The organism is Enterobacter quasihormaechei (assembly GCF_004331385.1).
Classification (GTDB): Bacteria; Pseudomonadota; Gammaproteobacteria; order Enterobacterales; family Enterobacteriaceae; genus Enterobacter; species Enterobacter quasihormaechei.
The window spans coordinates 1-57,671 of sequence record NZ_SJON01000007.1 but is presented as its reverse complement, the minus strand read 5'-3'; the positions used below and the strand labels follow the sequence as shown (position 1 = coordinate 57,671).

Sequence of the window (57,671 nt, the reverse complement as noted above, 5' to 3'; positions counted from 1 at the left end):
TGGCTGCTGAAGCTGCTGGAACAGGGCGAAGGCGACCTGACCGTGCTGGCGCGACGCTATGAATGGGATATGGATGCGATATGGCAGGATCTGCTGGGTTTTCTGAACCGTCTGCCACGTTCGGTGCGCAGCCGCCCGCAGCTGTCGGACAGCGTTCAGACTCTGATGCAGGGGGCCTGGCTGCACGCTTCGCTGGCGGGGGAAGAGCATATCCGCAGCATTCACTTCCTGATGGCCCTGGTGGAAAAACCAAAACTGGTGCGCTGCGACGGCCTGTGGCCGCTGCTGACGCTGGCACAAAGCCAGCTTGAACGCCTGCGGGGGCTTCTGGATGCGCAGTCGGATGAGCGCCCGGAGGTGCAGCAGGAAGCGGAGCTTACGCAGGGCGGTGAGGTGGAGTTTGTCGGCCGTCCGGTAAATGCCGATATAAAAGGAGAGCTGACCCCGGCGTTGCAGAGCGCGCTGGACAAGTTCACCCTCGACGTTACCGCCCGCGCCCGTGAAGGGAAGATCGACCCGGTCTTTGGTCGTGACAATGAAATCCGCCAGATGGTGGATATTCTTTCCCGACGCCGTAAAAATAATCCGATTCTGGTCGGCGAGCCGGGGGTCGGTAAGACCGCGCTCGTGGAAGGACTGGCACTGCGAATTGCGGAGGGCAATGTGCCGGACGCGCTGAAGCCGGTCTCGGTGCGCACCCTCGATCTCGGTCTGCTACAGGCAGGAGCGGGCGTGAAGGGGGAGTTCGAGCAGCGCCTGAAAAACATCATCGAAGCGGTGCAACAGTCGCCATCACCGGTACTGCTGTTTATTGACGAGGCGCACACCATTATCGGCGCGGGCAACCAGGCGGGCGGCGCCGATGCGGCAAACCTGCTGAAACCGGCTCTCGCCCGCGGTGAACTCAGAACCCTCGCCGCCACCACCTGGAGCGAGTACAAACAGTATTTCGAGCGTGACGCTGCGCTGGAGCGTCGTTTCCAGATGGTTAAAGTCGACGAACCGGACGACGACACCGCCTGCCTGATGCTGCGCGGACTCAAGTCACGCTACGCAGAGCACCACGGCGTGCATATTACCGATGAAGCGGTAAAAGCCGCCGTCACGTTGTCCAGGCGTTATCTGACCGGCCGCCAGCTCCCGGACAAGGCGGTTGATCTGCTGGATACCGCCTCTGCCCGTATCCGCATGAGCCTGGATACAGTGCCGGAGCCGCTGACCAGGATGAAGGCGCAGCTTACGGCACTTGCCATGGAGAAACAGGCGCTGCTGGAGGATATCGCGGTGGGCAATACCGCCCACGGCGAACGTCTGGCCGCCATCGAACAGGAAGAAGTCCGCATCATTTTGCAGCTCGACGAACGGGAAAACCAGTACGGTCAGGAGCTGAAGCTGACGGAAGAACTGCTCGCCTGCCGCACTGATATCTCCCGTCAGGGGGAGATTGCAGACCTACAGATGCAGCTTACTGCCGTACAGAAAAATACGCCGCTGCTGGGGCTGGACGTGGACGCCCGTACCGTCGCAACTGTTATCGCCGACTGGACCGGTGTACCGCTCTCGTCATTAATGAAGGATGAGCAGACAGAACTGCTGAGCCTGGAGCAAAACCTCGGCGGGCGGGTGGTTGGCCAGGACGCGGCGCTGAACGCTATTGCGCAGCGCCTGAGAGCAAGTAAAACCGGCCTTGCACCAGAGAATGGCCCGCAGGGCGTGTTCCTGCTTGTGGGACCGAGCGGTACCGGCAAGACGGAAACGGCACTGGCACTGGCGGACGAGTTGTTCGGCGGCGAGAAATCCCTTATCACCATCAACCTCTCGGAATACCAGGAGCCGCACACCGTCTCTCAGCTTAAGGGCTCCCCTCCGGGCTACGTTGGTTACGGTCAGGGCGGCATTCTGACCGAAGCCGTCCGCAAGCGCCCCTACAGCGTGGTGCTGCTGGATGAAGTGGAAAAGGCGCACCGGGACGTGATGAACCTGTTCTACCAGGTCTTTGACCGGGGATTCATGCGCGACGGCGAGGGGCGTGAAATTGACTTCCGTAACACGGTGATACTGATGACCTCGAATCTCGGCAGCGACCTTATCATGCAGATGCTGGATGAACAGCCGGAAGCGACAGAGCCGGACCTGCATGAGCTGCTGCGCCCGGTACTGCGCGAACACTTCCAGCCCGCGCTGCTGGCGCGCTTCCAGACGGTGATTTACCGTCCGCTGGCTCAGGCTGCAATGCGAACGATTGTTGGCATGAAGCTGAGCCAGGTGAGCCAGTGCCTGGCGCGTCACTACGGTATGACGACCACCATCAATGAATCCCTGTACGACGCGCTGACCGCCGCCTGCCTGCTGCCGGATACCGGGGCGCGCAATATCGACAGCCTGCTGAACCAGCAGATTCTGCCGGTACTGAGCCAGCAGCTGCTGAGCCAGATGGCGGCGGGGCAGAAGCTGCAGCATCTTACGCTTGGCTGGGATGAGGAAGAGGGCATAGTGCTCGAGTTTGACCGGACAGAAGGTGAGCATGCATGAGCAGTAATCTTCCCTTACGATTCAGCCACAGCCATCACCTGCTTTCGGTGAAGGGCTGCGATGCAGGGCTTGATGTGCTGGCATTTGAGGGCGATGAAGCCCTGAGCAAACCTTTCCGCTACCGTACTGAATTCACCAGCGCGTACCATGCCATCAGCAAAGAGATGATGCTGATGAAAGGGGCTTCCCTGACGCTTCAGGCTCCGGTTGACCAGGGTTATGGCATCAAAATACAGCAGCCGGTGCGGGTGATTAAGGGGGTGGTCACGGGTTTTGAACGCCTGGGTACCTCAAAAGATGAAACCCGCTACGCCCTGACGCTTGAGCCGCGTCTGGCGCTGCTCGACCGCTCGCACCAGAACGCGATTTACCAGGACATGTCGGTTCCGCAAATCGTGGAAAAAATCCTGCGCGAGCGCCACGGCATGCGCGGCCAGGATTTCCTGTTCTCGCTCACTAAAGAGTACCCGCGCCGTGAGCAGGTGATGCAGTACGCTGAGGACGACCTGCACTTTATCACCCGCCTGCTGGGTGAGGCCGGTATATGGTTCCGCTTCACCACCGACACGCGGCTGAACATTGACGTGGTGGAGTTTTACGACAGCCAGCAGGGGTATGAGAAAGGCCTGACGCTGCCGTCGGTGCCGCCGTCAGGGCAGCACTCGCAGGGTGTGGACTCGGTGTGGGAGATGGAGAGCCACCATAACGTGGTGCAGACGGCGGTCAGCACCCGCGACTACAACTACCGTCAGGCCACGGAGGACATGAACACCCGGGTCGACGCGACCGGCGGGGATGCCACCACGTACGGTGAGGCCTATCACTACGGTGATAACTACCTGACGGCGGGAAGCGCGTATGACCGTAACCCGACAGCGGAGTCCGGGGCGTTTTACGCCCGCATCCGGCATGAGCGCTACCTGAATGGCCAGACGCAGACCCGGGCCATCACCAGCTACCCGGCGCTCTCTCCGGGTCAGGTACTGAAAGTGAGCGGCGGGTACGAAGTGGCTGAGGTGTTTGCGCAGGGCGTGGTTGTCACGGCGATGCACAGCCATGCCCGGCGTGATGCGGACTTTTGCGTCAGGTTTGACGGCATCCCGGACAGCGCGGACTTTTGCTTTCGCCCGGAACCCGGCAGCCGCCCGGTAATGGCCGGCACCTTACCGGCCCGCGTCACCAGCACCACCGAAAATGACACCTATGGGCATATCGATAAGGACGGTCGCTACCGCGTCAACATGCTGTTTGACCGGGACAGCTGGGAAAACGGATTCGAGAGCCTGTGGGTCCGCCAGTCCCGCCCGTACGCCGGCGACACGTACGGCCTGCACCTGCCGCTGCTGGCGGGCACCGAAGTGGCGATTGGCTTTGAGGACGGCAATCCGGACCGGCCGTACATTGCCGGCGTGCTGCATGACTCGGCGCATGGCGACCATGTCACCATTCAAAACTACAAACGTAACGTCCTGCGCACGCCGGCGAACAACAAAATCCGTCTCGACGACGAGCGCGGGAAAGAGCACATCAAGGTCAGCACTGAGTACGGCGGCAAGAGCCAGCTGAACCTCGGGCACCTGGTCGACAGCGAGAAGCAGCAACGCGGCGAGGGGTTTGAGCTCAGGACGGACAGCTGGGGTGCGATACGGGCGCAGAAGGGGATATTTATCAGCGCGGACGCGCAGGCGAAGGCGCAGGGCCAGGTGCTGGAGATGCAGGCAGCGATGAGCCAGCTGGAGCAGGCGCGGTCACTGGCTGAAGCGTTACGCAGCGCGGCAGAAGCGGCGAGGGCTGAGCTGGCAGATGTGCAGACGCAGAAGGCGCTGCTGTCAGACGCGCTGACGGATTTAAAGAATGCGGCGTTGCTGGTCTCGGCGCCGGAAGGAATAGCGCAGGTGACAGGGAAAAGCCTGCAGCAGTCGGCGGGAGACAACATCATCAGCACCAGCGGCGGGCACACAGATTTCAGCGCACTGAAAAGATTCACCGTGGCGGCCGGGGAGCGGGTAAGTCTGTATGCGCAAAAGCTGGGCATCAAAATGTTTGCCGGCAAAGGAAAGGTGGAGATCCAGGCGCAGGGAGATGAGATGACGCTGGATGCGCTGAAGGATATCCGCATCAGCAGCAGTGAGGGAAAACTCATCATCAGCGCGAAACAGGAGATAGTGCTGACGAGCGGCGGGGGATATATCCGGATAGCGGACGGAACGGTGGAGTGTGCGGCGCCGGACAAAATCATCGAGCGCGGGGCAGTGTGGCAGAAGTTTGGTGGGCAGAGCTTTAGTCAGGCGGTCCAGAAGTGGGAAAGCAGCGCATTTGAAATGGGACCTGAAGTGCTGTGGCCCTATTCTGAGACACCCGTAGCGGGTCAGAAAATCAGCCTGACGCACAGTGATGGTACCATGCAGGAGTTAAAGACTTCTGCGGACGGTCGTGGGGAGAAGCAAAACTTGGTGGATCCTGCATCAGTGCAGATAAACCTGAAGGATGAGGACTAACCGATGATTGAAGCCACTGAAAGCAATTGTGTTCTGCTGGGATACGACAAGTTTGGTCATCCCCTCTACAAGGCCATTGCCACGCCGAAAGACAAGGAGCAATGGCTCAAACTTTATAAAATGCCGGACAGAGTCATCCCGGTTGTGTTTTTACCGGGGGTGATGGGGAGTAATTTGATGAACCCAGATGATGGTAAACCCGTCTGGACCGTCAACGGTAATGCAAGCATGTTACCCTGGATTGGAAGGGGGCCCGCGAAAAGAAAAAAATTACTGGATCCTACCAAAACCGTTGTCGATCCCAGCGGGACAATCGAGACTGAAAGCCCGGAAGAGCGGCTGTTATTTTCTTCGCGCAAAGAGAGAGGCTGGGGAGAAGTGGGGGCGATGAGCTATGGCTCTTTCCTCCCCTGGCTCCAGGAAGCGCTGAACGATAACCAAACAATGTTAACAAATAAGACCAGCAAAAATGGTTGCCTGACCTTGCGTGAGAGACTGCTGGATAAAGCATTAGGAGCCGAAACGGGTGAAAGTCCCCTGACCACTGAGGAAGTGGCTCTAAGCTATCAGTACCTTTTTCCGGTTCATGCAGTGGGCTATAACTGGCTACAGTCAAATATGGATTCTGCACAAGCACTAGCCGATCGTATTGAAAAGATTATTGGCGATTACAAAGCTAGCGGACGCAAATGCGAAAAGGTGATCCTGGTGACCCACTCAATGGGAGGGCTGGTTGCCCGTTACTATTCGGAATTGTTGGACGGAGATTTCGGACAGAAAAAAATCCTGGGTATTGTACACGGGGTGATGCCGGATCGGGGGGCCCCGATGGCCTATAAGCGCATGAAAGCGGGTGAAGCAGGAATAACCGGTTTAGTAATTGGTGGTAATGGCGCTGAAATGACTGCCGTGCTGGCGCAAGCGCCGGGGCCTTTGCAGCTACTGCCTGGTAAGGGATACGGTATGGGTTGGTTTCATGTTGAAGGCCTTAAGCAGCCTTTACCTCAGACAAATCCGTATAAGGAAATCTACACCCAGCGATCGGTGTGGTGGGGATTATGTGAGGAACGCTTTATTAATCCTGAAAAGAATAACGGGGATAAGATATTGCTGGAACAAGATTGGAAACGTTTCAAAAATATTATTAACAATCATGTTAGTGCGTTTATAGAGAAACTTAATGGGCATTACCATGAACATACCTATGCCTTTTATGGCAATGATGGGAAGAATTACCCCTCTTATGCAGAACTGTACTGGAAGGACGCAAGTGGAAAACATACCCCGGAAGCCTACCGCTCTCTGGTCAGCGAAAAGGGGGAAATATTCTACCCGGCGGACAAATTTAACCAGACCATTCGCTATGCAACGCTGAAAACACCGGACCAGGTGTATGTTAGCCGTAAATATGAATTATTACCTCCTGTGGACGACGGTGACGGCACTGTACCGGTCAGAGCGGCAGTGATTAATTCTCCGAAGTTAAAGGCTCAGCTAGGTGTGGGTGTTGACCACGAGGGGGCGTACAAACCTGCCAACACCATGGATGCGCGCTGGTTTACTCTTCGCTCAATTATAAGAATTGCACAGCAGGTGAAAAATACAGGGCTTGCTTACCATGAATAAGATAAAACAAAAAGCAATGTTCCTGGTCGCCTTCATCGTAGCGGGATATGGGTTGTATCAGTATTTTCGCCCTTACAATCCATCACCGCAGACACTGACGTCATCACAGCAGGTAGCCATGAAGAAGATAAACGCTGAAATGAAACCTTACTGCGTCGGGCGCTATATGCTCGACCTGCCATCCTCCTTTACGGCTTATAATGACGCTGCACCGCTGGATAACAATATCTGGGCGGCGGTGATTTCAAGGCCTGAGGATATATATAAAACCTACCTGGCGACAAAGAAAATGTATCACCCCGGTTTTGTGCAGTTAATCACATTACGTGAGAAGGCGCTACAAAACAGTAAAACCATAGACGCCCAGGATATGCCGTTTTTAAAAAAAGTCTGGCCGTTACCCACCGGTATGGATGGTGTTATTTTTGAACGGAATGAAAACGGAGGTGCTGCGGACGCAATGCGCATCCTGGAAGGATATATTTATACCAATGGTGTGGTTATCAAATTTCAGAAGCAAACGGTCAATGATTCAGCTTCACGTTATGAAAGACAACGAAATGGCGATCCAATTCAAAATTATGTCGCAAGTGACGTCAGCCAGATGCAGTCGCTGATGGCGAGAATTAGCGGCAGGGATAATGACGTCATTCCGACGAAACCAGGTTCCTGTATCACCCATGCGTTTATTTCCACCGACCCGACGGCAAGGGATCAGGAGGATATTAACATAGGGCTTATCAGTAGTACTTTCGACAATATACGCGTTGCGCTTTCCACTGATAACTTTACGCGTGAAGAAAATACGGTGCTGGACAGAATGGAAGAAATAACAAGCAATATTTCCCGTTCACGGGGCGGCATAGAACGAAAAGGGGCCTTTAGTGTTAACGGACTACAGGTCCAGGAGTTTCTGGCAACGGGCTTGCAGGAAGATAACGATGAACCACGATATAATTTTGAAATGTATATTAATGAAATGACGGCCAGTTATAAGACTCCGGGTTTTATACTAACCCTTGATAATCAACGCATGCCGCCAACCTCCTACAGCAAGGAGGAAATTATCGCCTTCTGGGACACGATCAGCCGTAGCGTACGCGTGCGTCCCGGCGCGTTTTGAGTATAAATTTTCACACGGCGGAAATTAAAAACATATCGATAATAATGAAATGATGTTTTTGTAGCAAGTCATCTTATTTAAGCTAATTCATTTTAAAAGAGGGTGATATGTCTGGAATTGTTTGTCTGGGTGATGATACTACTCATGGTGGAAAGGTTATTACCGCGTCGTCGACAATGTTTATCAATGGTATTCAGGTTGCCCTTGTTGGTGATTTAGTTTCTTGTCCGATACACGGAGTCAATCCGATAAAAGAAGGACATCCAAGAGCATCAGAAAATGGGCTAAACGTTGTTGTTAATAACTGTGCTTGTGCCTGTGGATGTAAAGTCATTAGTTCTCACATTGAAAATACTATTGAGTCTTAATATTATGTGGCCTATCCCCAAAGTACCCGAAAAAAGTACAATTGCCAACTTGTCATACAAGCGATGGGGGATTGTTCTTATTTCTAAGTTGTTGATTTGTGCTGTTTTAGGCTTTTCTTTTTGGGGGGCTGAAGAATATAAGAAAATAGTATTTCTTCTTCTGCTCCCAGCGTTTTTCATATGGTTATGTCTTTTTGGAGCAGCGATAAACCGTTATGAACAGTCAAGCATTGCTCTTTCTGCCTGGAAAGAGGAAACTGATCGAACTAAGGCATTATGGCAGCATTGGAGCCGACAACAGTTGTCAGTGGTTGGAAATGTTATTCTTACTCCTGAGGACAAAGGGGCTGAGAGTTTGCTTGGGCCTTTGTCCGATATTCCAGCCTATCCGGATAAAGTCAGACAGCTGTCACATTCCTGGGGTTCCATCCGTCTTTTGTCTGAAATGATCGACAAACAGTTGGAGCAACAGTATCCGGGTTATCGGAAATATTTGCATACTGTTTATGTATTACAACCCTCCGGTTGGGACAAAATTAATGTAAGCCAGATAATTCTTTCACAATGGGATTTACTTCCTGAAGTGAATTGTTCCGTTGAGTGTATTGAAAAATTTCACGACAATGTTAATTTTGATGGTTTGATATTGGTTCTTAGCTTCCAATGCTGGTTGACTGGTATACCGAAACAATCCAGTGAAATGGTCTCTGCTCAGCTTATATCATCTTCGACTTTTTCCAGACAACATGCTGTACCGGTACTTGCCGGATTAGGCCGTGTTATGCATCTGGATAATGATAACCTTGAAAAAGCTTTAGACATGCTTTTTGAATATAATCGAATTGATAAGCGTGATGTACGTCATGTCTGGCTTTCTGGTATACCTGCTGATATTATTTCAAGATTGATGCAGTATGCTGAACGATATCAGTGGAAACTTCCAGAAAAACATCCTTTTCATTTAATTGATTTTTCTTTTGGTCCTCCCGGTGAAATGACATTCCCTGTTTCACTCGCACTGTTGGTTGACGCGGCTCAAAAGACTGAAGCTAACCAATTGTTAATTATCCAGGCATCACCTCAGTCTAGGCTGCTTTGTTTGATTACTCGGAAACATTACTTATGACCCAGGAAAAGGAATTGCAGTCGGCACGTTATGGATTTTGGGGGTATTTTATTTTAATTATTGGCCTTGCTGGTATAATTGCGTTTTTGCTGTTTATTAATCAGGATGTCTTGCTTAAATATGGCCTGACAAATCGCCAAATTTGGTCTATGTGGGGTGGTGTATTTTGTTTTTTATTTTTAGGCACTGTTTGCTCTCCTTTTTATTGGCGATGGAAGCAAAGAAAAAAACAACGCATTTATTTACCACCGGATTTCTCGGAGGCTGAAACTAAAACAAATCCTAATGTGATGACAACCATCACAGATTATACACATTTAAAAGAACATCTTAATCTTCGTTATAGAGTCTTTTGGCGTCGCAAAGTCCGGTTGTTGTTGATCACAGGTGATGAAGCCGCAATTGAACAGCTGATACCCGGCCTGCAACAGCAACAATGGCTTGAAGGCAACTGCACCGTTCTGATTTACGGCGGTAGCCTGACAGCAGACCCTGACCGCGAAAAATACACCGCGTTGCGCAAGCTGCGTCGCGGTCGTCCGTTGGACGGTATTATCCGTGTACTGCCGGAGTCGCTTAAACTAACCACACAAATCAGCGACAACGATTTACGCGGCCTGGAAAAAATCAGCGAATTGCTGCGTTATTCCACTCCGGTCTGGTTGTGGCAACTGTGCAGCAGTCACTGGTCGCAGGGTACGCGTCCTGAGCAGGCGGTAGGCGTAAGCTTTCCGCCACGCGCAACAGAAGAGGATGTTATCCGCCAGCTGGAGCTGATGCTGCCGGCCCTACGGTCGCTGGGGATGAGTCAGGTCGCGGAAAACAACAGCCACGACTTCCTGTTGCGCCTGGGCCAGCACCTGAAAAATGGCGGTATCGCCCGCTGGGCTCAGCAACTGGTGCCATGGCTCTTTGAGTCTCAGCAGCGCGTTCCTGTACGAGGGTTGATGTTCAGCCTGCCGAAGAGGAAATCTGCCGGTGCGTCAGCGAAAACGGTCGACGCTGAGCAATATGTCCCGGGATCGCAACGCCATGCGCTGGTGCTGCCGGTGACCTGGCAGGGTATCGTTGAAGACTGCACCCGCGTACGTGGCCGCCGTGTCGGTATGGCGTGGGAACAGACTCTTGCCTGGATCCTGATGGCCATCATTGGTGTCTGGGGGGCAGGGACGCTGCTGTCGTTTGCGGTTAACCGTTTACAGATAGTCTCTGTTGCGCAGCAGGCGCATGCCCTGGTGGAGCATCCTTCCGTATCGGATTACCAGCTGACGGCCCTGCATACTCTGCGCAATGATGCCGGCCGCCTGCAACACCGTATCCAGGACGGAGCGCCGTGGTATCAGCGCTTTGGCCTGGACCATAATCAGCAGCTGCTTGATGCGATGCTGCCCTGGTACGGCGTGGCAAACAACCGCCTGATACGCGACCCGGCAAATGAGGCCCTTAAGCAGAAGCTCAGCGCGCTGTCGAATACTGCCCCCAACAGCGACCAGCGGGTACGGTTGGCTAAATCGGGTTACGATCAGCTCAAAGCCTGGCTAATGATGTCTCGTCCTGATAAAGCCGATGGTGCATTCTATTCGCAGACTATGAAAACCGTGCAGCCGATACGGTTGGGCATATCAGCCGGCCTGTGGCAAAGCCTGGCGCCGGATTTGTGGGCGTTCTATATCACCGAACTACCCGCACAGACACAGTGGAAAATCACACCGGATGAGCAACTGGTCAGCCAGAGCCGACAGGTGCTGTTGCAACAAATTGGACGGCGCAACGCAGAAAGTACTCTGTACGAGAATATGCTCAAATCCGTTCGTCGTAATTTTGCCGATGTTTCTCTTGAGGACATGACTGGCGGTACCGATGCCAGTCGCCTGTTTAACACAGACGAGGTGGTGCCAGGCATGTTCACCCGCCAGGCATGGGAGGGAGGCATTCAGCAGGCCATTGAGAAAGCGGCAAGCTCACGCCGTGAAGAAATTGACTGGGTACTGAGTGACAGCCGGAAATCGCACTCCTCAGATCTGTCGCCGGAAGCTTTGAAAGCTCGCCTGACGCAACGTTATTTCACGGACTTTGCAGGTAGCTGGTTGAGCTTCCTTAACAGCCTGCAACTTAATCCGGCAGACAATATTGCAGACGTCACCGACCAGTTGACGCTGATGAGTGACGTCCGCCAGTCGCCGCTGATTGCCCTGATGAATACCCTCGCATGGCAGGGGCAGACTGGCCAGAAGAGTGAAGGACTTTCGGACTCCATCATCAAATCGGCTAAAGACCTGGTAGGAGGGCAGGACAAACCGGCGATTGACCAGTCAGCGTCAGGCCCGCAGGGGCCATTGGATGAAACCTTTGGGCCGTTGTTGATGCTGATGGGTAAAAACACAGGCGGAAATGTCCTGTCAGCTGATAACTCACTGAGCCTACAGACGTATCTGACACGCATCACCCGGGTGCGTCTGCGTTTGCAACAGGTAGCCAGCGCCACTGACCCTCAGGAAATGATGCAGACCCTGGCGCAGACCGTGTTCCAGGGCAAAAGCGTGGACCTTACCGACACCCAGCAGTACGGCAGCCTAATTTCGGCAAGCCTTGGAGAAGAGTGGAGCGGTTTTGGCAACACGATGTTTGTGCAGCCGCTGACCCAGGCCTGGGAGACCGTGCTTCAGCCGTCGGCAGCGAGTCTGAATGACAAATGGAGCCGTTCCGTAGTGGCGAACTGGCACACCGCTTTTGACGGACGTTTCCCGTTTGCCGTGAGCAAAAGTGATGCCTCCCTGCCGATGCTGGCTGAATTTGTGCGCAAGGACAGCGGACGTATTGAGCGCTTCCTGACAACAGAGCTCGGTGGTGTACTGCACAAGGAGGGCAGCCAGTGGGTGCCGGATAAGGTCAACAGTCAGGGGCTGAGTTTTAACCCAGCCTTCTTGCGAGCCATTAACCAACTGACCCAGCTGTCGGACATTCTCTTTACCGACGGTAGCCAGGGCATCACCTTTGAGTTACAGGCGCGTCCGGTACCACAGGTGGTGGAAACGCAACTGACTATTGATGGACAAAGGCTACATTATTTCAACCAGATAGCTGACTGGCAGTCCTTCCGCTGGCCTGGTGACACGTACAAGCCAGGAACCATGCTGACATGGACCACGGTTAACGCCGGTGCGCGTCTTTTCGGGGATTTCAGCGGAACCTGGGGCTTTATTCGCTGGCTGGATCAGAGTAAGCGCCAGCAGCTTGACCGCAGTCAGTGGATGATGAGTTTTACCGCGCCTGATGGTCGCACCTTACAGTGGGTACTGCGCTCACAGCTGGGCCGCGGCCCGCTTGAGCTACTGGCGTTGCGTGGCTTCACGCTGCCGGATCAGATATTCAGTGTCGACAGTGTGGCTATGGTGCAGGCTCTGATGAATAACACAGAAAACAGTGACATGGACGGAATCGAATAATGGACTCTTTGCAGAATCTGATCATTGCCTGTCAGGTGGATGAAACCCTGCTGCGACAGCAGGCGCGGTCACGTACCGAAAGCTGGAAACTCTGGCTTGCTCCGGTCAGTGATACCAGTCCTACAGGAGAAGACCCGGGTTATGACGATGATTTTCAGCGTATCCGGGAGGAGGTCAATAAACTTTCCGGGATTGATACCGGGCTAATTTGCCAGCTGGCTGAAAAGTTGCTGACCACTGTCGCCAAAGATGTCCGGGTTGCGACTTACTACTGCTGGGCGCGCCTGCACCAGGACGGTGAAACCGGTTTTGCTGAGGGGCTTGAGCTACTGGCAGGATTGCTAAAGTGCTATGGAACGCGACTCCATCCACAGCGCGAGAGAAGCCGCAAACCGGCGCTGGAGTGGATCGCAGGCTCTCGTCTGCTTGACAGTCTGTTGCTCTGGCCGGAAGTGGTACGCGACGATGCCCTCCGTACGACAGGTGCGCTGCTGCTCATCCAGGACAGTCTGGAAACTGAGTCAGAAGCGTCGCGTCCAGATCTCAGTGCCCTGTACAGCGCGCTGGGATCCCGCCTGATGAAAGCCGGTGGTCTCGATGCTGTAATACCGCAGAATGCCAGCAATCAGTCACGCGCTAAGTCAGCATCTTACACAACAGAACAGGATACGCCATTACTGAACCGCATCACGTCCGGTCAGGATTTGCTGGCTCAGGCACGAACCCTCACGAGATATCTGCGTGAGCAACCTGATGGCTGGCTTGCCGCGCACCGGCTGATGAAAAGTCTTCGTCACGACACGCTGAAAACTATCCCTGCACCGGACGCCGAAGGGAAAACGCGCATTGAACCGCCGCGGGCTGACCAGCGGGCGATGCTAAAGCGTTTGTACTTGCAGCAAAGTTGGATGGAGATACTTGAGCAGGCGGACAGCACTTTCTCACGTGGTGCCAATCATCTCTGGCTGGATTTGCAGTGGTACATCCATCAGGCCCTGATCAAGTCGGGCCAGGAAGTGCTGGCCGATATCATCACCGCTGATCTGAAAGGGCTGCTGCTGCGTCTCTGCGGTCTTGAAACGCTGGCCTTTAACGACGGCACACCGTTTGCCGATGAAATCACGCTGAACTGGATAAACCAGAGTGTGATGGACCAAATGTCTAGTTGGCGGAATGAGCCGGTCACTACTGTCAGTGAGACGAACAACGATATTCTGGCCCTTGAGCCGGAAGCGCTGGAGAAAGCAGACACCGATGGACTGGAGGCCACACTCCATTGGATTCAGACGCGCCCGGGTATGGACTCTACAAAAGACAAATGGTTACTGCGTCTGCTGATGGCACGTGTGGCAGAGCAAAAAGGTAAAAATGAACTAGCCCTTCATCTGCTGGGTGAACTTGACGGTGCAGCACAGTCCATCACCCTCACGCAGTGGACGCCGGCGCTATTGTTTGAAGTGAAATCGCGACGTCTCAGGCTGCTGCGCATGAAAGCTGCCCGCAGTGAGACTGATAAATCGCGGCTTCAGCCAGAGATGGATCAGCTTCTGGCCGGTCTGATTGCACTTGACCCGGCCGGCAGTGCGGTGCTTTGCGTGTAAGAACATAGGGCATACATTTAATATACACATACTCAGGTTTTTATGGACGATTTAACCCTGCGTTACTACGACGCTGAAATGCGCTACCTGCTTGAAGCCGGTGAGGAATTCGCCCGTGCTCATCCCGAGCAGGCGGCAATGCTCAATCTCGATAAAGCGGGCGCACGCGACCCGTACGTGGAGCGCCTGTTCGAGGGCTTTGCCTTCCTGATGGGCCGTCTGCGCGAGAAGCTTGACGACGACCTGCCGGAACTGACCGAAGGGCTGGTCAGCTTGTTGTGGCCGCATTATCTGCGCACCATTCCCTCGATGTCGGTGGTGGAGTTCACTCCTGTCTGGCGTGAGATGAAAGAACCGATGCGTATTGCCAGAGGTTTCGAGGTCAATTCGCGGCCAATCGGTGAAAAAGGGACGCGTTGTCGCTACACCACAACTAAAGAGATAACCGTTCAGCCTTTGGCGCTGGAGCATGCCCGCCTCTCGACTGACCCTGACGGGCGCTCGGTCATCAGCCTGCGCTTTAGTTGTAGCAATCTTGCCGACTGGAGCTGTGTCGACCTCAGCCAAATCCCGTTCTATTTCAATGCCGACGCACCGCTGGCCTGCGCTATGCATGAAGCTTTTACCATGGATACTGCGCGTCTGTGGCTGCGCATGCCGGGTGACGTAGACAGAAGTCCGCTGGACGGGTATTTCACCGCACTGGGATTTGGTGATGATGACAGACTTTGGCCGAAGGGTGAGAGCAGTTTCAGCGGTTACCAGTTGCTGCTGGAGTATTTCACCTTCCGCGAGAAATTTATGTTCATGGGGCTGCGCGGGCTGGAGGCCGTGATCTTTCCTTCTGAGCTTCCTTGGTTTGAAATCGACGTGGTGCTGGCGGAACGCTGGGAGCATGACTTCAGCTTTACCGAAAAGCACCTGCGCCTGAATTGCGTGCCGGTCATTAACCTGTTCCCGCTGGAATCCGATCCGCTGACGCTCAATTCTCTGCAAACCGAATACATGCTGCGCCCGATGCGCGTGCAGGATGGCCATACCGAGATATATACCGTGGATTCGGTGATGTCGTCGAGTCAGCATACCTACGTGCCGTTTTCGAGCTTCCGTCATAAGGGAGGAATGATGCGTCATGAAGCACCGGAATATTACTACCACACCCGCGTGCGCCGCGGTCCGTCCGGCCTGCATAACACCTGGCTCATTCTTGGAGGCGAAGCATTTGACAACCATACCGTCCCGGAAGACGAAAGCCTGTCGTTAACGCTCACCGGCACAAACGGTCAACTGCCACGACGTGCGCTGCAAAGCGCCGTGCTTGATACGGTGATGAAAACCACCTCGGTTAGCATCGCCGTGCGCAACCTGTGTGCGCCGACGCTGCCATGTTACCCACCGGCGCAGGACCGTTTCCACTGGCGCGTGCTGAGTCACCTTGGCAGCGGATTTCTGTCGATGATGGATAATGCCGACGTGCTGCGCGGTACCCTGGCGTTGTATGAATGGACCGACAGCGAGATGAACCGCCGTCGTCTGGAAGCCATCATTGACGTGAAGCACAGTGAAACCGAACGCTTTGAGCAGGGCTACCTGGTGCGTGGCGTGCAGATTGAGGTGACGCTGGACAGCCACGGCTTTGCCGGACGCGGCGACATCTGCCTGTTTGGTGAGATGCTGAGTCGTTTTTTTGCGCTCTACACCGACATTTATCTGTTTAACCGCCTGATTATCATCCTGCAACCTACCGGAGAGTGCCTGGCATGGGAAGAAAAGCACAACCGCCGCATTCCCGGTTGACCTCGCGGCTGGAAGCCGACATGCACCGCATGAATTTTTATCGTTTCTGCCAGTTGCTGGAAAAGCGTAATCCGGGCTGCCCACTGATTGGCTCAACCAGTCATCCCGCAGATGACCCTGTACGCTTTGCACCGCATCCGGGGATGGGGTTCCCGGCTGGTGAACTGAAGAGTGTCGAATATGACGAAGAAGACGACAGCAAGCCTCCGGTTATCCGTACGACATTTATGGGGATGTACGGCGTCGATTCCCCTCTTCCGACGTCGTATCTTGATGACATTACTCAGCGTCGTGAAGGGCATGAAGCGCTACAGGGCTTTCTGGATATCTTCAATCACCGCATTCTGACGCAGTTCTATCGTATCTGGCGAAAATATTCTTACCCGGCCACGTTTGAGCCTGGTGGAACCGACAGCATTTCGCAGTCGCTGCTGGGGCTGGTAGGACTCGGTATTCCCGGCACCGCAAACCACATTGCTACACCCGTATCCCGCTTTCTGGCGCTGTTAGGTGTGCTGCAACAACCGGGGAAAACCCAGGAGGGGATACAAAGCCTGGTTACCCTGTTGGCGCCGAATACCACCGTGAACGTCAGCCCGTACTGCCTGCGTCCAGTGGAGGTCAGTCAGCCACTGGGTTTCTTTGGTGACAACGATTTTCTGCTGGATGGCAACACCCCACTTGGCGATGAAGCGATGGATGCCAGTAGCCAGTTGCTGATCGCACTGGCTACCGATAACGAAGAGGAGTCGCAGGGCTGGAAACCGGACGGTCTGCTCTACCAGGATTTTCTGGTCATGCTGCGTGTCTACCTTGGGTGGCGTTTTAAGGCAAAAATCACCCTGACTACTCTGACCCGCCTGCTGGCTGTTCCGCCGCTCGGGGAGGGACCATTCTGGCTCGGCATGAACGGCGTTCTGGGGGCTGGTGAGGATGAGATTGCAGCTGATATCCCGCAGACCTTTACGACGGAACTGGGCTGCTACGCCGGCCTGCAACGTGAAATACCACAACAAGGAAACATTCGTGTTACGTACAAGTTTGATTAAACCCGCGTGCTGGCTGCCTGCACTGCTAGCGTTTAGCCTGACGGGCTGTGGGGTGACGCAGGGTGTCGTCGATGGTACCAAATCGGCGTTTAATGCTGTGTTCTACAATAATATTAAGGTGCTCCATCTGGATTTCACGGCGCGTGAAGCACTGAACACTGATCCCCGCGAGAGTAACTCACTCTCTGAGTCGGTGGTGGTCCGTGTTTACCAGTTGAAAGACCGCAAAACCTTCGACAAAACGGTCTACCAGCAATTGCTGAAGGATGGCGAAACCATTCTGCAAGCCGACCTGCTGACAACCCGCGATGTGGTTATAAAACCGGGCGGGGATGCGAATCTTGATATGCCAATGGAAGAAGAAACGCAATTTGTTGCGGTAGTCGGTCTTTTCCGTCACCCGGACACGTTAAAAAATACCTGGCAGCAGGTACTCAAACGTGAAGATCTCGATCCAGATAAGCCGCGCATTCTGGAGGCCGGAAATAACTACCTGGCGTTACAGCCGCTGAAGGATGACTGATGCCAAAGGGTCACAACACGCCATCGCTGTATGAAATGCTGTGCGGAAATTTTTCTGGCGGCCTGAGCCTCGGCCAGGTCAGCGAACAGAACCAGGTGATTTTATCGGTACTCGATAACATGCAGCGCGTGCTCAACTGTCGCGCCGGGACGCTGGCGCATCTGCCGGACTATGGTCTGCCGGATATGACCAAAATCCTCCAGGGCATGCCCGGGACCGCCCACCAGCTCATGACAACATTGTCAGCCGTGCTGCTGAAATACGAGCCTCGCCTGAGCAAAATTAACGTGGTAATGCAGGAACAGATACAGCCCGGCGAACTCCGCTATGCCATTGACGCGGAGTTAAAGGGCGTCGGTCTGGTTCGATACGGTACGGAATTTATGCCTGAAGGCAGGGTACTAATCCGCCACCTGAAACAGCAGCAGTACCTCGACACTCGCGCCGTAATCTAGCTTTCACATACAGAAATCACCATGACTCCACAACCTGAACGCCACCTTAAAACCGGCGGAGACCCGCGCACGCTTGCGGATTACGCCGCCCTGCGCGATGAAATGAACAAGCTCATTCATCCGGCACGTCCGGACGTTAACTGGCAACACGCGGAAACGCTCTGCCTGTCACTGTTCGAGCACAACGGAGTAGAGCTGCAAACTGCTGCCTGGTATACGCTCGCCCGTACGCATCTCGCCGGACTGTTCGGCATGAGTGAGGGGCTGGCGGTACTTGCTGCACTGGTCGCCCGCCAGTGGGGAAACCTCTGGCCACAGCCTGTTCATGCGCGAACCGAAATCCTGAGTGCCCTCAGCAAGCGTCTGCAACAGGTGGTGCGCACGCTAACGCTGACGTACGCCGACTTACGGCACCTGTATCAGGCTGAGGAGCATCTGAATGCGTTGGGGGACGTGTTGCAGCGCCTGGAACTCAAGCATGCTGCTCAGCTGGATGCTCTGCGCACGATGATGCAGAACGCAGCTGTGCGTCTGGAAAACAGCGAAAAAACGGGCGTGAGTTTGCCCGGTGACGCGTTGGGTGCTACGGAAATACAACTCGTCGAACCGACAGAGCGCAGTAAATGGGTATATGTGGTTCAGCCCGAGCCGGTGCCGAACGTTCAGGTAGATAAAGAGCCTCCAGTGTCGGTGAAGCCCTGGAAGCCATTTGCTGCTGGTATGTTGTCCATGTTAGTCGCAGCCAGTGTCGTCGTAGGAGGATGGCAGATGTTGCATGCGCCAGATTCGGCACAAACGCAGCTCGCCGTGGCTCTGGCTCCTTTACCTCAAGGACTTTCGACGGCGCAGTTAAAGGCGCTGCAACAAACGTCACCGTCATCGGAAATGGGGATTGGCAGAACACAACAGCTGTTAGCGCAACTTTTACAGCTGAAACCCGACTGGGCAGTGAGCTACGGCGCCAGTCTGGTGCAGCAGGCGTTGACGCTGTGGCCGGCAGAGGCCAAACCCCTGGCGCTGCATTGGCAAAAACAGATGAGTGTTGCTGCGCTAGCAGAGTCAGATTTGAATGGCTGGCATCAGGGTATGGCGCAGTTGCAGCAGCTGACGAACAGGCTGAACGCACTGGATGAACAGAAAGGAAAGTACATGACGGTGAGTGAGCTGAAATCAGCCGTGTTTGCCATGTCGCAGTCCTTTAGCCATACCATTCCGCTTGAAGAGCAGCTTCGTCTTCTCGCCGCGTTACCTGCCGGGCAACCCCTGTCAGCAGCGCAACAAAACAAGATCGAACAACATCTTCAGCAGTTGATTATCAGCTACGCCCTGCTGAAGCACAAAAAAGAACAATGAGACTGGCGAAAAACACGGAGTTGACATGTCAGCAAGAGAGCGTTTTTTTAAGAAAGTACAGCAGAATAACGTGAATAAACCGATTCATATTAATACGGCTGAAGCCGAAGTCAGGGCATTTTGTCAGCGGATGGATGATCTTGCGCAGCAAATTATCGTTTGGTTTGAGGGTTCTGGTATCGACGTCATGTTATCCCAAAAACATATCACCGATTTAAGCTCGGTCGGCTACAGCCTCAGTAGCAGTATATGTCGTTATGCCATCACGACTGTCACTCTGCAAAATGGAGACCGCAGCGTCAGCATTATGCCAGAACAGGTAATCAGGGGATCCGAGAAGGGGTGTATGACAATGTGCATTAAAGCCCCCGGCAGTATATCGGGGGAGAGGATATATCATTTAAGCATGGCGCCTGAAACAGGCTGGTATATACGTCGCGAACATCAAAGTGTGAAAGAGAATGTCCTCATGACAGAGGACTATTTTTTCCATGCCGTCGACTGTCTGGCCTGAACGTAAGCCACCCTCGCGGAAGACGTCACTGAAACGTAGTTAATATATATTAACTACGTTAACTTATTAAGCATGACTAAACACTGTTGCCCAACGGTACTCATCCTAAAATAGGTAAATGCTAATATTTAAGGGGAGCGATAACCAAACTACAAACCGAATATTTACCGTATAGCATGCTTTTTCTCTATCTTAAGTGAAACTGCGCAAATTAAACTGCAAAACAACAAACCAGCGACGAACGTGAGGACAAATTTCTGTGGCAATGCTATAACCCTAAGTGCCCACCAAAATATAAAGCTGTAGGAAAAACTATGCTAAGAAATATTAGTGTCAGAACCTTCATTGTCTATTTCCTTTTATGTGTATTTTTGGTAAGTTATGGAGTTATAGCGCTATTTTCAGAGAGTTTTTCGCTTTTTATTGCAGTTGTTTTCGTACAATGCATCGCCTTGATTTTACTCTGGGCGTATATGACAAAATATCTTGTGACGCCGATCAATACTGTGAAAAAAAGTATTGAAGAAGTGACGTCAGGGAATCTCGGCGTGTCGATACCTGAATTTGGCAATAACTGTGCGGGACGGCTGATCCCGGGCATTAATAGCCTGTCCAGCAACATTGCAACGCTGGTCCGTGAGATCCGCGCCTCCGCGCAAACCGCGATGACGCTTTCAGATCAGCTCTCTTCACGCAGCGCGCAGCTTTCGGTCAAAACAGAACAGCAATCTGCCTCGCTGGTGGAAACGGCTGCCAGCATGGAACAGATGGCTGCAAGTACAAAAAATAATGCCGACAATACCCGTTTAGCCAGCGAGCAGGCGAATATCGCGACGTTGCAGGCGCGTAAAGGCGGAGAGTTAATGGGGCAGGTCTCAAACAATATGCAATCAATTACCGACTGCGCCCAGCAAATGACGGAGATTATTTCCCTGATTGACGGGATCGCTTTCCAGACCAATATTCTGGCGCTAAATGCCGCCGTTGAAGCGGCAAGAGCGGGCGACCATGGTAAAGGATTCTCTGTGGTGGCCGGTGAGGTGAGAAGTCTGGCGCATCGTAGCGCCGAGGCGGCAAAAAATATTAAATCACTGATTGACGTTACCAGCCATAACGTGACGCAGGGCGTGAACGTGGTCTCTGAGGCCGAAAAAAACATGCACGACATTGTTACCGGTTCTGGCAACGTGAGCCGACTGATGGATGAAATTTTCGCCTCAACGTCAGAACAGGAAAAAGGCATTTCACAAATCACGCAGGCATTGTCGGAGCTGGAACGCGTAACGCAAAGCAACGTGTCGATGGTTGAAGAACTTAATGGTTCGTCTGATGTGCTGCGCAATCAGGTGATAGAGTTACAGGCGCGAACACGCAATTTCCGTCTGGAAAATGAGTACGAGACTGACAATGCGTTATTACGCCGCGAGTGGGCGGTGAATTCCTGAGCGTATTCAGGACGATGCCTCATATAATTATTGCTTAACCCTCGACGAAAGCTAGACTGACACCGAAAACGATAAAACGGTGGAGGCGCTGTGGAGAGCATTAAAGGGTCTGAAGTTAACGTACCTGACGCGGTTTTTGCATGGGTATTTGATGGACGCGGGGGCGCAAGGCCGCTTGAAGATCAGGATCAAATCGACAGCGAACATCCGTGCTGGCTGCACCTTAACTACACGCATCCGGACAGCGCCGAGTGGCTCGCGTCCACGCCGCTATTGCCCAACAATGTCCGGGATGCGCTGGCGGGAGAAAGTCTCAGACCCCGCGTCAGCCGGATGGGTGAGGGGACGTTAATCACGCTGCGTTGCATAAATGGCAGTACGGATGAACGTCCGGATCAGCTGGTGGCAATGCGTGTTTACATGAATGAACAACTGATAGTTTCTACCCGGCAGCGAAAAGTGCTGGCGCTTGATGACGTCATTAACGATCTGAAGGAGGGCACAGGGCCCACGGATTGCGGAAGCTGGCTGGTGGATGTATGTGATGCGCTAACCGATCATGCCAGCGAATTTATTGAAGAACTCCACGATAAAATCATCGATCTGGAAGATAACCTGCTCGATCAGCAAATTCCTCCGCGTGGTTTTCTGGCGTTGCTGCGTAAACAGCTCATCGTTATGCGCCGCTATATGACCCCGCAGCGCGACGTATATGCGCGACTGGCCAGCGAACGCATGACCTGGATGAACGACGATCAGCGTCGCAGAATGCAGGATATTGCCGACCGGCTTGGCCGTGGTCTGGACGAGATCGATTCGTGTATCGCCAGAACGGCGGTCATGGCGGATGAGATAGCCCAGGTGATGCAGGAATCATTAGCCAGGAGAACGTACACCATGTCGCTGATGGCGATGGTCTTTTTACCGAGTACGTTCTTAACCGGGCTATTTGGCGTCAATCTGGGGGGCATACCCGGCGGGGAATACCACTATGGCTTTACCACGTTTTGCGTCATGTTAGTGGTTTTGATTGGGGGTGTTGCATGGTGGTTGCATCGCAGTAAATGGCTGTAAATTTACGTTTTTATGATGCTTCGGCTGCTTCAAAACGACATTTTAATTGAGCGAAGTCAATAAACTCCGACCATGTTAGGTGCAATATTACTCCCGCAGGTGAATGCAACGTCAAGCGATGGGCGTTGCGCTCCATATTGTCTTACTTCCTTTTTTTGAATTACTGCATAGCACAATTGATTCGTACGACGCCGACTTTATAGTCGGCTTTTTTTTGCCTCCTGTTTATCTGCGTCTACCCTTTAGGGGTCAGCACCCAAATCTGGAGGAAAAGATGAGTATGCTACTTGCCCTGCAACGCCTGACCACCTGGCAGTCCGATCCGGTGCCCACCGATCCGACCCCGATACCCGATCCCATCCCACGTCCGCAGCCGATGCCGGATCCGCCACCGGACGAAGAACCGATTAAATTGTCGCATCGTTAGCGGAGATCTGCGAGGATACGCGCCATCTGACTGCAATCATTACCACGAGAGTATATTGTGACCGCTTTTTCCACGCTGAATGTTCTGCCTGAAGCCCAACTGACTAACCTGAATGAGTTGGGCTATCTCACTATGACCCCCGTCCAGGCCGCCGCCCTGCCGGCTATCCTCGAAGGCCGTGACGTGCGCGTGCAGGCGAAAACCGGCAGTGGAAAAACGGCTGCCTTCGGACTCGGCCTGTTGCAGCACATTGATGCAACCCTGTTTCAGACCCAGTCCTTGATACTCTGCCCGACGCGTGAGCTGGCCGACCAGGTCGCGGGTGAGCTGCGTCGCCTGGCGCGTTTTTTGCCAAACACTAAAATTTTAACGCTCTGCGGCGGGCAACCGTTCGGTGCGCAGCGTGATTCTCTTCAGCACGCGCCGCATATCATTGTGGCGACGCCGGGTCGTCTGCTCGATCACCTGCAAAAAGGCACCGTTTCACTCGATGCACTGCAAACGCTGGTCATGGACGAAGCTGACCGCATGCTGGATATGGGCTTCAGCGATGCAATTGACGAAGTGATCCGCTTTGCCCCGGCCACACGTCAGACGCTGCTCTTTTCTGCCACCTGGCCTGAGGCCATTGCGGCGATCAGCGGGCGCGTGCAGAAAAATCCGCTGACCATTGAAATCGATACTGTCGATGCCCTGCCGGCGATAGAGCAGCAGTTTTTTGAAACCTCTCAGCAGGGCAAAATTCCATTGCTGCAAAAATTGTTGAGCCAGCACCAGCCGGCGTCCTGCGTAGTGTTCTGTAATACCAAAAAAGACTGTCAGGCGGTGTGCGATGCCCTGAACGATGCCGGGCAGAGCGCGTTATCGCTGCATGGCGATCTGGAGCAGCGCGATCGCGATCAAACGCTGGTGCGTTTTGCAAACGGCAGCGCTCGCGTGCTGGTTGCAACGGATGTGGCAGCCCGTGGCCTTGATATTAAATCGCTTGAGCTGGTGGTGAATTTCGAGCTGGCATGGGATCCGGAAGTGCATGTCCACCGCATCGGACGTACTGCGCGTGCGGGTAACAGCGGTCTCGCTATCAGCTTCTGCGCACCTGAAGAGGCGCAGCGCGCCAATATTCTTGCGGAAATGCTGCAACTTAAACTCAACTGGGTAAATGCCCCGGTGAACACCAGCGTCGCTCCGCTGGCGGCGGAAATGGCCACGCTTTGCATCGACGGCGGTAAAAAAGCCAAAATGCGTCCCGGTGACGTTCTGGGGGCGTTAACAGGAGATATCGGTCTCGACGGGGCAGATATTGGCAAGATCACGGTTCATCCTGCACATGTCTACGTCGCGGTTCGCCAGTCGGTTGCCCACAAGGCCTGGAAACAGTTGCAGGACGGGAAGATTAAAGGGAAAACCTGCCGCGTTCGGCTGCTGAAGTAAGGAAAAAAGCGTCTCAGAAGCAGTGTCTGAGACGCTGTCAGGTTATTTCACTTCCACCACGTTCAGGCGCAGTTCATCGAACTGTGCCTCTTCTTCCTCTAGCTGCCAGCCGGCAGGCTGCATCGGGATGTCTTCGCGGTCAAAGGCCAGGTCCCCGCCATTCACTACTTCTGAACCGTGGTTAATGCCTTTGAAATCGAACAACTCAACGTCGGCCAGGTGCGAAGGCACCACGTTCTGCATTGCGCTAAACATGGTTTCGATACGGCCCGGATAGCGTTTATCCCAGTCACGAAGCATGTCGCCAATGACCTGACGTTGCAGGTTCGGCTGTGAGCCACACAGATTGCATGGAATGATAGGGAAGGCTTTAGCCTGAGAGAAACGCTCAATGTCTTTCTCGCGGCAGTAGGCGAGTGGGCGGATCACAATGTGTTTGCCGTCATCGCTCATCAGCTTCGGCGGCATGCCCTTCATTTTTCCGCCGTAGAACATGTTCAGAAACAGCGTTTGCAGAATGTCGTCCCGGTGATGACCAAGCGCAATTTTTGTAGCACCCAGTTCTGTTGCTGTGCGGTACAAAATGCCGCGACGCAAACGTGAGCAGAGCGAGCAGGTTGTTTTGCCTTCTGGGATCTTCTCTTTAACGATTCCGTAGGTATTCTCTTCTACGATTTTGTACTCAACGCCCAGGTTCTCCAGATACTCGGGGAGAATATGCTCCGGGAAGCCCGGCTGTTTCTGATCGAGGTTAACCGCGACCAGGGAAAAATTCACCGGTGCGCTTTGCTGAAGATTACGCAGGATCTCCAGCATGGTATAGCTGTCTTTACCGCCCGACAGGCAGACCATGATGCGATCGCCTTCTTCAATCATGTTGAAGTCTGCAATGGCTTCGCCCACGTTGCGGCGCAGTCGCTTTTGCAGTTTATTCAGGTTGTACTGTTCTTTCTTGTTAATTTCTTGATTTTCTTGCATTTATTTGTTACTCAGATCTCAAATGGGGCACAAGGCGAGGAAAACGATTTCAAAGCGTCAGCTTCGTATCCCGCTTTTCCACCTGTTCGCTGTTCATCTCTTCTCTGCATGTAGCATAGATTTCATACACCATCTGCGCATTATCGTGCCCCATCTGGTTAGCAATAAAAGACGGGTTTGCGGCTGCCGGTAAAAACCAGCATGCGAAAGTGTGCCGTGTATGGTACGGATTGCAGCGACGAATGCCAGCACGTTTTACAATTGAGTCCCACAAGGCGAATGGGTTGTCTACACTTAAAGCTTACGCAGTAATAAAACGGAGGTGAAAATGACTGACCGACCAGTTAATGGTGACCATCCTGATTTTAACCCCATCCCGGATAATCCGGAGAAGGATGGAAGTAAGTCCAAAGACGATCCTGGCTCAGCGCCTGAATCGGGCGATAAAGATCCAGAGTGATGACAAGCCGCCTTCACGAAGGCGGTTTTAACAAAATGTACAGCACCTCTTAGCTTTCCATTATCTACGATACCATGAAGAATAAAGACGAACAGACAGGATTAGTTGGGCTGGCGATTGGTGCCGCCGTTATTGGGCTGGTTTCATCACAGAAGATCATCAACCGTCAAAGTATTGTCGATGAGCTGGTCAGGCTCGGCAGGCAGAAGGGGGATGGTGTCGAAGATGAAGTCTTTTTAAAAGCAGCTGAGTTAGTGAGAAAAGGGGTTTAAGCGATGGCTGAAATTCGGCAAGCACAGTGCCATTGTGGGGCGGTACAGTTTACCGTTGAGCTGACAGACGGCCTGAATACCGCACGCCGCTGTAGCTGCTCATTTTGTCGTATGCGTGGGGCGGTAGTCGTATCTGCGCCGTTGACGGGCATTAAGGTGACACAGGGGGAAGACAGGCTCACGGAGTACCGCTTCAACACGGGCACTGCGCGCCATTTCTTCTGCTCGGTCTGCGGTATTTACACGTTCCATCAACGACGCTCCAATCCCAACGAATACGGTGTCAATATCGCCTGCCTCGAAAATGTCACGCCATTCGACTTCCCGGAAGTGGCGGTGATGGATGGGGTAAATCATCCCATGGATGGTGACAGCGGGGTGGTTGGTTACCTCTCATTCCGTAAAGAAGCATCGGAACATCAATAAACGTTAGCCCGCAGATTTCTGCGGGCTGATACCATTAGAACTGGTAAACCAGGCCCAATGCGACAACGTCATCTGTACCAATGCCGTTGTTTTTGTAGAATGAATCATCTTCATCCAGCAGGTTGATTTTATAATCAACATAGGTGGACATGTTTTTGTTGAAATAGTAGGTAGCACCTACGTCAGCATATTTCACCAGGTCTTTATCGTCCTGGCCATTGCCCAGATCTTTGCCTTTAGATTGTAAATACGAAATAGCCGGACGCAGGCCAAAGTCAAACTGATATTGCGCAGTGACTTCTACGTTCTGCGTTTTATTTGCTACCGCATCCGCATTGTCACCGTACGGCGTCATATTACGGGTTTCGGAATACATTGCCGCCAGGTAGATATTGTTGGCATCGTATTTCAGACCTGCGGTCCATGCATCCGCAGTGTCGCCGCCCGCAGTGGTGTAATTTACCTGATCGTTGGTACGGTCAGAAGAGGCGTATGCGGCGCCCGCACTGAAGCCCATGCCGAAATCATAGGTAGCGGAGATACCGTAACCATCACCGTTTTCATGGCGAGTGTCACGGCCGTTGTTGGTTCCTTCGTTGGTAGAGCAGAAATCCTCGTCGCAGTTGTTACCTTCATTATTACCCTGATACTGCACCGCAACGTTCAGGCCCTGCACCAGACCAAAGAAGTCGGTGTTACGGTAGGTCGCAACGCCATTGGCACGACCGGTCATAAAGTTGTCGGCATAAGTGTAAGAGTCGCCACCAAATTCAGGCAGCATATCGGTCCAGCCTTCTACGTCGTACAGTACGCCATAGTTACGGCCGTAATCGAAGGAGCCATAGTCGCCCACCTTCACCCCCGCGAAGGCCAGACGCGTCCATGACTGATTGTCAGAACCTTCGGTGTTGTTTGCCTGAATGTTGTATTCCCACTGCGCGTAGCCGGTCATCATGTCGTTGATTTGGGTTTCACCTTTAAAACCCAGACGCATATAGGTTTGGTCGCCATCTTTCGACGCGTCGTCAGAGAAATAATGCAGACCATCGACTTTGCCATACAGATCCAGTTTATTGCCGTCTTTATTATAAATTTCAGCTGCGTGAGCGGTTCCAGCCATTAACAAAGCGGGGATCATCAGTGCCAGTACTTTTCTTTGCATTTGGATTATTCCTTTGCGGTTATTTTTTTATTACTTCGTGAACTTTCCGGACTGGAAAGCTGTCCCATGCTAAATCACTCTGATGGCGGATGAATAAATTATAATTGTTACGGGTTAAGTAAAATCTCAACCAAATAATGCGGCTGAAATGATGATTGATGCCGTGAATAAATTACAGCGACAGATACAAAATAAAAATTATTAATTACGGGGTAAACAAGGTAATCTTCCCGGCGTTATATGCCTTTAAGATTTTTTCATCCATAATTACCGTGAATATTGTTCAGAAGATTGAGGCAATTTTCACCGATCTTTGGATTCGCCCGGTGCGCATGCATCGGGCTTTTTTTATGGCAAAAAAATGCCCGGACAAGCCGGGCATAAAGGTTATTCGCTGGTGGATTTTTCCGCTTTTCCCGCCAGTTGTGCCAGGAAGTCATACCGCTTCTGAAGATCCGCTGCCGCATCCTTCCAGAGCTGCTCTGCTACTTCTGGCTGCTGAGCGTTCAGCCTGCGGAAACGTTGCTCCTGAAGCAGGGTCTCGGCAAGGGCGTCTGACGGTGGACGCGAATCCAGCGCCAGCGGCAATTTCCCTTCATCGGCACGGCGCGGATCGAAGCGGTACAGCGGCCAGAATCCGGTTGCGGTAAGCTGACGCATCTGGTCGTGGCTAAGCGCCAGATCGTAGCCATGTTCCTCGCACGGGCTGTAGGCGATGATCAGCGACGGGCCAGGATAAGCTTCCGCTTCCTGAATGGCTTTCACCGTCTGGTTGAGCTGTGCGCCCAGCGAAATCTGCGCGACGTAGACATGGCCATACATCATCATGCTGACGCCGAGATCCTTACGCGCCTTGCGTTTGCCATGCTCACCAAATTTCGTGACCGCCCCTAACGGCGTCGCTTTCGAGGCCTGTCCACCGGTGTTGGAATAGCACTGGGTATCAAGTACCAGAATATTGACGTTTTCGGTCAGGCTCAGCACGTGATCGAGTCCACCGAATCCAATATCGTAGGCCCATCCGTCACCGCCGATGAGCCAGATCGATTTTTCTACCAGCGCGTCGGCATCGGTCAGCAGTTGTTCAGCTCCTTCAATACCCTGAAGCGCATTGCGCAGTTCAGCAACCTGCGCGCGACGAACGTCAGGCGTGGCCTCTGCATGCAGCGCGTCATTCAATTCTGCCGGGATTTTATCGGCAAACTCTTCCAGCAGACGCATTACGCGGGCACGGTGCTGGTCGACCGTCAGACGGAAGCCCAGACCAAATTCTGCGTTATCCTCGAAAAGCGAGTTTGCCCACGCCGGACCGCGGCCGTTCGCGTCGGTGGTATATGGCGTGGACGGCAGGTTACCCCCGTAGATTGACGAGCAGCCAGTCGCGTTGGCAATCAGCATTCGGTCGCCGTAAAGCTGGGTAAGCAGTTTAATGTACGGCGTTTCACCGCAGCCAGAACACGCCCCGGAGTACTCGAAAAGCGGCGTAATGAGCTGTGAGGTACGAATGTCAATGCGTTCCAGCGTGTTGCGGTCGATTTCAGGCAGGTCGAGGAAGAAATCATAATTCACTTTCTCTTCTTCAACATGGTCCAGACGCGACATCATATTGATGGCTTTGATTGTCGGATCCTGACGATCTTTCGCCGGGCACACCTCAACGCACAGGTTACAGCCGGTGCAGTCTTCTGGCGCCACCTGAAGAACATATTTCTGGCCACGCATATCGCGGGATTTTACATCCAGCGAGTGCAGGCTCTCCGGCGCGTCAGCCATCGCTTCCGGCGATACCACCTTGGCGCGAATGGCCGAGTGCGGACAGGCCGCCACGCAGTGGTTGCACTGGGTGCACAGCTCTTCTTTCCAGATGGGGATCGCTTCGGCAATATTGCGTTTTTCCCAGCGGGTCGTGCCCATCGGCCAGGTGCCATCAGGCGGAAGCGCAGAGACGGGCAGGGTGTCGCCCAGTCCGGCAAGCATCGCCGCCGTTACGGTTTTGACAAAATCCGGTGCGGCGTCAGACACCACTGGCGGTCGGTTCGGGCTGCCGGCATTGATCGGCTGCAACGGCACTTCGAACAGCGACTCGCGGGCCAGCGCCAGCGCCTGCCAGTTGCGTTCAACCAGCTCCTGACCTTTGCTGCTGTAGCTTTTGGCAATCGCCCCCTGAAGTTCCATCAGCGCGCTGTCGCCCGGCAGAATGTTGGTCAGGTGGAAGAACGCCATCTGCATGACCGTATTGATACGCGCTGCCAGGCCGCACTCGCGGGCAATCTTCGCGGCGTTAATGACATACAGGCGCGCCTGTTTCTGGTTCAGCACCGCCTGGACTTCCTGGGGCAGGCGCGCCCAGACCTCATCGGCGCTGTACGGGGTGTTGATCAGGAAAATACCGCCGGGCTTCAGGCGCTCGGCCATCTGGTATTTATCAATGAACTGGAGCTGGTGACAGCCAACAAAATCTGCCTGCGAAATAAGGTACGCCGAGCGGATTGGGTGTTCGCTAACGCGCAGGTGGGAGACGGTCAGCCCGCCCGCTTTTTTGGAGTCATAGACGAAATACCCTTGCGCATACCACGGCGTGGAGTTACCGATAATTTTGATGTTGTTTTTGGTCGCCGAGACGCTGCCGTCGCTGCCCAGGCCGTAGAACAGCGCTTCCAGTTTCGCATTCGAGGGCAGGGTGTTTTCCGGCAGCGGGAGAGAAAGGTTAGTCACGTCATCATAAATGCCGACCGTAAAGCGCGGTTTCGGTTTTGCCTCGCGCAGTTCAGTGAATACGGCCAGGACGCATTCTGGTCCGAACTCTTTGGAGGATAAACCATAACGCCCGCCAATGACGCGCGGCAGCGTTTCGCGTTCGCCAGCATTGAACGCCTCAGCCAGCGCCGTCATCACATCAAGATAGAGCGGTTCAGCCTGTGCGCCAGGCTCTTTGGTGCGGTCAAGTACCGCCACGGCACGCGCGCTTTCCGGCAGGGCTGCGAGCAGGTGTTTCGCTGAGAATGGACGATAGAGGCGAACTTTGAGCACGCCCACTTTTTCTCCACGCGTCAGCAATTCATCGACCACCTCTTCACAGGTGCCGATGGCTGAACCCATCAGGACGATCACGCGCTCGGCCTGCGGATGGCCGTAATATTCAAACGGCTTATACGCGCGACCCGTCGCAGCGGCAAAATCGTCCATCGCCTGTTCGACATGATCGTATACCGCGTTGTACCACGGGTTTGTCGCCTCGCGGGACTGGAAATAGGTGTCCGGGTTTGCCGACGTTCCCCTAATCACCGGGTGTTCCGGATTGAGGGCACGCGCGCGATGAGCATCAATGTCAGCCTGCGGCAGCAGGTTCAGAATAGTATCGTCCGGCAGCGGAACGATTTTATTGATCTCGTGTGACGTGCGGAAACCATCGAAGAAATGAATAAACGGCACGCGGCTTTTCAGCGTGGCAATATGCGATATCAGCGCGAAGTCCTGTGCCTCCTGCACGCTACCGGCGCAGAGCATGGCGCAGCCGGTCTGACGCACGGCCATCACGTCCGAGTGATCGCCAAAAATAGAGAGCGCGTGAGTGGCCACGGTGCGCGCGGCAACGTGCAGGACAAACGGCGTTAACTGTCCTGCCAGCTTGTAAAGCGTGGGGATCATCAGCAGAAGACCCTGTGACGACGTAAACGAAGTCGACAGGGCACCGGTCTGCAACGCACCGTGCACGGTGGCAATGGCGCCGGCTTCGGACTGCATCTCAACGACGCGCGGGACGTCTCCCCAGACGTTTTTTAGGCCATTCCCGGCCCAGGCGTCTGCCTGTTCAGCCATCGTTGAGCTTGGAGTAATTGGGTAGATGGCGATAACTTCGCTGGTACGAAACGCAACCGACGCGACTGCACCATTGCCGTCAATAGTTTGCATAGGACAACACCCTTACATTGCGCAAAAAGAGGGGCCTGTAAAACGACGACAGACCCTGAATATTATCTGTGTATTTTAGCAAAGCTCAGGGTTTGCGATTTTCGCTTTTGTGTCCTCGGTATGCGCTGTATCAATGACTGGATGGCTAGTTGCGTTAAAAAATTGCGAGAAATTGTTACCAGAGCGCATAAATACGCACATCCGCTCTCGACGATGCGGCGCGTGATGCCTATTATGCTTAGGTTTCGCTTTAATTATGGGGAGAAAGGTATGCGTTCAGCATTTTGGGTAGGATGTGCCGCGTTACTGTTATCGGCATGCAGCAATGAACCTGTACAGCAGGCGACAGCAGCACACGTTACGCCAGGTATGAGAGCGGCTATGTCCAGCTCTGGACAAGCTAACTGCGCAATGATCGGAGGGTCACTTTCCGTTGCCCGCCAGCTCGACGGCTCCGCCATCGGCATGTGCGCATTGCCTAACGGCAAACGCTGTAGTGAGCAGTCGCTTGCCGTAGGGTCGTGCGGAAGCTACTGAGTTATTCTACTCGCTTAAACATCAATGACTTATCGGCTGTCGCCAGCGTTAACTGGTCCTCGGTCAGGTCTACCTGTGCGCCTTTGCTTAGCATATCGGCGATGGTCTGATCCAGTGCATTAAGCTGCGGCTCGGTGCAGAGTTTCCTCGTCATGGCCAGCGTTTTGACGGTCAATTCTCCTTCGGACAACTTCCCCTGTCCGTTGAAGCCGTTGCACATCGTGCCGGAGACGACAATGTTGTTAATCAGGCTGATATTAGGCTGCGCACTGAAGCGAATTTCAGGCTGCGTTTTACCGACTTTCACCGCTTTGCCATCAACGTTTTCCAGCACGAAGCGGTGATTCTCTAGCTGTTCGGTCTGAACGGAGGCTTTGCCAGGGTTAACACATCCAGCCAGTGCGAGGCTGATTAAACTTACTGCCGCGAGCTTTTTCATTTTTCTTCTCAAACTATCAATGCTGTAAATATTTTTTCAGTGTAACGATACCCTCCTGGGTGTTAATGGGGTTTATCTGAAAGTGCGAGAAAGGACCGGGCGGCGGCGCACCCGGTGAGATACTTAATGAGATTTAAATCCAGCCGCTGCCATCAGCATTTTGAAGAGCATACTGACACAGGCCAGCGCCAGTACGCTGCCGCCCCAGATGATGGCAAGCCACATCAAACGTTTCCATACAGGTTGTTGCATCAGTGATAACCCTCCCCATGCTGTACTTTTCCGCGAAAAACGTAATAACTCCAGAAGGTGTAGACCAGAATGACGGGAATGATCAACAGTGCACCCACCAACATAAAGCCCTGGCTTTGGGGTGGGGCGGCGGCCTCCCAGAGGGTAATGTCCGGTGGGATGATATGCGGCCAGATGCTGATCCCAAGCCCGCTAAAACCAAGGAATACCAGTCCTAAGGTCATGATAAACGGCAGGGTATGGCTCGCCGGATTATTCAGGCAGCGCCACTGACACAGGCTCAGGATCACAACCAGCGCAGGGACGGGCAGCAGATAAAACAGGTTCGGCAGCGTAAACCAGCGTGCGGCAATGGCCGGTTGCGCCAGAGGCGTCCAGATACTGATTACTGCAATGCACCCCAGAAGAAGTAGCAGGAGCACCTTCGATATCTGACGCATCCGCCGTTGCAGGGCATTTTCGCTTTTCATGACCAGCCACGTTGATCCTAACAGCGCGTAAGCCACCACCAGGGCCGCACCGCAAAAAAGAGTAAATGCGGTAAACCAGTCAAATGGACCGCCGCTGTAAGCGCGACCGGTGACGCTGAATCCATGGATCACCGCGCCGACGGTAATGCCCTGGCTGAACGTCGCCACAATCGACCCGCCAATAAAGGCCTTATCCCAGAACGGTCGGTGCGCCGGAGTCGCCTTGAAGCGAAATTCAAAGGCAACTCCGCGAAATATAAGCCCGATCAGCATTATGGTCAGGGGAATGGTCAGCGCGTCGATGATGACCGCATAGGCAAGAGGAAAGGCACCAAACAGAGCCGCACCGCCAAGCACCAGCCAGGTTTCGTTTCCGTCCCAGACCGGGGCTACGCTGTTGACCATCACATCGCGATCGTCTGCATCCGGCGTTGCCGGAAACAGGATGCCTATCCCCAGGTCAAAACCATCCATTACGATATACATCAAGGTGGCGAAAACGATAATAACGAACCAGATAATGGAAAGATCGATACCCATTACGGTTACTCCTTAAATTCAGTGGTGACGGCAGAAAGCGGACGAGCAGGGCGGCCGTCGGATTCGGTCGCGAAGGATCCATGGGGCTGCGGCCCTTTTTTAATCAGACGCACCATATAGCTGTAGCCCACGCCAAACACCGCGGTATAAACCACGAAGAAAGCCAGCAAGCTGATGCTCATGTGCAGATCGCCATGCGCGGAAACCGCATCCTTTGTGCGCTGTAGCCCATAGACGACCCAGGGCTGGCGGCCGACCTCCGTAGTTACCCATCCGGCGAGGATGGCGATCAGCCCGGACGGCCCCATCAGCAGGGCAAACCACAGGAAGGGACGCGAGGTATAGAGGCGGTGTTTGTAACGCAGCCACAGTGCCGCCACGCCCAAAAGCAGCATCAACATCCCTAAACCGGCCATAATGCGGAAAGACCAGAAAACAATCGTGGCGTTCGGACGATCTTCTTTCGGGAACGCCTTCAATGCCGGAACCTGTTTATCAAGGCTGTGGGTCAGGATCAGGCTGCCCAACGCGGGTATCGCCAGTCCAAAACGGGTCCGTTCCTGCTCCATATCCGGCCAGCCAAACAGCAGCAGCGGCGTGGGCTCACCCGGCGGGTTCTCCCAGTGGCCTTCTATAGCGGCTATTTTCGCTGGCTGATGTTTTAAGGTGTTCAGCCCGTGCATATCGCCCACCAGCGCCTGGACAGGGGCTACGATCAACGTCATCCACAACGCCATGGAGAACATGGTGCGAATGGCGGGCGTGTTGTTGCCGCGCAGCAAATGCCACGCCGCAGAGGCACCGACAAACAGTGCGCTGCTGAGGAAAGCCGCTATCGACATGTGCAGAAGGCGATAAGGGAAGGAGGGGTTAAACACCACGGCAAACCAGTCCACAGGAACCACCTGACCGTTTACGATTTCATACCCTTGCGGTGTCTGCATCCAGCTGTTTGACGAGAGGATCCAGAACGTAGAAATGATGGTTCCCAACGCGACCATGCAGGTTGAAAAGAAGTGCAGCCCCGGCCCGACCTTATTCCAGCCAAATAACATCACCCCGAGGAAACCTGCCTCCAGGAAGAACGCGGTGAGCACTTCATAGGTCAGCAGGGGGCCGGTAATACTGCCCGCGAACTGCGAAAACCCGCTCCAGTTAGTGCCAAACTGATAAGCCATCACCAGGCCGGAGACCACGCCCATACCAAAGTTGACGGCGAAGATCTTCGACCAAAAATGGTACAGCGAACGCCAGACGGGATTTTTTGTTTTCAACCACAGCCCTTCCAGCACGGCGAGATAGCTCGCCAGGCCGATTGTGATTGCTGGAAATATAATATGAAAGGATACGGTAAAGGCGAACTGTATTCGCGCAAGATGAAACGCATCTAGACCAAACATGCAAAACTCCGCAGTGCAAAAAATTCGATGCGATTTTAAGCCGTGCCAGGTCTGGGTTGCAGAGACAGACCGATGTTATTTATCTATAACAGTTTTCTTGACCGTCTATGTGAAACTTGTATCGGGCGGTAATATTACCGCCCATGTTAACGCTCACTTTCGTAATGCCCAAAGGTAGATCAATACGGCGTTAATCAGAAAGGAAAAAATAAAAAGTAATAATGTGTAGCTTTCACTCCATTCAAGTTCAGTTACAAATCCAAAATGTCTGGTGTAGAGGTGATAAAGCAAAACATCCGGCATGATGTAGCATACCAGCGAATAAATAATGAAAAGCATCAATGTTTCGACCACCCACGTCAGGGCATGTTTCTTAGCATTCATCAATATACCTGTATGGTGCCAAGTGCATTTAATCCAGCAGCGACTTTTATTGTGCCGGACGCCAGTAGTCCATGCATTAATATTCTGAAGTGAGCATGGTTTGGTAATGTGATGCATCCATTACTAATACCGGACTGTCCCGCAGGGTGTAGGCGAAAAGATCCCCGCTCAACTCTGTTGATAAAGGTTGTGTCGTCAATGTGATTATCATGACGATAAAGAGCAAACCAAAAATCACGGTTCGATCCACTTTCAAACTCTTTGATAACATCATGCCAGTGGGTAGCTAACCCACCTCGAGGACGTGTAACGATATAGTAGAGTCCGGGCGGTAATGGCCCCACCGCAGGCGTTGCAACGGCATCAGGATTGTTTCTGTTGTGGCCTGCGTTTCCTGAATATGCGGGGAAAAAGCCCAGGCCAGGACAGCTCAGCGTTGAAAGTTGCCCCCCGTTTAAATGAAAAGTACATCGAATCATCTGTCTTTCCATTCATCAGAGAAGAAAATATTCCCGTCGCAATGCTTCCAGGTAATCTTTTCGTAGCGAAGAGCGATACTTTCGAGATGGTTATGTTTTTCAGTCGCGGGATTTTTTATATCATGCATGAGTGGACAGATAGAGACAACTTTCACGTTCTCCAGCAGCATGTTGAAGTATTCGACCTCCTGGCCTGCATCATTGATATGATACCACTTAAACTCAGCGCTTTTTAAGGTTTGTCCTTTTGCTACTGCTTTGTACAAATAGGGGTTTGAGCTGTCGAACTCTTTTTCAAAATTAAGTGGGCTATGAATACGGGTGCCTGTGATCTTACCGGTCATGGTGTCGGTAGGGAGATACAGGCCGTGCCCAAAACTCAAAATTTCAATACTTCCCTCACGATTCACAACATCGACAGAGCCCTTAATACTCGCGCCGCCGTCATCTTTTAGCCAGAGGTATGCTGGAATTGCCATCCTGTAGATCCCTTTTTCTGAGTGAATCTGAAAAGTTAATACCTCTGGTGAACCAACCAGGTAGGCATAAAATGCCATATAAAACATTTATATTTCAATTGGTTATGTGTTGGTGCTTCGAAATCGGTTTCTTGAATAATCAATGATGCTGTAGACAATCTTGAATAAAAAAATTCTTTTTATGATTTTTACGCATTAAACAGCTTGCTTTGTCACCAGCAACATGCGTTAATGGATTTCTGGTTTTGAATCCAAATAAATATCTGACGTAGTTTTATAAAGCAGTTCTCATCACGTTGTGCCTCTCCGCAGCCTCTCTTGGGTCTTTATCTACATTCCGATTCGTTTTGTATCGAACCATTTATGCCTGACCGGCTCATGAGTAATTTACGTTTTTACGTTTACAGGAGAATCCTATGACTTCTTATATCCATTTCCGCTGCCCATGCTGTCATGGTTCGCAGTACCGCACCTCAGCTTTTGACGTGTCTGATAAAAACCCGTTCGGCGCGAAATGCATTTTCTGCAAATCGCCGATGATCACGCTCGATCACCTGGCCGCTGCGCATTCTGCTCAGAATCACGTTACCGAATACCGCAAGTAAGCCACCGCATTTCCCATAACAGTTAGCACAATCTTCTCTTTTTCTCCTGCTGATATACACTGTCAGCAATAAGGAGAATCTGATGAAAAAATACCAGCGTCTGGCGCAACAAATTATCTCGCAGATTGAGCTTGGCGTATGGTTGCCGGGCGATAAGCTGCCTTCCCTGCGAGAGCAGGTGGCAAGCAGCGGCATGAGCTTTATGACCGTGGGCCACGCGTATCAGATGCTGGAAAGTCAGGGGCGCATTGTTGCCAGACCGCAGTCGGGCTACTACGTTGCCGCGCGCCCGACCACGCACCAGCCTGCACCGCCCGCGCAGGTTATGCGCGACGAAGTGGTAGACATCAACACCTATATCTTCGACGTGTTACAGGCCAGCCGCGACCCCTCCGTTGTCCCCTTTGCCTCGGCATTTCCCGATCCACGCCTTTTCCCGCTTCAGCAACTCAACCGCTCGCTGGCTAACGTCAGTAAAACGGCCACGGCCATGAGCGTGATTGAAAACCTGCCGCCGGGTAACGTTGACTTACGTCATGCCATTGCCCGTCGCTACGCTCAGCAGGGGATGAATATCTCTCCGGATGAAATTGTGATCACCGCGGGTGCGCTCGAAGCACTCAACCTCAGCTTACAGGCCGTCACGGAACCTGGTGACTGGGTTATTGTTGAGAACCCTTGTTTTTATGGCGCACTTCAGGCGCTGGAACGTCTGAAGCTGAAAGCGCTGTCGATTGCCACTGACGTCCGGGAAGGTATCGATCTCAATGCCCTTGAGCAGGCGTTAAACGACTATCCGGTAAAAGCCTGCTGGCTGATGACTAACAGTCAGAACCCGCTCGGCTTTACGCTGAGCGCAGAGAAGAAAGCCCAGCTGGTGGCCTTGTTAACCCGGCACAACGTCACGCTGATCGAAGACGATGTTTACAGCGAACTCTATTTTGGCCGTGAAAAGCCGCTTCCGGCAAAAGCCTGGGATAAGCAGGACATGACGTTGCACTGCTCCTCATTTTCCAAATGTCTGGTGGCCGGTTTTCGCATTGGCTGGGTGGCGGCGGGAAAACATGCGCGCCGTATTCAGCAGTTGCAGCTAATGAGTACGTTATCGACCAGCTCTCCCATGCAGCTGGCGCTGGTGGATTATCTGGCGACCAAACGTTACGACGCCCACCTTCGTCGCCTGCGGCGTACGCTTGCTGAACGTAAACAGCAGGCCTGGCAATCGCTTCTGCGCCATATGCCTGCCGGCGTCAAAATCCATCATAACGACAGCGGCTACTTTTTATGGCTGGAGCTGCCTGAACAGCTGGATGCGGGGCAGTTGAGTGAAAAGGCATTAACCCATCAAATCAGCATTGCCCCCGGCAAGATGTTTTCCACCTCCGATATCTGGACGCCGTTTTTCCGTTTCAATACCTCCTGGGGTTGGAGCGAGCGGGAGGAACAGGCTGTCGTCCAGCTGGCGGCGCTAATTCGCGAAATGATGCTGCCGCCAGTCACACCTTGATGAAAATTCCTGAAGCGGCAGGGCGCGCGGTCTACCTTTAATATGGGGGTACGGCTTAAAAGCGTGACGTTGTCACGTATCGATCCGACAAACGTGTGCTGACAGCGAAAATAATGTCGACTTTAACAGGACGGTGCTATGCAAAATCAATTGCTGATTAATGGTGAACTGGTGGCCGGCGAAGGGGAGAAGCAGGCGGTTTATAATCCTGCCACGGGTGAGGTGCTGCTTGAGATTGCTGAAGCATCGGCTGCACAGGTGGACGCTGCCGTACAGGCTGCCGATCGCGCGTTCACAGAGTGGGGACAAACGACGCCGAAAACGCGCGCCGACTGTCTGTTAAAGCTGGCTGACGTGATTGAAGCCAACGCCGACGCGTTCGCGCAGCTGGAATCCCTTAACTGCGGAAAGCCGCTCCATTGTGCCCTGGGGGATGAAATTCCTGCCGTGGTTGATGTGTTTCGCTTCTTTGCCGGGGCCGCCCGCTGCCTGAATGGGCTGGCTGCCGGAGAATATCTGGAAGGACATACCTCGATGATTCGCCGCGATCCGGTTGGCGTTGTCGCCTCGATCGCGCCCTGGAACTATCCTCTGATGATGGCGGCGTGGAAGCTGGCCCCCGCGCTGGCAGCGGGAAACTGTGTCGTCATCAAGCCATCAGAAATCACCCCGTTGACGGCGCTGAAGCTGGCAGAACTGGCGAAAGATATCTTCCCGGCAGGCGTGCTAAACGTGCTGTTTGGTCGCGGCAAGACCGTAGGGGATCCGCTGACCGGTCACGAAAAAGTGCGCATGGTTTCCCTCACCGGCTCTATCGCCACCGGGGAACATATTATTGGTCATACCGCATCCTCTATCAAACGTACCCATATGGAGTTGGGTGGAAAAGCGCCGGTCATTGTCTTTGACGATGCAGATTTGGATGCCGTGGTTGAGGGGGTGCGTACGTTTGGCTTCTACAATGCCGGCCAGGACTGTACCGCAGCCTGTCGAATCTATGCCCAGGAAGGAATTTATCCCGCCCTGGTTGAAAAGCTGGGCGCAGCCGTTGCCAGCCTGAAAATGGGCGCCCCGGACGATGCATCAACGGAGCTTGGTCCGCTCAGCTCCGCAGCGCATCTTTCCCGTGTTTGTGCTGCCGTGGATGAAGCCAAAGCCCTCGGACATATCCGCGTCGTCACCGGCGGCAGTAAAGCAGAGGGGGGCGGATATTACTTCCAGCCAACGCTGCTGGCCGGGGCGAAGCAGGAAGATGCGATCGTCCAGCGAGAAGTGTTTGGTCCGGTAGTCAGCGTGACGGCGTTTGAGGATGAAGCGCAGGTGCTGGCCTGGGCCAACGATTCGCAATACGGCCTGGCCTCGTCCGTCTGGACAAAAGACGTCGGGCGCGCCCATCGACTCAGCGCACGGTTGCAGTATGGCTGCACCTGGGTGAATACCCATTTTATGCTGGTGAGTGAAATGCCCCACGGCGGGATGAAGTTATCCGGTTACGGCAAAGATATGTCGATTTACGGCCTTGAAGATTACACGGTTGTGCGACATGTCATGATCAAACACTAAACACTTATGCCCGGCGCAGTGCCGGGCGTTTGTGCTTACCAGCCACACACGTCGTGTTCATTTTCCGTATCGTAGGCGCGAACGGTATTCACCAGATCCTTCACAACATCTGCCGCGACATCCGGGATCAACAGTTCCATAGGCGCCTCTGTCTCAAAATCTACCGACACGCCGTTGCTGTTGTTGGTGACGGTCACGGTATAGGTTGCCTTACCCATAACTTACTCCTTATGCGTGTTGACCACTTTACCGATACCCGCCTCGCTGAGCGTGACGGCAGGATCCGCGAAAAAGTCGATATTAAAGTAAGTATCGTCGGTCAATAGCTCAATGCGGTGCCATTTTTGCGGAGGGGAGATGCCAAAAGAACCGGCCTCAATCACCACTTCCAGATCGGGTTCGGTGGCATCGCCATCGGCAAAGCCAAAGTAACGCACCGCACCCTGCATAACGGACAAACGCCCGTACACGCCAGCTTTAGTGTTGTGATGGGTAAAAAGCGCTTTTGGGGCGGTCTCTTTATTCCAGAACGGGGTAGAACGGGTGTGAACAAAGTTTTCAGGAATACGTAACATAATAGTTTCCTTCATGATATCGGGCGCTTAAAGGGACTTAAGCACCTCAGGTTCAACAAAGAATTCAATATTGAACAGGGTGTCGTCGGTCATCAGCTCAATGTGATGCCATCTCTCTGGCGGGAAAACGCCGAAATGACCCGCCTCAATGACGAGTTCGCTGTCAGGCTCGGGCGTAAATTCATCAGCATAGCCCAGATAACGCACTGCGCCGCGCATCACCGACAGGCGCGGGAAAACGCCCGGACGCGTACCCGTATCAAGGTGGCGTTTAAAAATGCCGGCGGGGGCCGTTTCTTTGTTCCAGAAAGGCGTGGAACGGGTGTGAATGCAACTCTGTGGAATGCGTAGCATGTTTCCTCCCATGAAAGCCTGCTCTTATTAGACTGCTTTCTGAGGGAATGAATTTATCAAAAAGTGCATTTTATATGCATCTTATCAATAATAACCGTTTTGCTTTACCCGGCGTTGTTACACAAGATACTCAGTTGTTATTATCCTTAGTATTTAAGTGGTTATGATGTAATGAAAAAACTTGATCTGTGTCAACATATGACGCATATTGCGTGCGGTTATTTTTTGGCTCAGGTAAACAGAATGACGTTGTATCAAAAGATGTTGGTGTTTTACGCAATCATGGCCTCTGTCTGTGCCTTAATCACCTGGTTCCTGTCTAAAGATCGAAAACGTATTCGCTTGTTGAGCGCATTCCTGGTGGGCTCCACCTGGCCGATGAGCTTTCCTGTAGCCCTGTTGATCTCACTTTTCTGACGCGTTACTCGCGCGGCTCACCGACATGAAAGTGCTGAAGCCCACATTGCTGTGGGCTGGGAAGCATTAGCGTAAAATCGCGTCCAGTGCTTTGCGCGCAACAGGCTGAACGTCATACGGACACTGATAATCCACGTTTTCAATGGCGCGGGTGTAGAGCGCAACCAGCCAGTCATAAACGTAAGCTGTCGCCGCATGAACAGGCTGCTCACCCAACCGGGTGAGGCGGGGTGAGGCGTTACTCACCACCGGCGTCACAAAAATGGCCTGACTTTTGCGGATCCGGCTTGCAGGCCGTTCAGCGACGGGAGTCAGTTCATATCCAAGCCAGCCAATGAAATTGCCTATCGCGGCATGCAGCTGTGCGCCACTGCTTTTATCTGTTTCTACAATACGTTGCAGTTGCAGCGGCAGGTTCAGCCGGTAGCTGGTGACGATCAGCACATCGGCAATCTGCTGTAATACGCTTGCGTCCAGGCCCAGCCGGGCAGCCGCCGCGTCGTTGCGACTCCACTGACGAAGATGGTTAACCCACACGCTATGGGCCATTCGCGCCTTGTCCTTGGTCTGCAACGCGCCAGGATTTTCCTGCGCCTCTTCCGCAAACAGATCGATAACGTCGTTAAACAGGCCGTTGACCTGTTCCTCACGAGGCTGGTGAACCGTCAGCAGCGTCTCAAACGCTTTTAACGGCGGCAGAAGCCCTTCAAGCAGTTCACCGTGACGAGCGGCGCTGCCTTGCAGCGTTCGAACCATTTTTTCGGCCTGAGCCCGCTCAGCTATTGGGTCGCGGGTAAGTGGGCCGATATACGGGCGCATAAGTGCCGACAGCGACTGTTGCAACACGCTTTTCAACGTTTGAAGACGCTTCTGGCGCTGGGCCGGCAGGGTAGCCTGCGACAGCCATTCGATCACCCGCTGCATACTGTGGGAATCAAGTGCCTGGAGCGTGCCCCAGCGCAGACCCGGCTGGCCCAGCAACTGCTGCACCGCTTCGTCAAGGTTCTGCTTCGTGGTGAACCGCGCATCATGAGGGGTGATGGCCCAGACCAGCCCCGGCAATGCGGACTCTTCCACCGGCTGCGTCTCTTTGACCCAGTTTTGCAGGAGCCTGGCCGTTTTTGCCGTCTGCTGGTGGTGCGCTGTTGCGTTGCAGATAACGAGCACATCCGGCTGAATTTGCTGACGATAATGCTCCAGCAACCACTGGCATTTTGCCTGCGTCATCAGCGGCGTGTTTTCCTCAGTAATGGCCGGAATATCAATAATATCGACGTTATCGAGGGCGCAGCTCTCAACGGGCAGCACCAGTTCGCGTGTCAGACATGCCAGTACATCGACGGGCAGGCTAATGGCATTAAGCAGCTCGCCGTTATTAATCGGGTGAAGCAGGGTTTCCTGCGCTTCTGGTACGGTAAATGCCCCATGAGTCAGGAAACCTTCACACGGCAGGCCAAAGCTGTCCACCAGAAGACTCAACGGCGCGGCAAGCGCGCTGGCATGGCCGGTTTGATGCAGCACATGAGCGAGTTTAAGCCACTGTTGGGTTAACTCCTGTTGCTCACCCCACAGCAGGGACCAGACGCTGGCGCGCGTGCTGAGATCCAGCGACGGGATCAGCAGGGCAAACTGATGCCACAGGGCATCGTCAATCTGCTGCTTAGCAGCCGGGACCTTGCTCTGCCAGAAACGGGCAATGGTCGCCACTTCCTGCCCGGTCATTCCCGGCACGCTCTGCGGTTGACGCAGCGCACGCCATTTTTCAAGCCGGGCTTCAATCACGGACTTATCCACCGCGCGGATCTGCGGATCCAACGTGGTACGCGCGATAAACAGCTGCACCAGCTCGGCCTCCGTCACCAGGCGCAGGCGCAGCGGAAACGCCTCATCGGCAATCTCGCCGGACGACCTGCTGAAACGAACGGCCATGTTGGTTGGCGCATGTCCCGGATTGATATGCGAGAAATAATCGAACGTGCGTTGACCCGGCGTGACGTTCAGCCGTTCGTCGCCGCTGCCGCACAGGGAGGCCAGCAGGTGTGCTTTCGCCGTCTGCGAGTGGCCGTATAAGCCAATGCTGCTCCGGCTGACAAGGGCGCGATCGAGCGCCTCTTCGCGCGCGCGGGCTGCGTTAAGGCGGGCAAGCAGGGCGTCGGCGTCGTTATCCAGCATCGGGGCGTGCTGTCGCGTCTCGTTGATCCACCCGATTAAGGCCTGGGTGGTGGCAGTCGTCCCGGTCATTTGAGGTATACGCTCCCGCTGTCGATCCAGTAATGGCTGCCGCTGTGTCGGCGATCGGCCAGAGTATTCAGTTTAAACGTCAGGGCATCCGGCGGCACGGGCGTGCCGTCCTGGAGCCAGGCGTCGCTCAGCTCGAACGATTCCGGGCCTTCCTGCCTGTTGCCGCCACGCAGCTTCAGGCGCACGTTCAGCACGCCGTCGCCCGCGATGGCTTTCGCCAGCTCGGCAGAGTTGATGCTCAGGGTGTAAAGCGGCGTGGCGGGCCAGCGGGCATTGGCCAGCTGCCGGAAGCCGAGCGTGACGTTACCGCGCAGCGGGAAGTGCAGCCGGGCGTCCAGTTTCGCGCCGGGTTTATCGAGGTCGATGTCGTGATACCAGACGTTCTCGTCCCGCAGGGTATTGATCGTGTTATCCAGCACCCCCAGATAACGCACCGTAGAGTACGCGCCAATATCGGCCGCTTTGAAGTTAAAGCGCGGCAGACGAAGATCCAGCGCCAGGCTACAGAGCATCGCCCCCACGGCGGCGGTGGATTTCGGGTTGCCGATCCGTCCCTGCTGGCTGAACGGATACCATTCATGAACCTGGTATTTATCCAGCCAGACGATACGGTTGACGGGCACCGGTTGCAGGTGGCGAATCAGGGCCTGAACGCCCGGCAGGCAGCCCGGTCGTCCCGTGATCAGCAGAATATCGCAGCTGTAGTGAGAAATTGCTTCGCATACCGCATGAAGCGGGGCGGCGAGCGTGAACTGCCCCGCCAGCATGGCGTCCTGCATCTCCCGGAAATTGACGTGCAGCGGCACGCTGAACAGATCAAAGTGCTCTGAGCCAGCAGGCAACGCATGGTCGATCGCCTGCTGGAGATAATTCATCACGTTACGCGTTGGTTTTTGGGTCAGCAGGTCGCCAAAGGTGGCGTGCAGCCCGGCCAGCGGATCGTCAATATCGCTCGATTCCCACGCCGCCAGGATCGCGTGACCGATCGGCATAAACAGCTGAAGCGCCGTTTGCTGGCGCAATACTGCCTGGGTATCAATCCGCCCGGAGTCGCCGAACAGGGACGCCATCAGCAGGGAGGCATCGGCTATGCCGGATTTCTGAAGCTGGGTTTGCAGCGCGGGCAGTACGTAGCGCTGGATCACGTCCAGCAGCGTATCATCGCCGGCTACCTTGAACCCTTCGCGGAACAGCAGCTGCGGGGTAATTTTGACGTTATTACCGGAGCCATCATCGAGCTGATAGTGCGTGATGGCCATATCCGTCGTGCCGCCGCCGATATCGATAGAGGCAACGCGCAGCGCACGCCCCGGCTCGACGCCCGGCTCAGGCGCGCGATCCGGACGGGCGAGGGAGGCGAAAAACGCTTCGGTCTGGCCGCCGAAGTGGGAAATGGCTTCGTTATAGAGCCACACCAGCTGGCCGCAGCTGGCTTCGTCCCACTCCATCTGGATCTCAGGAACCGGAACCACGCTTTTTTCCTGCTGCTTCCGGCTGGCAAAATCTTCATCCTGCGGATGCCAGCCCATCGCTTTCCAGACGATGGCGATGGCTTCGAACATGCGGCGACGGAAGATCTCGCGCTCCTGTTTCGGCATCGCCGAAGGCAGGGTGAGGATCAGCGTACGCAGCTGGCGCGGAGAGGCCGGGAAGCCGAGCCGCAGGCGGGTGGCAACGCTGTTAATCTGGCCAAGCGCCTGCGCCAGCAGCTCACAGAGCATGTGCGTCATCAGGGTGCTGCGGCTGTACTGCGGAGAGAAGACCGGCAGGCGCTCATCCTGCGGCAGCGTGAAGAGCGGTTCCCCATCGTCGTTCATGAGGTTCATCAGCGGAAACGCGGTCGCCAGCGGTTCGCGTTGAGTCTTGCCGTTCATCTGGCTGAAGCGCCAGTCCTGCACGACCGGCGTTTCGTCCCACAGGTAGCGACGCGGGCTGGAGATCCCGCTGTTGCCTTCAGTGCCCAGACGCTGCATCGCCAGCTTACGCGCTTCATCACCCACGCGGACAATAGATGGCCAGACGAACGCATCCTCACGGCCGCTTTCCACCGAGAAGTGTTGCTTGCCAAAGCGCGCTTCAGAAAATTCGAGACGGCTGGTAAACAGCGGCTCATTCAGGAACTGCGGCTCGCTCAGAGAGCGCACCTGGAGTTCAGCCGTCTGGCGCAGGCCGTCATTGGCATCACCATGATCTTCAATAATCACGCCGCAGGTGTGGGTGTTACCAACGTCAAGGATCAAATCGACAGGAATGGCAGGGGTGCTCAGGGTGTGGGTAACAAACTTCACTTCCGGCACGGTCAGTTGTTCACCGAGCATAGAGAGCAGGTTGAGCCAGTGTGCCTGATACTCAAAGCTACGCATGGCCTGATGCAGCTCGCGTTCAGATCGTTTTTCAACCCCGTCGGCAAACTGCGTGAAGGCTTCGCGCAGCCAGCCGTCAATCCAGGTCTGGTCGAGGAAACTCTCAACTTCACCGTCGCGCCAGGCGAGTGCGAAACGCGTCCCGTTCAGGATATCGTTTTCAATCGGCGACAACGCGGACGTTGCATGCTCTGCAATCTGGCTGTCGAGGGCGATGGTGACGCGGTGCGTGTTGCCAGCCGCGTCGGGTGTGGAAAGCTTTCGCACCTGGACGCGGGCCCAGTTGTCCGGGCCATCAACAAACGTCCGCGGCGGATTAAAACGCAGGAAAGGAAGCGGCAGCCAGACGCCGTCCAGCACGGTCAATGAGTCGTGCAGCGGAATAGTGCTTTCAGGCTTGACCACTTCCGGCTGCCCGCCATCGGCGGCAGGCAGCGTGTACCGACCGTTAACCAGATCAAAATCCAGACGCAGCAGCGGGCCATTTGCCGTTTTACGCACGAAACGCCCATTGCTCGCGGTGTCCTGCGGCGTCAGGCCAAAATCGAGGAACTGTACGCCGCTGTTAGCAATCAGCGTAACGCTCTGTTTATAGTCGCAAAGATTAACCAGCATAGGATCAGACACCTGCTTTCTTGAACGTCAAAGGAACGACGGTGTTGGCATCGTAACGTGCGGTGCATTCCGCCACATCGCTGGCACCCGCCTTACAGGTCACTTCCGGCATCGGATACCGTGAGCCGTCGGTGCAACGTGCGTTGCCGCGCGTTTTGATCAACAGCTCGCCGTTGCTGTGTAATCCGGAGAAGACGTCCACGCGGCAGACAATATTGTCGCCATGCACGACCCGGGCGAAACCTTTGTTGTTCTGGATCTGATAGCGCAGCGATGGCGGTTTGCCGGTGAGCGGGTCCTGCACATCGAGAAACGCGCGCCAGGTACCGTTCAGGAAGCGCGTTAACCCGGCCTTGACCTGGTTTGCCTCCATCACCATTGCATCTTTCGGTATCGCGGTAATGGCCACAGGCTCGGCCGCCGGAGCAGGCGCTTTTACCTTCGGCTCTACCACTTCGGCCTGGTGCAGCGGGAGTTTTAACTCAAGCGGCTCCACCGTCTTAACCGGGACCGGCGCAATCGCCACGGGGGCTGGTGCAGGCGTGGCGGCCGGCACCGCGGTCGCGGCCTGTTTTGGCCACAGCAGCGGGGTGGCAATGGCCGCAACGATGACCGCGGCAACCGGCAGTAGCCACAGAGGGGAGCGACGCTTTTTCTGCACGACCGTCGGTGCGGGCTCTGGCGGCTCGACGTTCATGCGCACCGGCTCTGGCGTATAGAGTTCATCTTCGGTGATACGGACGGTAGCCGCAGGCGTGATAAGCGGGGCATCGGCCTGCTCAAAAGTCACCGCCGGGGTGGGTTCTGGCTCCGGTTCAGGTTCGACAATCACCTCTGGCTCAGGCTCAGGGATCAACGATTCGCGCAGGCAGTCCAGCACGTCATCGCGCGCATTCTCGTTAAGATTGACGAAACCCCAGAAGCAGATCACCGGCTTGCCATCGACGAGATAGACAAAGTTTTCCCCGGGAAACTGGAAGGCTTTTGAAAGCAGTGAGCCAAACAGCTGCTGCGCCGTTTTCGGTGACTGGAGGCATTTTTTACTCAGCGACTCCACGCTGGCGAGCGTGTTTTCCAGATAGCGCAGGGCACGAAAGCGATCGTCTTCTTCCGCCGCCTTCCAGCTGGAGACCGTGCCCTCAACCGGGGAATACCAGTCAACGCGGTCGGCGCCGTCATTGACCTGAGGAATGGCCAGACAATCGACGATAGCCTGCTGTTTGCGCAACCGAAGCGCTTCCCGTATTTGCAGGGCTGATTCAAAAACGGCCTGTCCGCCGCCGCCAACGGCCTGAAAATCATCCAGATTGCCGCTGCGTAAAAGTGTTTTTGCCACGATTTGGTCCTGTAGACTTTTTCACGCCGTTACTTTAGCTAAACGCGATTGCAAACAAACGGCTGAGGAGACGGCAAAAGGGACGATTTCTTGCGGCATTGATCGGGACGGTTGTGCTTGACGACTAACGCACCTTAAGGCAAATCGTTTTTCGTGGGCTGGTGCTTAAACCAGCGAAAAGTGCGGCTTTAGAATAACCTGATAGTGATTCGTTATTTGTCAGGTTATATCGCCTGTGCTGTTATTACTGTCCACTATAATAAAACCGAAAGGGTAATAACCATGTCTACAGGGAAAACCGTGCTCGCCCTCGCGCTGAGCGCGCTGCTGCCGGCAAGTGCCGCATGGGCGGCAAACAAAGACACCATTATCTACTGCTCCGAAGCGTCACCGGAGTCGTTTAACCCGCAAATCGCCAGTTCTGGACCCTCGTTCGTCGCCAGTTCGCAAACGCTGTATAACCGTCTGATTAACTTCGATCCGGTGAAAAATACCCCCGTGCCTTCGCTCGCCGAGTCGTGGACCATTTCACCCGATGGTAAAACCTATACTTTTACCCTGCGAAAAGGGGTGAAGTTCAACAGCAATAAATTCTTTAAACCGACGCGCGACTTCAATGCCGATGACGTTATTTTCTCGGTCATGCGTCAGAAAGACCCTAACCATCCGTATCACAACGTTTCCCAGGGTAATTACGAATACTTTAATGACGTGGGCCTCGACAAGCTCATTCAGGATGTGAAAAAGATCGACGATTACCACGTTCAATTCACGCTGAGTGAACCCAACGCGGCATTTCTGGCCGACTGGGGAATGGACTTTGCCTCAATCCTCTCCGCCGAGTACGCGGATGCGATGCTGAAAAAAGGCACGCCTGAAAATGTGGATACCTGGCCAATCGGCACCGGGCCCTATGTGCTTCAGCAGTACAAAGTGGACTCGCTGATCCGCTACGTCGCCAATCCAAACTACTGGGACGGTGAAGTGCCGACCAAACACCTGATCTTCTCCATCACGCCAAACGTGGAAACCCGTCTGGCGAAGCTGCAAACCAACGAGTGCCAGATCGTTCCTGCGCCGTCGCCCGTGCAGTTTGAAGTGATCAAGAAAAACAAAGACCTGACGCTGCACTCGGTGGACGCGCTGAACGTGGGGTATCTGGCGTTTAATACAGAGAAAAAACCGTTTGATAACGTGCTGGTACGCCAGGCCCTGAACTATGCGACGGACAAAAAGGCCATCGTGAACGCGGTCTTTATGGGATCTGGCACGGTAGCCAAATCGCCGATCCCGCCGAACATGCTCGGCTTTAATAAAGACCTGAAGGATTACGACTACGATCCGGAAAAAGCAAAAGCCCTGCTGAAGCAGGCGGGTCTGGAGAAGGGCGCGGAGGTCACGCTCTGGTCGATGCCGGTTCAGCGCCCGTACAACCCGAACTCACGGCGTATAGCGGAGATGATCCAGGCCGACTGGGCGAAAGTGGGCGTGAAGGCAAAAATTGTGTCTTACGAGTGGGGCGAGTACCTCTCCGGCATGCGTAAAGGCGAGCATGATTCCGCGCTGTTCGGCTGGATGTCCGACAACGGCGATCCGGATAACTTCGCCGACGTACTGCTGGGTTGTGACAGCATTAAAACCGGTTCCAACGCCGCGCGCTGGTGCGATAAGGGGTATGATGAGCTTGTGCAAAAGGCTAAGCTGACCAGCACCCCGGAAGAACGCGCGAAGCTGTACGGCCAGGCGCAGGAGATTTTCTACCAGCAGGCGCCGTGGATTGCGTTAGCTAACGGCAAAACGTTCTACGCGACCCGCAGTAACGTGACGGGTTACAGCGTGAGTCTGATGGGCAGTGATTTTTCGAAAGCGAAGCTGAACTGATCGTATTATTGCCGGGTGGTGCCAGGGTTTCCCGGCCTACATTCAGCACCCGTAGGCCCGGTACGCCTGGCGCCACCGAATACGTTAAAAGGAGTGACAATGTCACATTTAAACGATGTTATCGCGCGCGTTGATGCCGCCATCGAAGAGAGCGTTATTACCCACATGAATGAACTGCTGATCGCATTAAGCGATGATGCAGAGCTGAGCCGTGAAGATCGCTATACCCAGCAGCAGCGCCTGCGCACCGCGATTTCACATCACGGTAAGCAACATAAAGAAGAAGCGGAGGCGCGCCATGCTCACCTTACGCAGGGCGGGACTATTCTGTAAGGGTTAAAACTGGCGCCGCGCCACCAGCCAGGCGCCGACCACCAGCAACACTGCGCCGCAGACCGGGCCAACCAGCGCGCGCAGCGGGACGCCGTGGCTTTTAAGGATGTCCATCACCAGGCCGCCAATTAGCTGGCTTGCCACCAGTACGGCAATCGTCGTTGCCGCGCCCACGTTCTGATACCCGCTAATACTGGCAAAGACAAAAAACGAGCCCAGCAGCCCGGGGATCAATGTCCACCAGCGCACCGTTGACGCCAGTTCGCTAACCCCCGCCAGGCCATTTTTCACCAGCAGGATGCTGACAAACAGCACGATCCCCACCAGCGAATTGAGCAGCATGGCGATAAGAATGGTGGAGGAGGATTGCGTAATGCGCACCATCAGGGTGTTCTGCACCACCAGCCCAATCCCGGCGGCTACCAGAAACGCTAACGTCAACGATTGATTCATGGCAGAGCATCCGGATCGCTGCGCTGATCAAGCTGGAGCTGCATAAAGGTTAAATCCAGCCAGCGGCCAAATTTGGTGCCCACCTGCGGCATATTTCCGGTAGTAATAAAGCCCAGAGTGTTGTGCAGATGAATGGACGCCTGGTTCTGGGCCTCAATCCCGGCAACCATCACATGCTTACCGATCAGGCGGGCTTCATTAATTAATTCCTTCATCAGCAGCCGACCAATGCCTTTGCCCTGATGATCCGGGTGAACGTACACCGAGTGCTCCACCGTATGGCGAAAACCGTCGAATGCCCGCCAGTCGCCGAATGAGGCGTATCCCGTCACCACACCGTCTTCTTCACTGACCAGTACCGGATAACCCACCATCGTACGCGCCTCAAACCATGCAATACGGTTATCGGTATCGACGGTTTTATCGTTCCAGATGGCGGCGGTGTGCAGAACCGCATGGTTATAAATTTCAGCGATAGCGGCACAATCTTCTTTGCAGGCATGACGAACGATCATGGTTAACCTCTGGCTGTGTTGTTCACTATAGTAGTACGATCTACTCACAATATTACACAGTTCTTGTATTGCACCGCTACGACAAAATCCCTATTTTTTTACCGCCAGACCACCCAGAGAGAGCATCCATACACTATAGTATGACGTCATGAATACAATAACAGACAATATGAATCAACGGATTAGCGCCCGTATCCGCCTGGAACGCGAGTCTCGGGGATGGTCTATAAGCGAACTGGCCGAACGGGCGGGGATTTCGCGCGCCATGATCCACAAGATTGAGCGGGGCGACAGTAGCCCAACGGCGACGCTGCTTGCCCGTCTTTCCGGTGCCTTTGGTATCAGCATGTCAACGCTCATCGCGCGCGCGGAAATGCAGGAGGGCAAGCTGTTACGTCTGGCGAACCAGCCCGTGTGGCGCGATCCGCAAACCCACTATGTGCGTCGCCACGTGTCGCCGCGCACCGATCTGCCTATCGATCTCGTCCAGGTCGAACTGCCCGCGGGCAGCGATGTGCCAATGCCTGCCTCCTCCTATGCGCTGGCGCGACAGCTGATCTGGTTGCAGTCCGGTGAACTGGTCTTTCTGGAGGGGGACACCCGCCATGAAATGAAGGCCGGAGATTGTCTGGAACTCGGGCCGCCGAACGACTGCCGGTTTATCAACGAAACGGATGAACCGTGCCTTTATCTTGTCGTGCGGCTTAATCAGTCCGGCTCATAATGCAAAAGCGATCCGCAGCATAACGTGCCAGGCTTGAATGACATTTTCAGCAGTAAGGAGAGATGAATGAGTCAATCTACTACGCAAAACCGACGCTGGGTACTGGCCTCCCGTCCGCACGGCGCGCCGGTCGCCGATAACTTCCGCTTAGAAGAACAGCCAATCCCCACGCCCGCAGAGGGCCAGGTATTGTTACGCACCGTATGGCTCTCGCTGGATCCGTATATGCGAGGCCGTATGAGCGATGCGCCATCCTATTCACCTCCGGTCGAGATTGGTGCCGTGATGGTGGGCGGTACGGTAAGCCGCGTCGAGACGTCCCGCCATCCTGATTATAAAGAAGGTGAATGGGTTCTGGGTTACAGCGGCTGGCAGGACTATGAACTGTCGGACGGGAAGGGGCTGGTGAAACTGGGCGAAAACCCGTCGCGCCCTTCGTGGTCACTCGGCGTGCTGGGGATGCCGGGCTTCACCGCGTATATGGGGCTGCTCGATATCGGCCAGCCTCAGGCGGGGGAAACGCTTGTCGTGGCCGCAGCCACGGGGCCGGTAGGCGCAACGGTGGGGCAGATCGGTAAAATAAAAGGGTGCCGGGTCATCGGCGTGGCCGGCGGTGAGGAAAAATGCCGTCATGCGGTTGAAGTGCTTGGTTTCGACGCCTGTCTGGATCACCGTGCGGACGATTTTGCTGAACAACTGGCGAAAGCCTGCCCGCAGGGCATTGACGTTTATTACGAAAACGTCGGCGGTAAAGTCTTTGACGCCGTGCTGCCGCTACTGAATACCTCCGCGCGCGTACCGGTTTGTGGACTGGTCAGCGGCTACAACGCGACCAACCTGCCGGAGGGTCCGGACCGGTTACCGCTGCTGATGGGAACCATCCTGAAAAAACGCATCCGCATGCAGGGCTTTATTATCGCTCAGGACTATGGTCATCGTATTGACGAGTTCCAGCAAGAAATGGGCCGCTGGGTGCAGGAAGGCAAAATTCACTATCGCGAGCAGGTTACGGAAGGGCTGGAAGCGGCCCCTGACGCGCTGATTGGGCTGCTTGAAGGGAAAAACTTCGGCAAAGTCGTGATCCGCGTGGCGGCAGACTAATCAGGGCATCGGTTATGGCGGACGGGGTCCGCCATAATTATTTGTGCAGATACGATATATTGTCTTTAATTAACCCATAAGCTTTGCGCGCCTTCGGCCCAGCTGAGCCATAAGTGGTAAACGCACTATTATTTGAACGATTTTTTATTTTAACGCGCGCCCAACTTACCAGGCATGACGATACAGGATTATATCGAACCGGCGATGTTTTTTTAAACAGTCGCCGAAAATGGCATTTTGTTTTGGCTACGGGAATTTGACATGCTTGATTTGGATAATTTGGAAAAAGCACAAAGAATCAGTCTGACTATGCAAGTTGAGAACAGTTTAAAGGGAGCGTTAATTACGGGCTCATTAAAACCTGGGGCTCGACTCATCACCAAAGAGATTGCGGATAAATTAGGCACCAGCATCACGCCGGTGCGCGAGGCCCTGCTGCGCCTGGTGTCGGCGGGCGCCTTACAGGCCACGCCTGCGCAGGCGTTTTTGGTCCCGGAAGTCACGCTGGAACGGTATAACGAAATTAACGCCATCAGAAAGCAGCTTGAGCCGATGGCCGTTGCGGCGGCGTGCCAGAATATGACCGACACCAAACTGGATGCACTACGTGCGCTGGCTGATAATTTCAGCACCGCCATGCATCAGGGCGATGTGCAGAAAGCGATTCAGGCCAACCGCGTGTTCCGGTTTACCCTCTATCAATATGCCGAGATGCCGACCCTGAACTCGCTGATCGAGCAGCTGTGGGTACGGATAGGGCCGTGTATCAACTACCTGCATGAAGAGCTGAGTGACGTGCCCGCAGAGACCTATCATTATGACGATCTGCTTTCTGCGCTTGAGAAAAGGGATGTGGCGGCCAGCCGGGAAGCGATCGATAAAGCCATCGACGAAGCCAATATTCTTCTGCAACGACAGTACTACAGTTAAGGCGCTTTCTGGCAGACTTATCTGTTTATACCTGTTTAACATTTCCTGAATGAATTCCCGGCGCATCAGGCAACCGGGAATAATGTTATTTTTTTAATTTTTACCGGCAACGCGCGCTGCCGGAGACTGTTTTATTCAAAACGATATGAGACCGACAGGCCCACGCCATAGTTACGACCAGGGGCAGGTTCGTAATACCGGTTGTAGCCAGCGTTAACAATCTCTGAACCGGCGTACTCTTTATCGAACAGGTTATCGACGCGACCAAAGATGTCCATTCCCCATTTGCCGTAATTGAGCTTATACCCGGTATTCAGACCGACCACGGTATAAGAGGGCGCTTTGGCGGTGTTAGTATCGTTTGCCATAACGTCGCTCATGTAGCGTGCATCTGCACCCGCGTACCAGCCTTCCTCCGGCTCCCAGCCAAACGATGCATACCCCATGTTACGGGCAATACCCGGCATTCGGTTGCCGCTACAGTCTGCATTGTTACAGACGTTAGTACGGTAGGTGGCATCAAGATAGGTCCACGCCATTTTCAGCTTCCAGTTCTCGGCAAACTGCTGATCGAGCGCAATTTCCACACCCTGTCGGCGCGTTTTTCCCGCATTTTTGTAGGTGGTGCGGCCATCTTTGCTTTCGTCGACCACGATTTCATTGTCGGTGTCCGTACGGAACAGCGCTGCCGTCAGGATGCCATTGCCGATGCGGGTTTTGCTGCCGATCTCATAGGTATTGTTGGTTGACGGTTGCAGGTTGATATTGAGGCCACCTTTCCCATCAGAGCGATAGGAGAGTTCGTTGATGGTTGGGGTCTCAAATCCGCGTCCCGCTGCGGCATACAGGTTCCATGCGTCGGTCACAGCGTATTTCACTGCACCTGCCGGAAGCCATTTATGGTAGCTGGCGTCGCCGCTGTCATCGCCGTTTTGCGGCGTAATGTAACGATCGTTGGAGTCAAACCAGACGGAGCTGTACCGCACGCCCGCCTCAACGGACAGTTTTTGCGTTAGCTGCCACTGGGTTTGCAGGTAAGGATCCAGGTTCCACATCAGGTTACGTTCGTCCCGGCGTTTGTTGCCCTTCACGCCAAGTTCCGGCACGCCGTTGTCCATCACGAAGTTTTCATACCCGCGACGATTTTCACTCATGTTTTCGTAGTTCAGGCCGGTAGTAAAGGTCACCGGCACCAGCAGCTCGCCCCGGTGTGTCCAGCGCGTATCAATACCCTGATAGTGACGCTGCATATCAATCACGCCGCCCGCATGCGCAGGGTTTGCTGTCTGCGTGGTAGCAGGAATGGACTGGTACTGGGTCATTTCACGTTCACCGGCATACATCATCACGCTGAGGTCGTCCTGCTCGCTCAGCTGACGGTCGTAGCGGAGCCCGGCCTGGGTCTGCTTAATGGTCTTGCGCGTGTTGTACTGATCGCCGCGGGGTGACTGACGCGGATTGTTCTGCCACTCCTGATAGCTCAGTCCGCCCGGATCGTTGGCTTTCATGTCCACGCTGTTAAAAATCAGCGTCAGCTTGCTGACGTCATCAATGCGGACACCCAGTTTCGCGTTGGCGAGGTTTTTTCGTGCGCCGCTGTGATCGCGATAGCCATGGGTGGTGAAACGGGTGGTGGATACGGCGTAGTCCACGTCTCCCGCCTGCGTACCGTCGCCCACCGCGCCGGTGGCCTTCAAGCCGTAACGCCAGGTGCCGTAGCTGCCGTAATAGCTGCTGGCCTCAACGGTGGCCGGCTGCTGTCCGGTCTGGGTATTAATGTTGATCACGCCGCCGGAGGCATTGCCGTACAGGGCGGAGAAGGGACCGCGCAGCACGTCGATGCTCTCTACGCTGCTGAGATCGATGTTTGACGTTTGCCCCTGGCCGTCGGGCATGGTCGCCGGAATGCCGTCCACGTACATGCGGATCCCGCGTACGCCAAAGGTTGAGCGTGCGCCGAATCCGCGGACTGAAAGTTGCAGATCCTGGGCATAGTTCTGGCGATTCTGGATTTGCAGGCCAGGGACGCTCCCCAGAGATTCAGAGAGATTGATGCGCGGGGCGGCATGGCGCATGTCTTCACCCTGTACCACGCTGACTGCGGCTGGCGTATCCAGCTCGGAGACGGTTTGCGGCGTAGCGCTCACAATCAGGGTTTGTTCTTCTGCGGCCAACGCACTCAGCGGGCCAAAAGCGACGGGGACGAACAGCAGTGGTAGCGATGCCCTGCGGGCAGAAATGATTTTCATGGAATAAACCGTTTAAGAAAAATTCGAACCAAATCAACTGGAACCTGTGTATATATGTTAAATCCTTTGTAAATCTTATGAAAACTATAACCGCACATTTCGTGAATGTAATGGAATGAGGGAAAGAAATACTCCACATTCAACTCATTAATGATTACTATTCTCATTAAAATAGCGGCAAAGCGATGACTTTGCCCCCGGAAGCGATGTCAGCGGTATATCTCCTCATTTAAAAAGGAATTGTTATGTCTTTACGTCATCTGTGCTCGCCGCGCCTGCGTGGGTCTCTGCTGTTGGGTTCTTTACTGATCGCCGGTACGTTCCAGGCTCATGCTGCTGAAGAGATGCTGCGCAAAGCGGTAGGCAAGGGCGCGTATGAAATGGCCGTCAGCCAGCAGGAAAACGCGCTGTGGGTTGCGACGACTCAAAGCCGCAAAACCGATAAAGGCGGCGTGGTTTATCGCCTGGATCCGGTCACGCTGGAAGTGACGCAGGCGATTCATAACGATCTCAAGCCGTTTGGCGCCACGATCGATAAAGCCACCCAGACCCTGTGGTTCGGAAACACCGTCAACAGCGCCGTGACGGCGATTGACGCCAAAACGGGCGAGGTGAAAGGGCGCCTGGTGCTGGACGATCGCAAGCGTAGCGACACGGTGAAGCCTCTTCAGCCGCGCCAGCTGGTGGCCGATGACGCGACCAATACGGTGTACATTACCGGTATCGGTAAAGAAAGCGTGATTTGGGTGGTGGACGGCGCAACGCTGAAGCTTAAAGACACCATCACGAACACCGGCACGTTCAGCACCGGCCTGGCGCTGGATGCGCAGGCTAAACGTCTGTACACCACCAATGCGGACGGCGAGCTGGTCACCATTGATACCGCGACCAATAAAATCCTCAGCCGTAAGAAGGTACAGGACGACGGTAAAGAGCACTTCTACCTGAACCTGAGCCTGGACACTGCCGGTCAGCGCGCGTTCCTGACGGATTCTAAACAGCCAGAAGTGTTGGTGGTGAGCCTGAAAGATGGCAGCGTGATGCAGAAAATCGCCGCGCCAGAATCGCTGGCCGTACTGTTTAACCCGGCACGCAATGAAGCCTACGTGACGCACCGCGAGGCAGGTAAGGTGAGCGTGATTGACGCTAAAACTTACAAAGTGACCAAAACCTACGATACGCCGGTTTACCCGAACAGCCTGGCGCTGTCAGCGGATGGCAAGACGTTGTACGTGACGGTGAAACAGAAGTCTACCCGTCAGCAGGAAGCAACCCAGCCTGACGATGTGATTCGTATTGCACTCTGATGTGGGAATTGCCCGGTGGCGCTG

At 54.3% G+C, this 57,671-nt stretch carries 50 protein-coding genes and 1 pseudogene (1 of these 51 running past the window's edge); 32 read left to right on the top strand and 19 right to left on the bottom strand.

All coding sequences use genetic code 11. The features are described 5' to 3' along the window. The 18 genes from tssH to dbpA all read left to right on the top strand — a co-directional run. A protein-coding gene (gene tssH, locus E0L16_RS11270; protein ID WP_131636949.1) for a type VI secretion system ATPase TssH crosses the window boundary here: on the top strand, positions 1–2,532 show its 3' portion. 114 nt of this gene lie to the left of the window's left edge; only the last 2,532 of its 2,646 coding nucleotides appear in the window; its start codon lies beyond the left edge, outside the window; it ends in the stop codon at positions 2,530–2,532. Beyond that, a complete protein-coding gene (locus E0L16_RS11265) occupies positions 2,529–5,030 on the top strand; it encodes a type VI secretion system Vgr family protein (protein WP_131636948.1) in 2,502 nt (833 codons plus the stop codon). The genes tssH and E0L16_RS11265 overlap by 4 nt, the downstream gene beginning before the upstream one ends. A gap of 3 nt (positions 5,031–5,033) precedes the next feature. Further along, positions 5,034–6,656 carry a lipase family alpha/beta hydrolase gene (locus E0L16_RS11260; protein ID WP_131636947.1) on the top strand — a complete coding sequence of 541 codons (1,623 nt, stop codon included), beginning with the start codon at positions 5,034–5,036 and terminating at the stop codon, positions 6,654–6,656. After that, a complete protein-coding gene (locus E0L16_RS11255) occupies positions 6,649–7,779 on the top strand; it encodes a T6SS immunity protein Tli4 family protein (protein WP_131636946.1) in 1,131 nt (376 codons plus the stop codon). The genes E0L16_RS11260 and E0L16_RS11255 overlap by 8 nt, the downstream gene beginning before the upstream one ends. Before the next feature lie 107 nt (positions 7,780–7,886). Further along, positions 7,887–8,147 (top strand): PAAR domain-containing protein, encoded by a 261-nt coding sequence (locus E0L16_RS11250; protein ID WP_074177727.1) that lies wholly within the window; start codon positions 7,887–7,889, stop codon positions 8,145–8,147. Beyond that, positions 8,137–9,273, top strand: coding sequence for a hypothetical protein (locus E0L16_RS11245; RefSeq protein WP_242672221.1), 1,137 nt, complete (start codon positions 8,137–8,139; stop codon positions 9,271–9,273). The genes E0L16_RS11250 and E0L16_RS11245 overlap by 11 nt, the downstream gene beginning before the upstream one ends. Further along, on the top strand, positions 9,270–12,719 hold the full coding sequence (locus E0L16_RS11240; RefSeq protein WP_131636945.1) for an ImcF-related family protein: 3,450 nt from the start codon (positions 9,270–9,272) through the stop codon (positions 12,717–12,719). Before E0L16_RS11245 ends, E0L16_RS11240 begins: the two co-directional genes overlap by 4 nt. After that, positions 12,719–14,320, top strand: coding sequence for a type VI secretion system protein TssA (gene tssA / locus E0L16_RS11235; RefSeq protein ID WP_131636944.1), 1,602 nt, complete (start codon positions 12,719–12,721; stop codon positions 14,318–14,320). Before E0L16_RS11240 ends, tssA begins: the two co-directional genes overlap by 1 nt. 42 nt (positions 14,321–14,362) lie before the next feature. Then, on the top strand, positions 14,363–16,117 hold the full coding sequence (gene tssF / locus E0L16_RS11230) for a type VI secretion system baseplate subunit TssF (protein ID WP_131636943.1): 1,755 nt from the start codon (positions 14,363–14,365) through the stop codon (positions 16,115–16,117). Continuing rightward, positions 16,081–17,166: a type VI secretion system baseplate subunit TssG gene (gene tssG / locus E0L16_RS11225; protein ID WP_131636942.1), complete on the top strand. Its 1,086-nt coding sequence runs from the start codon at positions 16,081–16,083 to the stop codon at positions 17,164–17,166. Before tssF ends, tssG begins: the two co-directional genes overlap by 37 nt. Next, entirely contained in the window at positions 17,144–17,689 is a 546-nt protein-coding gene (tssJ, locus tag E0L16_RS11220; protein ID WP_131636941.1) for a type VI secretion system lipoprotein TssJ, read from the top strand. Before tssG ends, tssJ begins: the two co-directional genes overlap by 23 nt. Further along, complete coding sequence (gene tssE, locus E0L16_RS11215) at positions 17,689–18,144, top strand: type VI secretion system baseplate subunit TssE (RefSeq protein WP_131636940.1); 456 nt, start codon at positions 17,689–17,691, stop codon at positions 18,142–18,144. Before tssJ ends, tssE begins: the two co-directional genes overlap by 1 nt. 21 nt (positions 18,145–18,165) lie before the next feature. Then, positions 18,166–19,497, top strand: coding sequence for a VasL domain-containing protein (locus E0L16_RS11210; RefSeq protein ID WP_131636939.1), 1,332 nt, complete (start codon positions 18,166–18,168; stop codon positions 19,495–19,497). Positions 19,498–19,522: 25 nt separating this feature from the next. Beyond that, on the top strand, positions 19,523–20,011 hold the full coding sequence (locus E0L16_RS11205; RefSeq protein WP_131636938.1) for a hypothetical protein: 489 nt from the start codon (positions 19,523–19,525) through the stop codon (positions 20,009–20,011). Between the two features lie 314 nt (positions 20,012–20,325). Next, positions 20,326–21,456 carry a methyl-accepting chemotaxis protein gene (locus E0L16_RS11200; RefSeq protein ID WP_131636937.1) on the top strand — a complete coding sequence of 377 codons (1,131 nt, stop codon included), beginning with the start codon at positions 20,326–20,328 and terminating at the stop codon, positions 21,454–21,456. A gap of 90 nt (positions 21,457–21,546) precedes the next feature. Then, positions 21,547–22,530 carry a zinc transporter ZntB gene (gene zntB, locus E0L16_RS11195; RefSeq protein WP_063866610.1) on the top strand — a complete coding sequence of 328 codons (984 nt, stop codon included), beginning with the start codon at positions 21,547–21,549 and terminating at the stop codon, positions 22,528–22,530. 274 nt (positions 22,531–22,804) lie between these two features. Beyond that, a complete protein-coding gene (gene ynaL / locus E0L16_RS22040) occupies positions 22,805–22,957 on the top strand; it encodes a proline-rich small protein YnaL (protein WP_154817044.1) in 153 nt (50 codons plus the stop codon). Positions 22,958–23,014: 57 nt separating this feature from the next. Beyond that, entirely contained in the window at positions 23,015–24,388 is a 1,374-nt protein-coding gene (gene dbpA, locus E0L16_RS11185) for an ATP-dependent RNA helicase DbpA (RefSeq protein WP_131636936.1), read from the top strand. A 42-nt stretch (positions 24,389–24,430) separates the two neighbouring features. On the opposite strand, the gene ttcA is transcribed toward dbpA, so the two are convergent. Beyond that, complete coding sequence (ttcA, locus tag E0L16_RS11180; protein WP_131636935.1) at positions 24,431–25,366, bottom strand: tRNA 2-thiocytidine(32) synthetase TtcA; 936 nt, start codon at positions 25,364–25,366, stop codon at positions 24,431–24,433. Positions 25,367–25,415: 49 nt separating this feature from the next. Then, positions 25,416–25,661: pseudogene (locus tag E0L16_RS11175) on the bottom strand (tyrosine-type recombinase/integrase); the annotation flags it as partial. A 33-nt stretch (positions 25,662–25,694) separates the two neighbouring features. On the opposite strand from E0L16_RS11175, the gene E0L16_RS22270 reads away from it, so the two are divergent. From E0L16_RS22270 to E0L16_RS11165, 3 genes are all read left to right on the top strand, one after another. After that, positions 25,695–25,826 (top strand): hypothetical protein, encoded by a 132-nt coding sequence (locus E0L16_RS22270; protein WP_255507681.1) that lies wholly within the window; start codon positions 25,695–25,697, stop codon positions 25,824–25,826. A 74-nt stretch (positions 25,827–25,900) separates the two neighbouring features. Next, positions 25,901–26,098 (top strand): hypothetical protein, encoded by a 198-nt coding sequence (locus E0L16_RS11170; protein ID WP_112791814.1) that lies wholly within the window; start codon positions 25,901–25,903, stop codon positions 26,096–26,098. 3 nt (positions 26,099–26,101) lie between these two features. Beyond that, positions 26,102–26,524, top strand: coding sequence for a GFA family protein (locus E0L16_RS11165; protein ID WP_131636934.1), 423 nt, complete (start codon positions 26,102–26,104; stop codon positions 26,522–26,524). Between the two features lie 34 nt (positions 26,525–26,558). On the opposite strand, the gene ompC is transcribed toward E0L16_RS11165, so the two are convergent. Both ompC and nifJ read right to left on the bottom strand, forming a co-directional pair. Beyond that, positions 26,559–27,686 carry a porin OmpC gene (ompC, locus tag E0L16_RS11160; RefSeq protein WP_063866616.1) on the bottom strand — a complete coding sequence of 376 codons (1,128 nt, stop codon included), beginning with the start codon at positions 27,684–27,686 and terminating at the stop codon, positions 26,559–26,561. Positions 27,687–28,073: 387 nt separating this feature from the next. Continuing rightward, a complete protein-coding gene (gene nifJ, locus E0L16_RS11155) occupies positions 28,074–31,598 on the bottom strand; it encodes a pyruvate:ferredoxin (flavodoxin) oxidoreductase (protein WP_131636933.1) in 3,525 nt (1,174 codons plus the stop codon). A 270-nt stretch (positions 31,599–31,868) separates the two neighbouring features. Between nifJ and E0L16_RS11150 the strand changes: the two genes are divergently transcribed. Continuing rightward, the gene (locus E0L16_RS11150; RefSeq protein WP_003856935.1) at positions 31,869–32,135 is read left to right on the top strand and encodes a putative hemolysin; all 267 of its coding nucleotides are present in this window, start codon (positions 31,869–31,871) and stop codon (positions 32,133–32,135) included. A 1-nt stretch (position 32,136) separates the two neighbouring features. Here the strand turns inward: E0L16_RS11150 and hslJ are convergent, their stop codons facing one another. The 6 genes from hslJ to E0L16_RS11120 all read right to left on the bottom strand — a co-directional run bounded on the left by hslJ (position 32,137) and on the right by E0L16_RS11120 (position 36,578). Further along, positions 32,137–32,574: a heat shock protein HslJ gene (gene hslJ / locus E0L16_RS11145; protein ID WP_102751091.1), complete on the bottom strand. Its 438-nt coding sequence runs from the start codon at positions 32,572–32,574 to the stop codon at positions 32,137–32,139. 123 nt (positions 32,575–32,697) lie between these two features. Beyond that, on the bottom strand, positions 32,698–32,826 hold the full coding sequence (locus E0L16_RS11140; RefSeq protein WP_017693358.1) for a DUF2474 domain-containing protein: 129 nt from the start codon (positions 32,824–32,826) through the stop codon (positions 32,698–32,700). After that, positions 32,826–33,836, bottom strand: coding sequence for a cytochrome d ubiquinol oxidase subunit II (gene cydB, locus E0L16_RS11135; protein ID WP_131636932.1), 1,011 nt, complete (start codon positions 33,834–33,836; stop codon positions 32,826–32,828). The genes E0L16_RS11140 and cydB overlap by 1 nt, the downstream gene beginning before the upstream one ends. A 5-nt stretch (positions 33,837–33,841) precedes the next feature. Beyond that, the gene (locus tag E0L16_RS11130) at positions 33,842–35,236 is read right to left on the bottom strand and encodes a cytochrome ubiquinol oxidase subunit I (RefSeq protein WP_063866620.1); all 1,395 of its coding nucleotides are present in this window, start codon (positions 35,234–35,236) and stop codon (positions 33,842–33,844) included. Positions 35,237–35,619: 383 nt separating this feature from the next. Then, positions 35,620–36,099: a DUF2778 domain-containing protein gene (locus E0L16_RS11125; RefSeq protein WP_131636931.1), complete on the bottom strand. Its 480-nt coding sequence runs from the start codon at positions 36,097–36,099 to the stop codon at positions 35,620–35,622. Beyond that, positions 36,096–36,578, bottom strand: a complete 483-nt coding sequence (locus E0L16_RS11120) for an Hcp family type VI secretion system effector (RefSeq protein WP_131636930.1) — start codon at positions 36,576–36,578, stop codon at positions 36,096–36,098. The genes E0L16_RS11125 and E0L16_RS11120 overlap by 4 nt, the downstream gene beginning before the upstream one ends. Before the next feature lie 416 nt (positions 36,579–36,994). Here E0L16_RS11120 and ymcF point away from each other — a divergent pair, with 416 nt between their 5' ends. The 3 genes from ymcF (at position 36,995) to patD (ending at position 40,253) form a co-directional block, all read left to right on the top strand. After that, positions 36,995–37,183 (top strand): cold shock small protein YmcF, encoded by a 189-nt coding sequence (gene ymcF / locus E0L16_RS11115; protein WP_063866623.1) that lies wholly within the window; start codon positions 36,995–36,997, stop codon positions 37,181–37,183. An 82-nt stretch (positions 37,184–37,265) separates the two neighbouring features. Continuing rightward, positions 37,266–38,690, top strand: coding sequence for an aminotransferase-like domain-containing protein (locus tag E0L16_RS11110; RefSeq protein ID WP_107535438.1), 1,425 nt, complete (start codon positions 37,266–37,268; stop codon positions 38,688–38,690). A gap of 138 nt (positions 38,691–38,828) precedes the next feature. Then, entirely contained in the window at positions 38,829–40,253 is a 1,425-nt protein-coding gene (gene patD / locus E0L16_RS11105) for an aminobutyraldehyde dehydrogenase (RefSeq protein WP_131636929.1), read from the top strand. 35 nt (positions 40,254–40,288) lie between these two features. Here the strand turns inward: patD and E0L16_RS11100 are convergent, their stop codons facing one another. From E0L16_RS11100 to E0L16_RS11090, 3 genes are read right to left on the bottom strand one after another with little or no spacing between them, the layout of a single operon-like run. After that, the gene (locus tag E0L16_RS11100) at positions 40,289–40,471 is read right to left on the bottom strand and encodes a DUF1869 domain-containing protein (RefSeq protein ID WP_131636928.1); all 183 of its coding nucleotides are present in this window, start codon (positions 40,469–40,471) and stop codon (positions 40,289–40,291) included. A 3-nt stretch (positions 40,472–40,474) separates the two neighbouring features. Then, on the bottom strand, positions 40,475–40,828 hold the full coding sequence (locus E0L16_RS11095) for a TehB family protein (RefSeq protein ID WP_131636927.1): 354 nt from the start codon (positions 40,826–40,828) through the stop codon (positions 40,475–40,477). Between the two features lie 27 nt (positions 40,829–40,855). Then, positions 40,856–41,182 (bottom strand): TehB family protein, encoded by a 327-nt coding sequence (locus E0L16_RS11090; protein ID WP_131636926.1) that lies wholly within the window; start codon positions 41,180–41,182, stop codon positions 40,856–40,858. Between the two features lie 243 nt (positions 41,183–41,425). Here E0L16_RS11090 and E0L16_RS11085 point away from each other — a divergent pair, with 243 nt between their 5' ends. Further along, on the top strand, positions 41,426–41,599 hold the full coding sequence (locus E0L16_RS11085; RefSeq protein WP_032670341.1) for a GhoT/OrtT family toxin: 174 nt from the start codon (positions 41,426–41,428) through the stop codon (positions 41,597–41,599). A 66-nt stretch (positions 41,600–41,665) separates the two neighbouring features. Here E0L16_RS11085 and E0L16_RS11080 read toward each other — a convergent pair whose 3' ends face one another. From E0L16_RS11080 to E0L16_RS11070, 3 genes are read right to left on the bottom strand one after another with little or no spacing between them, the layout of a single operon-like run. Then, positions 41,666–43,840, bottom strand: a complete 2,175-nt coding sequence (locus tag E0L16_RS11080) for a virulence factor SrfC family protein (RefSeq protein WP_131636925.1) — start codon at positions 43,838–43,840, stop codon at positions 41,666–41,668. Beyond that, positions 43,837–46,818 (bottom strand): virulence factor SrfB, encoded by a 2,982-nt coding sequence (locus E0L16_RS11075; protein WP_131636924.1) that lies wholly within the window; start codon positions 46,816–46,818, stop codon positions 43,837–43,839. Before E0L16_RS11075 ends, E0L16_RS11080 begins: the two co-directional genes overlap by 4 nt. A 4-nt stretch (positions 46,819–46,822) precedes the next feature. Next, positions 46,823–48,154, bottom strand: a complete 1,332-nt coding sequence (locus E0L16_RS11070; RefSeq protein WP_131636923.1) for an SrfA family protein — start codon at positions 48,152–48,154, stop codon at positions 46,823–46,825. A gap of 282 nt (positions 48,155–48,436) precedes the next feature. Between E0L16_RS11070 and E0L16_RS11065 the strand changes: the two genes are divergently transcribed. Together E0L16_RS11065 and E0L16_RS11060 are read left to right on the top strand one after the other, a co-directional pair. Then, entirely contained in the window at positions 48,437–50,035 is a 1,599-nt protein-coding gene (locus tag E0L16_RS11065) for an ABC transporter substrate-binding protein (protein WP_131636922.1), read from the top strand. Positions 50,036–50,134: 99 nt separating this feature from the next. Next, positions 50,135–50,368 (top strand): YdcY family protein, encoded by a 234-nt coding sequence (locus E0L16_RS11060; RefSeq protein WP_107535429.1) that lies wholly within the window; start codon positions 50,135–50,137, stop codon positions 50,366–50,368. A 3-nt stretch (positions 50,369–50,371) separates the two neighbouring features. Here the strand turns inward: E0L16_RS11060 and E0L16_RS11055 are convergent, their stop codons facing one another. Then, a complete protein-coding gene (locus E0L16_RS11055; protein WP_131636921.1) occupies positions 50,372–50,821 on the bottom strand; it encodes a DMT family transporter in 450 nt (149 codons plus the stop codon). Beyond that, positions 50,818–51,336 carry a GNAT family N-acetyltransferase gene (locus E0L16_RS11050; protein WP_131636920.1) on the bottom strand — a complete coding sequence of 173 codons (519 nt, stop codon included), beginning with the start codon at positions 51,334–51,336 and terminating at the stop codon, positions 50,818–50,820. Before E0L16_RS11050 ends, E0L16_RS11055 begins: the two co-directional genes overlap by 4 nt. Before the next feature lie 148 nt (positions 51,337–51,484). Between E0L16_RS11050 and E0L16_RS11045 the strand changes: the two genes are divergently transcribed. The 3 genes from E0L16_RS11045 to E0L16_RS11035 all read left to right on the top strand — a co-directional run bounded on the left by E0L16_RS11045 (position 51,485) and on the right by E0L16_RS11035 (position 54,091). After that, positions 51,485–52,060, top strand: coding sequence for a helix-turn-helix domain-containing protein (locus tag E0L16_RS11045; protein ID WP_063866635.1), 576 nt, complete (start codon positions 51,485–51,487; stop codon positions 52,058–52,060). A 66-nt stretch (positions 52,061–52,126) separates the two neighbouring features. Further along, on the top strand, positions 52,127–53,161 hold the full coding sequence (locus tag E0L16_RS11040; protein ID WP_131636919.1) for an NADP-dependent oxidoreductase: 1,035 nt from the start codon (positions 52,127–52,129) through the stop codon (positions 53,159–53,161). A gap of 261 nt (positions 53,162–53,422) precedes the next feature. Next, positions 53,423–54,091, top strand: a complete 669-nt coding sequence (locus E0L16_RS11035; protein ID WP_063449925.1) for a GntR family transcriptional regulator — start codon at positions 53,423–53,425, stop codon at positions 54,089–54,091. 131 nt (positions 54,092–54,222) lie between these two features. Here E0L16_RS11035 and pqqU read toward each other — a convergent pair whose 3' ends face one another. Beyond that, entirely contained in the window at positions 54,223–56,340 is a 2,118-nt protein-coding gene (pqqU, locus tag E0L16_RS11030; RefSeq protein ID WP_063866636.1) for a TonB-dependent receptor PqqU, read from the bottom strand. A gap of 245 nt (positions 56,341–56,585) precedes the next feature. Between pqqU and yncE the strand changes: the two genes are divergently transcribed. Next, positions 56,586–57,647, top strand: coding sequence for a 7-bladed beta-propeller protein YncE (gene yncE, locus E0L16_RS11025; RefSeq protein WP_107535423.1), 1,062 nt, complete (start codon positions 56,586–56,588; stop codon positions 57,645–57,647). Positions 57,648–57,671 lie beyond the last annotated feature (24 nt).

What these genes read in the sequence shown, in the direction of transcription:
- E0L16_RS11265 (WP_131636948.1), top strand. Translation starts at nt 2,529, where the DNA reads ATGAGCAGTAATCTTCCCTTACGATTCAGCCACAGCCATCACCTGCTT.
- E0L16_RS11260 (WP_131636947.1), top strand. Translation starts at nt 5,034, where the DNA reads ATGATTGAAGCCACTGAAAGCAATTGTGTTCTGCTGGGATACGACAAG.
- E0L16_RS11255 (WP_131636946.1), top strand. Translation starts at nt 6,649, where the DNA reads ATGAATAAGATAAAACAAAAAGCAATGTTCCTGGTCGCCTTCATCGTA.
- E0L16_RS11250 (WP_074177727.1), top strand. Translation starts at nt 7,887, where the DNA reads ATGTCTGGAATTGTTTGTCTGGGTGATGATACTACTCATGGTGGAAAG.
- E0L16_RS11240 (WP_131636945.1), top strand. Translation starts at nt 9,270, where the DNA reads ATGACCCAGGAAAAGGAATTGCAGTCGGCACGTTATGGATTTTGGGGG.
- tssA (WP_131636944.1), top strand. Translation starts at nt 12,719, where the DNA reads ATGGACTCTTTGCAGAATCTGATCATTGCCTGTCAGGTGGATGAAACC.
- tssF (WP_131636943.1), top strand. Translation starts at nt 14,363, where the DNA reads ATGGACGATTTAACCCTGCGTTACTACGACGCTGAAATGCGCTACCTG.
- tssG (WP_131636942.1), top strand. Translation starts at nt 16,081, where the DNA reads ATGGGAAGAAAAGCACAACCGCCGCATTCCCGGTTGACCTCGCGGCTG.
- tssE (WP_131636940.1), top strand. Translation starts at nt 17,689, where the DNA reads ATGCCAAAGGGTCACAACACGCCATCGCTGTATGAAATGCTGTGCGGA.
- E0L16_RS11210 (WP_131636939.1), top strand. Translation starts at nt 18,166, where the DNA reads ATGACTCCACAACCTGAACGCCACCTTAAAACCGGCGGAGACCCGCGC.
- E0L16_RS11205 (WP_131636938.1), top strand. Translation starts at nt 19,523, where the DNA reads ATGTCAGCAAGAGAGCGTTTTTTTAAGAAAGTACAGCAGAATAACGTG.
- E0L16_RS11200 (WP_131636937.1), top strand. Translation starts at nt 20,326, where the DNA reads ATGCTAAGAAATATTAGTGTCAGAACCTTCATTGTCTATTTCCTTTTA.
- ynaL (WP_154817044.1), top strand. Translation starts at nt 22,805, where the DNA reads ATGAGTATGCTACTTGCCCTGCAACGCCTGACCACCTGGCAGTCCGAT.
- ttcA (WP_131636935.1), bottom strand. Translation starts at nt 25,366, where the DNA reads ATGCAAGAAAATCAAGAAATTAACAAGAAAGAACAGTACAACCTGAAT.
- E0L16_RS22270 (WP_255507681.1), top strand. Translation starts at nt 25,695, where the DNA reads ATGACTGACCGACCAGTTAATGGTGACCATCCTGATTTTAACCCCATC.
- E0L16_RS11170 (WP_112791814.1), top strand. Translation starts at nt 25,901, where the DNA reads ATGAAGAATAAAGACGAACAGACAGGATTAGTTGGGCTGGCGATTGGT.
- E0L16_RS11165 (WP_131636934.1), top strand. Translation starts at nt 26,102, where the DNA reads ATGGCTGAAATTCGGCAAGCACAGTGCCATTGTGGGGCGGTACAGTTT.
- ompC (WP_063866616.1), bottom strand. Translation starts at nt 27,686, where the DNA reads ATGCAAAGAAAAGTACTGGCACTGATGATCCCCGCTTTGTTAATGGCT.
- nifJ (WP_131636933.1), bottom strand. Translation starts at nt 31,598, where the DNA reads ATGCAAACTATTGACGGCAATGGTGCAGTCGCGTCGGTTGCGTTTCGT.
- E0L16_RS11150 (WP_003856935.1), top strand. Translation starts at nt 31,869, where the DNA reads ATGCGTTCAGCATTTTGGGTAGGATGTGCCGCGTTACTGTTATCGGCA.
- hslJ (WP_102751091.1), bottom strand. Translation starts at nt 32,574, where the DNA reads ATGAAAAAGCTCGCGGCAGTAAGTTTAATCAGCCTCGCACTGGCTGGA.
- E0L16_RS11140 (WP_017693358.1), bottom strand. Translation starts at nt 32,826, where the DNA reads ATGCAACAACCTGTATGGAAACGTTTGATGTGGCTTGCCATCATCTGG.
- cydB (WP_131636932.1), bottom strand. Translation starts at nt 33,836, where the DNA reads ATGGGTATCGATCTTTCCATTATCTGGTTCGTTATTATCGTTTTCGCC.
- E0L16_RS11130 (WP_063866620.1), bottom strand. Translation starts at nt 35,236, where the DNA reads ATGTTTGGTCTAGATGCGTTTCATCTTGCGCGAATACAGTTCGCCTTT.
- E0L16_RS11125 (WP_131636931.1), bottom strand. Translation starts at nt 36,099, where the DNA reads ATGATTCGATGTACTTTTCATTTAAACGGGGGGCAACTTTCAACGCTG.
- E0L16_RS11120 (WP_131636930.1), bottom strand. Translation starts at nt 36,578, where the DNA reads ATGGCAATTCCAGCATACCTCTGGCTAAAAGATGACGGCGGCGCGAGT.
- ymcF (WP_063866623.1), top strand. Translation starts at nt 36,995, where the DNA reads ATGACTTCTTATATCCATTTCCGCTGCCCATGCTGTCATGGTTCGCAG.
- E0L16_RS11110 (WP_107535438.1), top strand. Translation starts at nt 37,266, where the DNA reads ATGAAAAAATACCAGCGTCTGGCGCAACAAATTATCTCGCAGATTGAG.
- patD (WP_131636929.1), top strand. Translation starts at nt 38,829, where the DNA reads ATGCAAAATCAATTGCTGATTAATGGTGAACTGGTGGCCGGCGAAGGG.
- E0L16_RS11100 (WP_131636928.1), bottom strand. Translation starts at nt 40,471, where the DNA reads ATGGGTAAGGCAACCTATACCGTGACCGTCACCAACAACAGCAACGGC.
- E0L16_RS11095 (WP_131636927.1), bottom strand. Translation starts at nt 40,828, where the DNA reads ATGTTACGTATTCCTGAAAACTTTGTTCACACCCGTTCTACCCCGTTC.
- E0L16_RS11090 (WP_131636926.1), bottom strand. Translation starts at nt 41,182, where the DNA reads ATGCTACGCATTCCACAGAGTTGCATTCACACCCGTTCCACGCCTTTC.
- E0L16_RS11085 (WP_032670341.1), top strand. Translation starts at nt 41,426, where the DNA reads ATGACGTTGTATCAAAAGATGTTGGTGTTTTACGCAATCATGGCCTCT.
- E0L16_RS11080 (WP_131636925.1), bottom strand. Translation starts at nt 43,840, where the DNA reads ATGACCGGGACGACTGCCACCACCCAGGCCTTAATCGGGTGGATCAAC.
- E0L16_RS11075 (WP_131636924.1), bottom strand. Translation starts at nt 46,818, where the DNA reads ATGCTGGTTAATCTTTGCGACTATAAACAGAGCGTTACGCTGATTGCT.
- E0L16_RS11065 (WP_131636922.1), top strand. Translation starts at nt 48,437, where the DNA reads ATGTCTACAGGGAAAACCGTGCTCGCCCTCGCGCTGAGCGCGCTGCTG.
- E0L16_RS11060 (WP_107535429.1), top strand. Translation starts at nt 50,135, where the DNA reads ATGTCACATTTAAACGATGTTATCGCGCGCGTTGATGCCGCCATCGAA.
- E0L16_RS11055 (WP_131636921.1), bottom strand. Translation starts at nt 50,821, where the DNA reads ATGAATCAATCGTTGACGTTAGCGTTTCTGGTAGCCGCCGGGATTGGG.
- E0L16_RS11050 (WP_131636920.1), bottom strand. Translation starts at nt 51,336, where the DNA reads ATGATCGTTCGTCATGCCTGCAAAGAAGATTGTGCCGCTATCGCTGAA.
- E0L16_RS11045 (WP_063866635.1), top strand. Translation starts at nt 51,485, where the DNA reads ATGAATACAATAACAGACAATATGAATCAACGGATTAGCGCCCGTATC.
- E0L16_RS11040 (WP_131636919.1), top strand. Translation starts at nt 52,127, where the DNA reads ATGAGTCAATCTACTACGCAAAACCGACGCTGGGTACTGGCCTCCCGT.
- E0L16_RS11035 (WP_063449925.1), top strand. Translation starts at nt 53,423, where the DNA reads ATGCTTGATTTGGATAATTTGGAAAAAGCACAAAGAATCAGTCTGACT.
- pqqU (WP_063866636.1), bottom strand. Translation starts at nt 56,340, where the DNA reads ATGAAAATCATTTCTGCCCGCAGGGCATCGCTACCACTGCTGTTCGTC.
- yncE (WP_107535423.1), top strand. Translation starts at nt 56,586, where the DNA reads ATGTCTTTACGTCATCTGTGCTCGCCGCGCCTGCGTGGGTCTCTGCTG.